Raw genomic sequence first — 57,671 nt, forward strand, 5'->3', positions numbered from 1 at the left:
CGCAAGAATAAGCGCAACGTCCCTAATGGAGTCGCTTATATCCAGTCTACTTTTAACAACACTATCGTCACGATCGCTGACACCGTAGGAGATGTCATCTCTTGGTCTTCGGCTGGTGCTAGCGGCTTTAAGGGGGCAAAGAAAGGTACTCCCTTCGCAGCGCAAACCGCTGCTGAATCTGCTGCCAGAAGAGCAATGGAGCAAGGAATGCGTCAAGTTGAAGTAATGGTTACAGGTCCTGGATCAGGACGCGAAACCGCAGTAAGAGCTTTGCAAGCTGCTGGTTTAGAGATTACCCTCATTCGTGACATTACCCCCATTCCTCACAATGGCTGCCGTCCTCCAAAACGCAGACGTGTGTAACCAATTACGAATTAGAAATTACGAATTAGAAACTAAGCTCATAATTCGTAACTCGTAATTCGTAATTTTCCCATTCTCTAATTTCCCCCTTTGATTTTCGTTTACTCTTGCAGACTAAGTCGGTACAAATATGGCACAGTTTCAGGTTGAGTGCGTTGCATCCCACACAGAAAAAGACAATAGCCAGTACAGCCAATTCGTACTGGAACCACTAGATCGGGGGCAAGGCATTACCATTGGAAATGCGCTCAGACGGGTATTGCTCTCCAATCTTGAGGGTGCGGCTGTCACTGCTGTTCGCATTGCTGGTGTCAACCATGAATTTGCGACGATTCCAGGCGTGCGGGAAGACGTTTTGGACTTGATGCTCAACCTGAAGGAACTCGTGTTGAAGTCTTATAGCTCAGCACCGCAGATCATTCGTTTGGTAGAGCGCGGGCCCAAGCTAGTCACAGCTACCAGTTTTCATTCCTTGCCCTCGGATATCGAGATTGTCAATCCTAACCAATACATCGCCACCCTTAGTGAAGGCGCAACCTTGGAAATGGAACTGACCATCGAGCGTGGTAAAGGCTATCGTTCGGTAGACCGTTCTAAGGAAGATCACAGTTCACCCATTGATACGCTCAAGATTGATGCTGTGTTTATGCCTGTACGTAAGGTCAAGTATGAAATTAAGGATGCTCGGATCGGTGATGCGATCAATAAAGAGAGCCTTCTGATTGATATTTGGACAAACGGCAGCATCACGCCTCAAGAAGCGCTCAGTCAAGCGGCTAGCGTGCTAGTGAATCTATTCTCGCCTTTGCAAGAAATCACCCTTGCGCCAACCCTGCCCCAAGAACGTGACGAGCAAGACGAGACTAAGCAAATTCATATCGAAGAATTACAACTGTCAGTTAGAGCTTACAACTGCCTCAAGCGGGCACAGATTAATACTGTTGCTGATTTGTTGGAATATACCCAAGACGATTTACTGGAAATCAAAAACTTTGGTCAAAAGTCGGCTGAGGAAGTTATGGATGCCCTCAAACAGCATCTTGGCTTAACTTTAACTGAATCCAAAGCTTCTAAAGTTCTGTAGGTTTCATATCCATCTAGTACATACCTATGCGTCACCGTTGTAAAACCCCCCAGCTTAACAAAGCTGCCGATCAGCGTAAAGCTCTCCTAAGGGCTTTAACGACTGAATTAATCCTCAGAGGCGAAATCAAAACGACCAGAGCTAAGGCTGATGCCGTTCGTAGCAATGTCGATCATATGATCACCCTTGCTAAAGATGGTTCCTTGCACGCTCGTCGTCAAGCGATCTCCTATCTCTACGACATCTCCGTCAAAGATGGCGAACCCGTAAGCGATCGCCCAATGACCAAAACGAAGCAAGCACAGCTACCTGAAGATGAACGTGTCACTAGCTTAGTGGACTTGCTCTTTAGTCAAGCCAAAGATCGCTATGCAGAACGCAATGGTGGTTATACCCGCATTGTTCGCACTGTTAGCCGTCGCGGTGACAATGCGGAAATGGCAATCTTGCAACTCGTATAAACCTAAAGATGCCTGAAGATGCCTAAAGATGTTATTTGCTGATTCTGTGTCTTCCCATCGTGTTGCTTTAGTTATCCAATATCTAGGTACACAGTTTTATGGGTGGCAACGACAGCCAAACCATCCCAGTGTGCAACAAACGATTGAAGAAGCGATCGCCAAGATCTGCGGTAAAGCAACCGTTTTGCATAGTGCAGGTAGGACTGATACTGGCGTTCATGCTGCGGCTCAAGTAGCTCATTTTGATACGTCAAGTGCAATCCCTGCCCATCGATGGGCTAAGGTACTGAATAGCTACTTGCCCGACGGCATATTAATCTGTGGCTCGGCAGAAGTAGCCCACGACTGGCACGCAAGATTTTCGGCTACATGGCGACGTTATCGTTACACGATTTACACCGCCTCCATTCCGAATCTTTTTGTAAAACAGTTTAGTTGGCACTATTACCACGATCGCCTTGATGAGCGGTTAATCCACCAAGCCCTACAGCCCATGTTAGGCGAACAGGATATGGCAGCTTTTCAAAGAGCAGGATCGAGTCGTCCCCATAGTCGGCTAGAGCTTCAAGAAGCAATATGTTGGCGGGATGGTGATTTTGTCCATGTGGAAGTTCAAGCAAGTGGCTTCTTGTACGGCATGATTCGTTTGTTAGTAGGGCAGTTAGTCGATGTGGGGCGTGCGAGCCTGAGCATCGAAGCCTTTACGAACATATGGCAAGAAAAGCGCCGTATCGAAGTTAAGTATGCCGCTCCCCCACAAGGTCTATGCTTATTGGCGATCGGCTATGCCGATAATCCATTTGCCGAGTTCGCATCGCGCAAGCAAACGTTGGTTTTAACTGATAACCATGTACTCGCATTGGTTTGAAGTCTAAAAAGACGCTTTCCCCATAAAAGTTTTAATAGAAAAATCTCGCTTGTAGAGAAACTAATGACTACAACTACACTTACTCCTAATAAAAGCTACTTACCTAGCGATCCCGATCGCAAATGGTACATTATCGATGCTGAAGGTCAGCGTCTCGGACGGCTTGCTAGCGCGATCGCGGTAATCCTACGTGGCAAAAATAAGCCCATCTATACGCCTCACCTAGATACTGGTGATTTCGTCGTTGTGATCAACGCCGAAAAAATCGCAGTAACTGGTAAAAAATCGACGCAAAAGCTATACAGAAGACATTCTGGTCGTCCAGGCGGGATGAAGGAAGAAACCTTTGACAAGGTAATCGCTCGCGTTCCTGAGCGGGTTCTCGAACATGCCATCAAAGGCATGTTGCCCAAGAACACCCTTGGTCGTCAGCTTTTCACCAAGCTCAAGGTTTACAAGGGTGCTAGCCATCCCCATGAGGCTCAACAGCCCGAAACTTTGGTTATCAACACCATTCCATCGCTGAAGTAGGAGAAATAACAGATGTCAGATACTGAACGTTCTAATCGTGCTGTTTACTGGGGCACTGGTCGTCGTAAAACAGCGATCGCCCGCGTACGCCTCGTCCCAGGTGAAGGCAAAATCGTCATCAATGGTAAACCAGGCGATCTGTATTTGCAGTTCAACCCTAGCTATATCTCTGGCGTAAAGGCTCCTTTGGAAACCTTAGGCTTAGAAAATGAGTACGATGTATTGGTCAATGCTCATGGTGGTGGCGTTACAGGTCAAGCCGATGCCATTCGCTTGGGTGTTGCCCGGGCTCTGTGTGAACTCGCCCCAGAAAATCGTAAGCCCCTCAAGGTTGAAGGCTATATGACTCGCGATCCTCGTTGTAAGGAACGCAAGAAATACGGACTTAAGAAAGCTCGTAAAGCGCCTCAATACTCGAAACGGTAATCGTTTACCTAACAAAAAAAGCCTCGCAATGCGAGGCTTTTTGATTTTTATATTGATTTTTATAGTTTTTCGATACCGCGATTTAAAACTTCATAATAAAGGGGCAAATATCCTGATTTAATCCCCCCTTCTTCTTTGGCTTTGTCTAGATTGCCCCGTAGGGTATGGCTATTGTGAACGCTGTAAATTTCGTAGCGATCGCCTATAAACACATAATCCGCAACATCGGTGAACTCTTCGCCTTTAACCAACTGCCAGCGATCGTCTATATAGATAAAATGATAGTCGGCTAGATCGGGGCTTGAGGATGGGCGCTCGACAGCCGCAGAGATTTCAGCGGTGTAATGGGGATTGGTATTGCTAGGCGGAACAACTTTACTAACGACATTGCGATAGAAACAGCTTTCGTTGTAGCAAAATCTGAGCTTTGCCATTTTAGTTTTGATATTTTCAAAGCGATCGATAATTTGACTGCGAGAAGGTTCGGTTGCTGCCGAGACATTGGGGGCAAAACTATTCGTAAAGGTGATCCCCAGACAAATCAGGCAGACAAAAAATATACTGGCAAGCGATCGCCATTGTTTGCTGGTCATAAAAATTAGAATTATAAAAAGTAATTAATCTCCCTTTAATTCTATCCCTTGAGCATTGGTCGGTAACTGCCCCAAAGCAAACAGGGGGGGCGGCACTTGATGCCGCCACTCATGTTTGCTTTGGGACCTACGATTTAATAAAGTACCAAATATAAAACCAGAATCGGTGGCGCGGCTCCGCCGCGCCACCGATTCTGGTAAATCTGGATTGGTATCTTATTTTCTCGCAAGTCCCTCAGCATATCTCCAACAAAAACTGAGATCAGTTCAGATTTTGGAAAGCGGCAAAGGGTAGCACGGCAGCGATCGCCCTAGGCATTGCCCCCGTTACAGTTTTGACTGCCATATCCCATAGCTTCGCAGGTTCGAGATCTGCGCCGATCATCCGCCAGATGCGCATCAACTCTTCCGTATGTAAGCGATTATCTTCAGTGAGCGCAAGCAAAATACGGCGACGGATATATTCTCCATCCTTAGAAGTTAAGAACTTAAAGCCCATGCTTGCGGTGGGAATGATATCAAACTCACCGTCGGATTTGGCGATCGCAAGTAAGTTCTCTAATCGCGACCATTGAAACTTATCATCTTTAAAGAGAATTTCTAGCAGACGTTGCCGTAAGCTATCAGACTCATCGGTGAGCAAGCGTCTAGCAACGTAGGGATAGGCAACCTGCACGATCCGAAATTCAGGATTGAGGCTGAGGGCGACCCCTTCCTGCGTGATCACCGAGCGAATAATTAGCGCAAACTTGGCAGGCAAGCAGAAGGGATAATCGTACATTACCTTGGAGAAGCGATCGGTAACGACCTTAAAGTTAAAGTCCTTTACCTTTTCCGACATAATATCGCCGAGTACGGATTCAAGAGCATTGACAATTGGCTTCATTTCAATGTCAGGCTGTAAGAAACCAAGTCGGACATAATCTTGCCCTAGCTCGTCATAGTCCTTATTGAGCAAATGTACGACGGAATCGACTAACTGTTCCTTCGTTTCTAGATCCAACTGATCCATCATGCCAAAGTCGATATAGGCCATCTTGCCATCATAGGTAGCAAAGAGGTTGCCAGGATGCGGATCGGCGTGAAAAAATCCAAATTCTAGAAGTTGGCGCAAACCCGACATCACACCTATGCGAACGAGGTTATCAGTATCTAGTCCTGCTGATTTAATCTGTTCGATTTCATTGAGCTTGATGCCATCGATCCATTCCAAGGTCAAAACTTTATGGGTGCTGTACTGACGATAAATGGAAGGAACTTTCACATCGGGATCGTTTTTAAAATAACCTGCAAAGCGTTCAGCATTAGTTGCTTCGTGGGCATAGTCAATTTCTTCAAATAATTTCAAACCGAACTCATCCACGATCGCTTCGAGGCTATTACCCAGATTAAGGGGGAGCAGAGGTCCTAACCAAGAGGCAATACCCCGCATTATATAAAGATCGAGGGTCAGCATGGGAATCAGATCGGGGCGCTGTACCTTCACGGCAACTTCTTCGCCAGAGTACAAAGTCGCCTTATAAACCTGACCTAAACTAGCCGCTGCCACGGGGTCTTCGGAAATATTGCGGTACACCTTATGTACTGGCTTGCCTAACTCATATTCCACGATCGCGAAGGCTCGCTCGTTAGAAAAGGGTGGCAACTGATCCTGCAATTTGGTAAGTTCTTCAAGGAAATCAACACGCACGAGATCGGGACGGGTTGATAAAGCCTGACCAACTTTGATATAGGTGGGACCGAGGGCAGTAATAATGCGTCGTAGCTGCTCGGCGAGTCTCGGTTGGCTCACAGTATTACCAGTCAAGACATCCCAGCCAAAAGCTAGCCCAAAACTGATAGCAAAATAAATGATTTTAAAAATCCGACCAAGTGCTAACCAAGGACGACGACCGTAATAGGCGGCATTGGCTTTGGCATCGTAGCAATTTAGCTGTTCGAGAGGATGCTGACTCACGCTGATAATTACCGTTTTTATATCCGACTAATCTATCAGTATACAAAACTACATAATATACTTGTAATAAATTTTTAAACACCTATGACTAATTCTCTCAAGCGAACCCCTCTTTACGATCTCCATGTTGCCGCTGGTGCAAGATTGGTGGAATTTGGTGGTTGGGAGATGCCCGTCCAATATAAGGGAATTGTCGCCGAGCATAAGGCTGTGCGATCGCAGGTGGGGATGTTCGATGTGTCCCACATGGGCAAATTGGCGATCTCAGGTAAAGGAGTTCTCGAAACCTTGAATAACCTCGTACCATCCAATTTAGGAAGGGTGAAGGTGGGGCAGGCTTTATATACGGTTTTGCTCAACGATCAGGCGGGAATTATTGACGATGTGATTTTTTATCGCCATGAACCCGATGGCGATCGCGAAAATTGGTCTGTGATTGTCAATGCTTCTACCACCGACAAAGACAAGGCATGGTTACAAGAGCATTTAGGCGATCGCTTAGTCGATAATTCTGCTTCCCAAACCCTGATTGCCGTACAGGGCAAAACTGCGATCGCGACTTTACAGGATCTGATCGCTTCAGATTTGATGAAGTTACCGAGGCTGCGCTTTGGACATACCCACACTGAAGTCCTCGGCGTTCCCAGTTTTGTAGCGCGGACGGGCTATACGGGCGAAGATGGCTGCGAAATCATGACCGATATCGAGACGGGTAAGGCACTTTGGCAAAAACTGCTCGATCTCGGCGTTGCGCCCTGTGGTTTAGGTTGCCGCGACACCTTGCGCCTAGAAGCGGGAATGCATCTTTACGGTCAAGATATGAACGATACAATCACTCCCCTTGAGGCTGATCTAATGTGGATCGTCCATCTCAAGGAAAAGGGAGACTTTATTGGCAGAGCCGTTTTAGAAGATCAGAAACTGAATGGAGTACCTCGCAAGTTAGTTGGTTTAGAATTGGAAGGTCGCAATATTGCCCGTCATGATTATCCAATTCGTTATGAAGGCGAAACCGTTGGCATTGTCACCAGTGGCACGATGTCACCAACCCTAGGTAAAGCGATCGCCTTTGGCTATGTCCCATCCCATCTCGCAAAAAACGGTCAAATTCTCCAAGTTCAAATTCGCGACAAAGAGTTTCCCGCCAAAGTAACTAAGCGCAATTTTCTCTAGGGCTTGAATCCAAGTAGCTCAGATCTCTTGTTTTTCTCTTGTTTTTGCTACTCCCTTCCCACCAAAGAAATAGACATCAAAAACCAAGAATTATTGTTGCGGCGCTTCGCGCCGCAACAATAATTCCTCACTGGGAAGGGAGTAGCTTGCATAGAATTAGAATCGCCGTCAGATTATCATGTCCATTGACATTATTTCCTAACTCCATCAGGTTATCTAAACCTGTTTTTAGATCGATTTCTTCATGGAGAATTGGCAATAAATGCGATCGCCAGTTCTCCTCGATCACATCGTGATCGCACAAACCATCGGAACATAGGAGAAATAGGGTTGATTCTGTTAAAGAGAAAAACTGAATTGATGGTTCTAGACCATCGCTGGGATTTGGTCCTAGGGCTTGCGTCAATTGATGGACATCAGGGCGAGCTAGCGCCTCCTCCAGATCCATCCCCAGATCGAGTAATTGATTGAGAACTTCATGGTCGCGGGTTAGCTGTTCGAGCTGAGCTGAGTCGGAAACGACATCCCCAAGCGCATCTAATTCTGAGAGTTTTTCCGAACCATCAAATTCCACATTGAATACTTTTGGGCTATCGGTCACTTTATAAATACGGCTATCACCAACATGGGCAATTACCACTTCTAGATCGTGAATGGCAAGCATAACCAACGTAGTTCCCATTCTGCCAAGAGAAAGTCGTAGTTCCTCTTCGTTCTTAACAAAAATTGCTTGATTTGCCTTACGAACGATCTCCTTCAGCTTATTTTCTCCAGGTAAGGTATCCATCCAAAAAGGTTGAAACTGTTCGGAGATCGAATTAATCGCGATCGCACTTGCCTCCTCACCGCCATCATGCCCACCCATTCCGTCACACAATACAAATAACCCATGCTGGCTGCGATCGCTCTTTTGGCTTTTACCATGGGCGCTACGGGATTGGAAAATCGCAACAAAGTCATCTTCATTGCGATCGCGTTGCATCCCCGTGTCGGTCTTGCCACCATAAATAATATCCTGCAAGCAGATTGGCAAAGCTTGCCCCGATGCATCTATGACAGGAGCAGTCCTTGCCGAAGTGATAATAGTCGATAAATCCGCACTAATATCTCTGGGTTCTTCCACCTTTAAAGCTAAATCAGACTCTAAACCTATCGATGATTCATCTGTCCCTGCGGCAGTTTCGTTCGCGATTTGCCCCGTAATTTGACCTATGGTTTGAGAAGAAGTCAATTTTTTTACTTGGATTTCTATATCCCCTAACATACTTTCTAAATTTAGAGGCTTGGTGGGGTTAGAAGAAGGCTTAATTGCCTCATCTCCAAGGATATTTAAAGCAATATCTGGCGCAATTTTAGCCGAGACCTTAGTACCACAAGATTGACAAAATTGGTAGCTATCGGGGTTTTCAACCTTACAACTAGGACAGATAATCATCATTATTCCTGTTCTGTGGATAATATAGAGGTTTGCAAATGAGTATGCACTCATTTGCAAACAAAAAATCAATCTCAGTATGGGTTTTGAGTTTTTATTTTACCTACAGCAAAATAAAAACTGCTATAAATCTACATAGTTATCTATGTTACTTATCCATGTTAAATAGCTAGTCATAAGTAAACTTAAAACCTAGAAGAGCGTACCGCCCGCTAAGCGGGCGGTACGCTCTCTGATTTTATTTTTTAATTAGGGTTATCTACTTAGTTATCTATGTTACCCCCTTCTCCGTAAATAAAATGAATGCACCATCATTTGCAAAACACCATAGTTCATAATGGGAGAGAAGAATTAAGGTATTCAAACCGATGACTGATTCTACTAGACTCAATCCCGCCGAAGAAATCGTTCTTGGGCGAGACTTTATGACGCTTTCTCAGCATGTTCTGTCGCAGTTTGGAACGTTTTCGGCTGAAGCATACGATCTAAGCGCATTGATGGGACGGATTGGTTTAGCAGGGAAAACCATTGCTCGCCACCTGAGCCGTGCTGGTTTAGCCGAGAACGTCCTCGGTGTCACAGGTGAGATCAACGTACAGGGCGAAGCAGTCAAAAATATGGATCGCTATGCCAATCGAGTTTTTTTACGCGCTTTTGAACAAAGTGGTTTAGTCTGTCGCCTTGCTTCTGAGGAAATGGAAGAACCCTACTATATTCCTGAGAATTGCCCCATCGGTCGATATACTTTGCTCTACGATCCCATCGATGGCTCTAGCAATATCGATGTTAATTTAGCGATCGGCTCCATTTTCTCTATTCGCCAACAGGAGGGAAACGATGAATCGGGAGAGGCTCTAGATTTACTCCAATCAGGACGCAAGCAGATTGGAGCGGGATATATTCTCTACGGAACGAGCACGATGCTTGTATATTCCCTCGGGAAAGGGGTTCACGCATTTACTCTCGATCCTAGTATCGGTGAATTCATTCTTTTTCAAGAGAATATCCATATTCCTGCCAATGGTTCTATTTATAGTGTCAATGAAGGGAACTTCTGGCAATGGGAAGAGCCAATGCGTGAATATGTCCGCTACATTCATCGCCAAGCGGGGAATACCGCCCGTTATTCTGGAGCGCTTGTTGCCGATATTCATCGAATTCTCTTTCAAGGGGGTGTATTTCTCTATCCAGGCATGGTCGGGCATGAAGATGGTAAATTACGACTACTCTACGAGTCTGCGCCGCTAGCCTTCCTAATCGAACAGGCTGGTGGTCGAGCCACTACAGGCACTCAAGACATTCTTGATGTAATTCCCAAAAAATTGCACAGTCGCACACCTTTATTTATCGGCAGTTCCGAAAACGTCAAAGTAGTAGAGTCCTTTTTAAACCCATAAATTTTAACTAATGTGAGTGAGAAGTCCCGCACTCTATCCGTTTACAGGGATGAGTGGCGGGATGAAAACGAATCAGAAAACAAGTTAAGCGACAGTGAATCCATGATAAAAAAGAACTAAGCGGAGTTGAAAAGAGTAGCCGTGGTGGGCGAACTTTCCGTTGTATAAAGGCTAGACACCACCTATTAGTTTTACACTAATAGCCCCAATATCCCGCTAAGCCGTAAAAGAGCTTATGGATGGGTGAAGTAAATAACTCTACTCCTTGGGACACAGGGAGTCTGCCTCGAAGATAGGAAACTATCTTGCCAGTTAGTACCACTACGGAGTGAGTAAAACCTGCGGAGGGAGGATAAGTCCAGATTAGAGATGGCTCTAACAAGGCTCTCCCAGTAAAAGAGGAAGCCCATACTCTATTTTTTTGTTTACAGAAAAAATGAGTGTCGGGTATGTCACACCCATAAAATCAATAGCGATCGCCTAATACCAATTTCCAAAATGGCTGCGCCATTTTGTGAAGTGAAAAAGAGGCTAGGTGCTGAAATGCCCATTTCATGACAACCAAAAAGTAAAAATACTTCGATCACGCTTTAACTGCTATGGCAACAGTCACTTGACTTAGGATAAATCAAACCCCAAGAATTGGCTGGAGGCGCTTCGCGCCTCCAGCCAATTCTTGGGGTTCATGCCCTAGTAAACTTGGCGACAGCTATATCTTGATTTTAATCGATGAGCGATTTCCAATCTCAGACTATAATTTGATTTAACATCAGATTTACAAAAATCGCGTAGGAATCAATATCTACATCAAGGACATCACAATTATGGGAATGACACTCACCGAAAAGATTTTGGCAAAAGCGTCAGGCAAAAACCACGTTAGCCCAGGCGAAAACATTTGGGTGAATGCTGACCTGCTGATGACCCATGATGTCTGTGGTCCAGGCACAATCGGTATTTTTAAAAAAGAATTCGGCGAAGATGCCAAGGTTTGGGACAGAGAAAAACTTGTCTTGATCCCCGATCATTACATTTTCACTAAAGATGCCAGAGCAAACCGCAATGTTGACATCTTGCGGGACTTTGCCAGAGAGCAAGATATTAAATATTTTTACGATATTACCGACCTGTCGGACTTTAAAGCAAACCCAGACTATAAGGGCGTATGCCATGTTGCCCTTGCTCAAGAAGGACATACTAGACCTGGAGAAGTGCTATTTGGAACCGATTCGCATACTTGCAATGCAGGAGCCTTCGGACAATTTGCTACTGGCATTGGTAATACTGATGCCGCCTTTGTCCTCGGCACGGGTAAGTTATTGGTAAAAGTCCCTGCTTCGATGAAGTTTGTCTTTGATGGCGAGATGCCAAAGCACCTCTTAGCTAAGGATTTAATTTTGCATGTAATTGGCGATATTAGTGTCAGTGGTGCAAACTATCGGGCTTTACAGATTGAAGGTGAAGCGATCGCCAAAATGACGATGGAAGAACGGATGACAATCTGTAACATGGCGATCGAGGCTGGCGGTAAAAATGCGGTGATTGCCCCTGACCAAACCACCTTTGACTATGTGCGATCGCGCACCAATAAGCCCTTTGAATCCCTCTATGCCGATGCTGATGCGGAGTATTACTATGTCAAGCATTACGATGTCTCCAAGCTTGAACCCGTAGTTGCCAAGCCCCACTCACCCGACAATCGCGCCTTAGTTCGTGAAGTGCAAGACGTTAAGATCGATCGCGTTTACATTGGTTCTTGCACGGGTGGTAAAACCGAAGACTTCTACCACGCAGCGCAGTTACTCAAAGGTCAGCAAGTGAAGGTTCCCACCTATCTTGTCCCTGCAACCCAAAAGGTTTATAACGATCTCTTTAGTTTGAAGATCGATGGTCTGACACTCTCAGAAATCTTTTTACAGTCTGGTTGCATTGAACCTGCGTCACCTTCCTGTGCGGCTTGCTTGGGGGGACCTCAGGATACCTTTGGCAGGGTCAATGAGGCTGAAGTCTGCGTCTCCACCACAAATAGGAACTTTCCAGGCAGAATGGGCAACAAACAAGCGCAGATTTATCTCGCGTCGCCCTACACAGCGGCGGCTTCAGCCTTAACAGGACATATCACCGATCCCCGTGATTTTATGTAAATTAAAAACCAAAACCTAGAAGAGTGTACCGCCCGCTACGCGGGCGGTACGCTCTTCTAGGTTTTAAGTTTAGGTATGCCTAGCTACTTACCAATTCACTGAAGTGAGACAACACTTCAGTGAATTAAAAAACAAACCCAGTAAGATTTTGAGATTCCAAAAATGGCGTTGCCATTTTGGGAATTGGTATAAGTAGCTGGGCATAATTAAAACCCAGAATCAAAAACTGTAGCGCACGCGCAGCGTGCGCTACAGTTTTTTGGATTTTATATTTAATTGCGCCTAGCTACTTAGCTATAAGTGCAAATTGCATTAAACATTTGCAAAATCTTACTTATGTCTGGTTTGAATGCAACAAATGGTAGTCTCATATTTATATTTAAGTAAGTGGGCTTAATTAAACCCTAAAACCTGCGGCACACGCGCAGCGTACGCCGCAGGTTTTAGATCTGGATTTTTATGCCCAGCTACTTATACCAAATCACAAAATGGCTATGCCATTTTGTGATTTTAAAACTCTTACTGGGTTTGGGTTTCAATTGCCAAAAGTGTAGCTACACTTTTGGCAATCGGTATTATATGGTGTAGATGAATGAAGCTTTACGCCATACATCTATATCGTAAGCAATACCCAATACCAAGGCTATTGGTTGAATTATCATAATTTTGTCTAGAGTTTAAGGCCTCATGACTATATATGTTCAGATTTTATAAGTACAAAAAGGTTGATTCATACAAAAGTTGTCGAATGCTACAGCTCGCAGGGATATGAGGTTATTCGCCAGCCTCACGCTCATCAGCTACCATTCAATTTAAACGCCTATAGCCCTGATTTACTGGTCAAAATATCGGAGAGTCAAGGGCTGATCGTGGCAATTAAAGATAGGGCAAATAACTTGGAAGTTGCCCATTATCGCACTCTTGCCCAAAGAGTTGCCGAGCATAGTGGTTGGCGATTTTTGCTGATCACGGGCGAAGATGCCACCCCGATCGCCGAAGAAGATATCGCTGATGATAAATTGACCCGATCGCAGATTTTGCATCGTAAAGAACGGATTGCCAAATTAATCTCGATCGGAGAGCATGAGCCTGCTTTCCTATCCCTATGGATATTTGCGGAAGTCCTCATGCGAAGACATGCGAGACAAGCTTTGATCCCGATCGATCGCTTGCCAACGATCTTGATGATTCACCACCTTTACGATCAGTCGGAGATCTCCATCGACCAATTTGAGAGAGCGATCGCCTTAAATGAGATCAGAAATCGAGTTGCCCACGGATTTCCCGTTAAATCGATCAATCTCAATGAGGCGATCGAAAAACTGCTCAATCTCGTGGACGAATTTATTGCTATGGAAAAACCCTAAGGGCAAGCATAGTTTGCTGACCTTAGGGTTGGCTCTAGTTAGACAATCTAGGCGTTAGCAATACCCTGTTGACGCGCTACGGCATGAACAGCCGCCGCCACGGCATGGGATACGCGGGGATCGAATACTGAGGGAATAATAAAGTCAGGAGCAAGATCACTACTGCTGACGAGGGAGGCGATCGCTTGAGCAGCCCCTAAATTCATCTGCGTAGTGATCTTGGTGACTCTGGCATCAAGGGCTCCTCGGAAGATTCCGGGGAAAGCCAGCACATTATTAATTTGATTGGCATAGTCACTGCGACCTGTGGCAATTACAGCTACATCATTTTCCACAAGTTCGGGTTGAATCTCAGGATTGGGATTTGCCATCGCAAAGACAATCGGAGCCGTACCCATACTTCTCACCATCTCAGGGGTGAGCGCACCCTTCACGCTCAAACCAATAAACATATCAGCACCCTTGATGACATCAGCCAGAGAGCCCGCAGTTTCACTGACAAATTCTAATTTCTCCGCCGTAAGATCGGTGCGATCTTTACTAATGCATCCTTTGGAGTCACACATGGCGATACGCTTTACACCTGCCTCACGCAGCAGCCGAGCCACGGCAATTCCCGAGGCTCCAGCACCATTCATCACAATGCGAACGGTATCGATGGGTTTACCGACAACTTTGAGAGCGTTAATTGTGGCAGCCACCACCACCACTGCCGTGCCATGTTGATCGTCATGATAGACGGGAATATCCAATTCTTCCTTGAGGCGCTTTTCGATTTCAAAGCAACGAGGAGCGCTAATATCTTCCAGATTTACGCCACCAAAGGCAGGTGCAATCCGTTTTACAGTCTCGACGATTTCATCGACATCTTTGGTATTCAAACAGATGGGGAATGCATCTAGTCCCGCGAATTGTTTGAAGAGCATCGCCTTGCCTTCCATCACGGGCATGGCAGCTTCAGGACCAATGTCGCCTAGTCCTAAAACCGCCGTACCATCGGTAACTACGGCAATTGTGTTGCACTTGATGGTGTAGTCATAAACTTTGCGCTTGTCTTCGGCGATCGCCATACATACGCGACCAACTCCTGGGGTATAGACCATCGCCAGATCGTCTTGACCTTTGACGGCAACCTTGGATTCAAGATGGATCTTGCCACCTTTGTGAATTTGGAACGTGCGATCGTAAACATCCAAAACGCGAATTTCGGGGACTGCCTTCACGACGGCAATCAATTTATCCATATGCTCCGCGCTGTAAGCATTTACCGTAATATCACGGACAGAAATTTTGCGCGTCTGTTGGATCAGGTCGATCTGTCCTAGGTTCCCCCCTGCTTCAGCCAGAGCGCTGATAACAGAAGACAGCATTCCTGCGCGGTTGAGGAGTTGCACGCGAATGGTCAAGCTAAAGCTGGGATTAGGTGTTAGTTGTTGCATCGTGAGGAGTAATTAGTTGCATAGCATCAGGTCGAGACTGACTCTATGCAATGTTACCTGATTGTTTGCTAGTATTGAGTTACAAATCACACGATTTTAATTAAGCCTTTACTGCTCGACTAGTTGGCGAGCGATATACCATGTGAGCAGCCCCGTCGCCAACGCGATCGCACTGAGTCCAAAAATTACCTTCTGCAAACCAAAATAGGATTCGGCAATGCCCGCCACCGATAGGGGCAAGCTCAAGGCAATATTCACAGCATTATTCTGCAAACCAAAGACCTTGCCGCGCACATCCTCTGGAGTTTCCTCTTGAATGACAGTCTGCATAGGAATCACGCATAAACCTGCAAAAATCCCCGTTCCTGCGATCGCCACTAGCCCCAAACCAAAGCGATCGCTAAACACAGCTAACATCCCCAAGAAAGCACACATCCCTAACGAACCAATCAGAGCGAGGGTTTGCCGACTACAGCGATCGCCCAGTTTGGCAACAATCCCCGCTCCGATTGCCATACCTAAACTCGCCACAGCCAATAAAAATCCAAATTGCTCCGACTTAATTTCAGGCATGACTTCGGCGAGACGCACCGCTAAAACCGTTAGAGCCGCAATAATTGAAAAAGTACAAATTAACTGGATCAGAGCCGATAGTGAAGTTTTTTTATGCTTGAGATATTGCAAGCCTTCCTTAATATCATTCCAAAGATGAAAACTATCACGGTGCAGATCTTCTTTAGTTTCACCCGTTTTCAACAGGATCAGAATCAGCCCTGCTATTAAATAACTACCACCTACGAGGATTTCTTGACCGATTTTGGGTAAGAGATGATCGGACAGGGCTAACAAAGGTTCGCCGAGAGCGAAGCCCAGAATTAGAGCCGCCATAATTGTCGTAGTGTAGAGAGAGTTGGCTGCTAATAATTTAGGCTTCTCGACCACCAAGGTGATCGCGGACTGTTCGGCAGGGGTAAAGAATTGTGTGAAGGTAGACACCAGAAACGTAATACATAATAATCCCCAAAAACCCGTTGGCGCACCCCAAGGCAAAAAACTGTTTTTTGTAACCCAGAGCAGAAGGGGAATACTCAGAACTAAAGCGCCCCGCAGAATATTTGAACTGACTAAAACTGTTTTCTTATTCCAGCGATCGACATATACACCAGCGATCGAGCCAAATAAAATGGCAGGAATTGTAAATGAAACCATCACTGCGGAGACCCAACCGCTAATCGTTTCGCCTTCATGCTGAAATTGTGTAGAAACGATCGCAATGACCAATACTAAAAATATTTTGTCGGCAATCTGGGAAAAGACCTGCCCGCTCCATAGTGACAAAAAATTAGGGTTGCGAAGAACAGATTGGGAATCGAGCGGCAATTCAGGGTTTGCTACGGCATCTGGTTCGCCTTTATGGTGATGCGTCTCAGGATGGTGGGAATCAGGAACTTCTGGCAGATTTGGTGTAGGGGGATCGAATAAATGGGTCATATGTTAAAAAAACAGTTGTCAATCAGTGCTGAAGACTGGATTGGTCTATCAAAATGATACTGTGCATAGGCTCGTAACAGTCTCTCAACTACGAGCCAATCCTTTTGGGGTATTTCTAAAATATTATCCGCTAAATCAGTTTGTGCGAGTTCTTGGATCGCCAGCAATTCCGAGGCTGTAAGATAATGGCTGACACGGTTGTAGATAGACTCTAGCATTAATCCCTCACCTCTCTCTTGGTGATTATCAAGGCGATCACCTTGGTTCGGATTACCGCCACTACCAATATCAGTAATGCCAATATTGCTACCAAGATCGCTACTATCGGAGTCTAGATAATCTAGATCGACGACACCTCCTCCAACCATACTAAATCCTGCTTTCCATTTCGGTACTCCACGCTTAGCGATCACGGATACTTGGGTAATGCAACAATTATGCACCTGCGGGGCAAATCCTGCGATCGCCAGTAAATGATAGATGCCATGGTTTAGACATGCCAAAACATGCCGATCTTCGGCCGTTTGAATCCGATCCAAATGTTCGACAAGTAACAAGAAAAGTTCTTCTTGAGGCTGGGCGGATAAAGCCTGCATCAGAGCAAGCTCCGATAGGTACTGGGCGGCAGTGAGTTTCGCCAGAGTTTTCCCCAAGCCCACAAAAGATTGCAACACTTCGGCATTTTTAATGCGCTCCATATTGCGCCCCACCGAGATCTGTAAGTCATTGACGACAAACAGCCCCGATCGCCCTGCCATGGAAGAGCGATGCTTACGCGCTCCTGCGGCTATGGCTCTAATCAAACCATGCTCCTTAGTGAGGATCGTCAATAGGCGATCGTTTTCTCCCAAGGGCATCCCCTTAAGGTTAATTCCTGTGGCGCGATATTCTTTAGGCAATTTGAAACTCTAATGGCAAGAAGTAGCAGAAATTAACTAGAAATTAACTAAAAATAACTAATTAGCTGGGCATAATTAAACCCCAGAATCAAAAGCTGTAGCGCACGCTGCGCGTGCGCTACAGCTTTTGGGATTTTACATTTAATTGCGCCTAGCTACTTACATATTATGCGATAGCCAAATAAGTTAAGACATAAAACCCAGAAGAGTGTTGCGGCGCGAAGCGCCGCAACACTCTTCTGGGTTTTGTTTTTGTCCTAACATAACTGGCTACTGCTATACCAATTCACTGAGGTGAACCAACACTTCAATAAATTCCCCAAAGAGGGTTGCCGCGCTTCGCGCAGCAACCCTCTTTGGGGCTTTAATACAAGACTGGCGGTAGCTATAAAAACCAAACCCAGTAAGGTTTTGAGATTTCCAAAATGGCTACGCCATTTTGGAAATTGGTATTAAATTTGGTAGCAGAAATAAGTAGGAATGCTTAATTACATGCAGGATGAACTATTACAATGTAAAGGAGCATTTAATGTGGGAATAATGCGCTAAAAGAGCTAAATCGGCTTCATAATAGCTTTATCGTAAAACTTGATAACTCTATGTATCCCCATCAAGTTTAAAATCAAGTTTGAGATCAAGTTTTGGATCAAGTTTTGGATCAAGTTTAAAATTAAAAATAGTTCGTAGTTAACGCAACGTCGTAAGTGCTTGTGCAAAATAAATTACCAAAACCCATAAAGTTGCGCCCCTACGGGGCGCAACTTTATGGGTTTTGGTTTGTAATGAATTATGCCTAGCTACTTACGAGAGCGATCGCTAATTTCCATCCCTCAAGTCTCGCCTTCAAATCTAGTCCCCAAATCTAGTCCCCAAATCTAGTCCCCAAATTTCACAGATTTAGTCTTTTATCTATTGGCAATGATGAATCCTTTTAAGCGCGGTTTGAGCGAAGTTTTATCGCGAATTACCAATAAACTACAACAAGACTCTGTTGTAAATATTACGCTTCACGAACTAAGAGATCTGCTCAGCGTCGATCGCGTAGTTCTCTACTATTTCTACAAGCAATGGCAAGGACAAGTAACTTTTGAAGCAATAAGCGATCACAAATATTCGATAATTGGCTCGACAGGTCCCGATGACTGTTTCAATGTTGACTATGCACTACTCTATTTAGCTGGACGGATCCATTCTATCGACGATATTGAGAAGGCAAATATTAGCGACTGTCATCGAGATTTTTTACGCGGTTTACTGGTGCGATCGAACTTAGTTGCCCCCGTACTATCTAAAGGGAAATTATGGGGGTTACTGGTCGCCCATCAATGCCACGATCTGCGATCTTGGCAACCCACAGATATCGAAGCAATCCGCAAATACTCTGACGATCTGGCAACTGCCCCCTCTATCCGCGACTACACAAATTAGCAAAAAAACTCTCCAGACTCTGAAAGGCGTTATATTCACAACCATAAATTTGGCACAGAGGATCGACAATATGAAATGGGATGAAATGCGCGAGAGCGATAATGTTGAAGATGAGCGGGGTGGTTCCTCTGGCTCTAATTCATCAATGGGAACTTTGGGCGGGCTAGGAGCTGGAGGAATCGCGATCGCGATCATTGCTGGGCTTGTTTTCAAAGTCGATCCCACACAATTGCTAGGGTTCCTATCGGGAAGCAAAAATGCACCTGCACCTCAAGGGCTAGTCAAACAGCCCACAAAAGACCGCGATTCGTCCTTTGTCAAATCTGTATTGGGTGACACCGAAGATACTTGGGGAAAAATCTTTAAACAGCAATTACAAACGACTTATCAACCACCTAAGTTGGTTTTATTTGACGGTTCTGTCAATTCGGCATGTGGATCAGCCAAAACTTCGGCGGGACCTTTTTACTGCCCTGCGGATAAGAAAGTGTACTTAGATATGGGTTTCTTTAAATATCTAGAGGCTACGGCAGGTAATGATGCCGACTTCGCTAGAGCCTATGCGATCGCCCACGAGGTCGGACACCATATCCAAAATCTGCGCGGAACTTCGAGTATGGTCAGGCAATTAAAATCAAGTAGCAGCAAGGTTAAAGCTAACGAGCTATCGGTACGGCAGGAACTTCAAGCGGATTGTTATGCTGGCATTTGGGGGCATTCTACGGCTCAGCGCGGATTGATTACCGATAAGGATGTGACTAAGGCTCTCGACACTGCTACCCAGATTGGGGATGACTATTTGCAAAGACAATCAAAAAGCGGTCATGTAGTACCCGAATCTTTTACCCACGGAACTTCCCAACAACGGGTAACTTGGTTTAAACGCGGACTCGATTCAGGGAACATCAATCAATGCGACACCTTTAATAACAATCAACTCTAAAGTCAACTCTAAAATATAAGTAATACCAAGTTAAGAAATGGCTACGCCATTTCTTAACTTAAAAACCCTTACTAGTTTTAGTTTTATAGCTATATTCACTTAAGTCAGGACATCAAACCCAATAGAGAGTGGCGGCGCGAAGCGCCGCCACTCTCTATTGGGTTTGGGTTTGAGCGCAAAGCGCTGTATCAAGAATGCCAAGACAACATCAGAGCGCAATCAGGACAAACTTATGGCTTTTTGTTAAGCAGTGCTGAAAACCACGATAAGATCCTAGTTAGTTGCAACAATTTATTTAGAAATTCCGATCGCATGATTTTCCCCGCGTATTCTGACTTTATTCAGCTTGCCGAACAGGGCAACTTTGTACCTGTGTACATGGAACTGGTTGCAGATCTCGATACGCCTGTGTCGGCTTGGTATCGAGTATGTCAAGGTCAACCCTACAGCTTTTTATTGGAGTCAGTTGAGGGTGGGGAGAGACTGGGACGCTATAGCTTATTGGGTTGTGACCCTCTTTGGGTATTAGAAGCAAGGGGCGATCGCACCACCCAGACCTTTCGGGATGGCAAGGTAATCGAGTTTATTGGCAATCCTTTTCAACATTTGCATAATTGCCTTGCGCCGATTCATCCCGTGCATTTGCCCCAGCTACCGCCGAGCTTGGGAGGACTATTCGGTTATTGGGGGTACGAGTTAATTAATTGGATTGAGCCGAAAGTACCTATATATCCTTGCCAAGAAGGAGATACGCCCGATGGGGTCTGGATGCAAGTAGATAACCTGCTGGTGTTCGATCAGGTCAAACGCAAAATTTGGGCGATCGCCTATGCCGATATGAGTAACGGCAAAGATGCGGAGACTGCCTATAGTTCGGCTTGCGATCGCTTAAAGGTGCTGGTAGATAAACTGCGATCGCCTCTAGATCGTCAAAAAACAGCCATTACTTGGACAAATCCCCGACTGCAACCACCCGTCAGCTACACGAGCAATGTCACCCGCGAAAAATTCTGTCAATCCGTGGAATTGGGCAAAGAACATATTAAGGCTGGCGATATTTTCCAAGTCGTACTTTCGCAGAGATTAACAACGGAATTTAAAGGCGAACCCTTTAGCTTGTATCGCTCTTTGCGGGTGGTCAATCCTTCACCCTATATGGCCTTCTTTAACTTTAAGGATTGGCAACTAATTGGCTCTAGTCCAGAAATCATGGTTAAAGCTGAAGTCATCGATGGAGTCTCGCGCACTGTCTTGCGCCCCATCGCTGGCACGCGCCCTAGGGGTACGACGGCGAAAGAAGATGCGGAACTCGCCAAAGAATTGCTTGCCGATCCTAAGGAAATTGCCGAGCATGTGATGCTGGTGGATTTGGGACGCAACGATCTCGGTCGCGTTTGCAAAAGTGGTACGGTGAAGGTCGATGAGTTAATGTCGATCGAGCTGTATTCCCATGTCATGCATATTGTCAGCAATGTCATTGGTGAAATCCGTCCCGAAAAAAATGCTTGGGATTTACTTCAAGCCTGCTTCCCCGCAGGCACGGTCAGCGGCGCACCGAAAATTCGAGCGATGGATATCATCCATAACTTAGAAGGCGATCGCCGAGGTGTCTATGCAGGAGCCTATGGTTATTATGACTTTGAGGGGCAACTAAACACGGCGATCACCATTCGGACGATCGTGACGCGGGATGGAACCGCTAGCGTACAGGCAGGTGCGGGCATAGTTGCCGATTCCGACCCTGAGAAGGAATATCAAGAGACTCTCAATAAAGCCAAAGGTATGTTGGAGTCGTTGCGCTGTTTAGGCTAATTAGGATAAAAAAACAAAACCAGAGAGCGTACCGCCCGCGTCGCGGGCGGTACGCTCTCTGGTTTTAAGTTCACCTTAGCTACTTAGAACTCACCAAAATTTTATCGAGTATTCCATAATGACGAAACCTTTATTGATTGTTGGGAGCGATACGGGGGTGGGGAAGACCGTTTTAACAGCGGCTTTAGCCGCCTATTGGTTGACCTATCGCGATCGCCCTGCATCCCCAAATGAACCGAGTACATCCCTCGGTATTTATAAACCCTTGCAGTCGGGAGAGGGCGATCGCGAATTCTATCATCACACCTTCTCACTCTCGCAAACCCTTGATGAAATTACGCCTTTGTATTTTGAAACCCCGATCGCTCCAGCGATCGCGGCTCATAAAGAAGGTAAAGCGATCGATCTAGCCCTAATTTGGCAGCATTTTCTCAAACTGCAACAACAAAAGGAATGCTTGCTAGTGGAATCTATGGGCGGACTCGGTTCGCCAATTACCGATGAATATATCGTGGCAGATTTGGCGCGAGACTGGGCGTTAGAAGTCATTCTCGTCGTGCCAGTACGCTTAGGCGCGATCTCCCAAGCGATCGCCAATGTGGCTTTAGCCCGTATGGAAAAGGTGAAGCTGAGGGGGATTATCCTCAGTTGCTCGCAAGTCTATTCGGAGGAAGAGCTTGAGGAATTGGCTCCGCCACAGATGATTTCTCGGCTTGCTTCTACTCCAGTACTGGGAATTCTGCCCTATGTCAAGGATTTGCGCGATATTTCACAATTAGCCCTTGCGGCTTCAGAGCTAGACATTGAAAGAATTCTAATTTAAAAGAATTCTAATTTAGTAAATGCGATCGCTACAGGATTCTCTTTAAGGGGTTGAGTACATTTACGGCAATTTCCGATCGAACGAACCACGAGAAATTTTTTGAAAGTGTTGCTTTGCAACACTTTCAAAAAATTTCTCGGTTTGGATTTGAGCGTAAAGCGCTGCCAAAAACAAAAGTGCATACCGCCCGCAATGCGGGCGGTATGCACTTCTAGCTTTCTGGTTTATTCTTCCCAGCCAAGAAATAGCTGTGCGGGGCGAAGCCCCGCACAGCTATTTCTTGGCTGGGAAGGCAGTAACTACTTAATGATATAAATGAAGCTATGAACGATCGCCTTATTTCAACTGCTTTTCTCAGGCAAATTTCTAATGGTCGCCTAGATCGCGATGAAATTGTGGCGACCTTAGGCGATCGCTCGGTGACATTAGGAAGAGATCCTAGTTGTGAAGTAGCGATCGATATCAATATCTATGGTGCTGTGTCACGCCGCCATGCCGAGATTCGCGCCATCTTTGCCGAATCACCCCAAGATTCTAGACAGCAGGTTGAAGGTTGGGAAATCTACGATCTTGATAGTGCCAATGGCACATTTATCAACAATCGCCGCCTATATGGTGGTTGTCCACTACAACATGGCGATCGCATTCAACTAACCAAAGATGGACCCCAATTTTTATTTGAGTTAGCAACCCCTGTCACCAGTTTAGAGTCTGGTTTGAGACAGCGCCCCCAATCTCAAATTACGAGCATTACCTTCACCAAACTCTTACCAATTTTTTCAACGGGCAACGACCTGTGGAAACAGGACTATCTCCTGCCTGGAATTACGACGGTGGGCTTTGTCGTCATGATGTTTGCTTTTTTGGGACAAACACAGCTATTTAATCTGACGATTTCGCTATATATCAGCCTTGCTGCCTATTATTTTGTCTATCAACTTTGTGGCAAAAAGAAACCTTGGTGGATCATTTTAGGCGCAGCACTGTTAACTGTCTTCATTCTTAGAAGCCCAATTTTAAATATTTTTCTATGGTTCTTTTATCAGGTCTTGCCAGGAGCTACGCCAAAGGGTCAGGTTAGCTTTATCAGCGTTTTAATCGCGATGTTTTTTGGAGCGGGATTGATGGAAGAATTAATCAAATCTTTGCCCGTATTTATTCTCTGGTTTGTGGGTCTATGGCGCGGAAAAAAATGGCGATCGCGGGTGGGAATTAGCGAACCATTAGATGGCATTTTAATTGGTGCTGCTTCAGCGATCGGGTTTACATTAACGGAAACCCTTGGGCTATACGTACCCAATATCGTTCAAAGCATTACAACGCAGGCAGGAAGTACGGAAATTGCCGAACTGACGGGTTTACAATTGCTAATTCCCCGCGTGCTGGGCTCGGTGGCTGGGCATATGGCATATAGCGGTTATTTCGGCTATTTCATCGGACTGAGCATTATGAAGCCTTCTCTCCGTTGGCAAATTCTCACGATTGGATATCTCAGTTCTGCTTTTCTTCATGCCCTTTGGAATACGAGTGCCTTAGTAAGTTTTTGGCTATTAGCGATAGTGGGCGGTATTTCCTATGCGTTTCTAGTAGCAGCAATTCTCAAGGCACATAGTTTTTCTTCAAAGGTTTAGTAAACACCAAAGATGAGTGGCGGCGCGGAGCGCCGCCACTCATCATATTTACTTTGAAAAGTCATCTCTAATATGTTCCTGAATTAAGTACCTCAGCATAATTAAAATCCAGATCTAAAACCTGCGGCGCGTGCGCCGCAGGTTTTAGGGTTTTATATTTGATTAAGCCCACTTACTTAGAACTAGTAAATATGAATCACCTTGATGAACTGAAAGAAAAAATTACCGTTGAGGGTTTCGCTATAGTCGATCGCATTTTTACAGACTCAGAGATTGACAGCTTACTTCAAGTTATTTCGCAGGTAGACAAACCAAATTCTAATATCCGTAAGACAGTCAATCTATTTGCAATCAGACAATTTTTTAAGGAAGTACCTAAATCTATTGAGATTGTTTTTAACGATCGCCTCCAATCTTTGATTTCAGACTTATTAGGAGATGAGTATTTTGTTGTCAAGTCTCTGTATTTTGACAAACCCCAAGGCTCAAACTGGTTTGTATCTTACCATCAGGATTTAACCATTTCCGTAGACAAGAAGATTGATATTGCAGGATTTACAGCATGGACGGTCAAACAGAATCAATTCTCTGTTCAACCACCAGTGGAAATATTACAAGATAACTTTACGATTCGCATCCATCTCGATGATACCGATGAATTCAATGGAGCTTTAAAAGTCATCCCCAAATCCCATCACCAAAGCATTTATAATCCTGAAAGCATGAATTTGAGGACTGAGAATGAAGAAATTTGTAGGCTAAAAAAAGGTGGTATTATGCTTATGAAGCCATTACTTCTTCATTCATCGAGCAAGACGACAAATAATCATCAACGTCGAGTCATCCATATAGAATTTAGTAGAAGTCCTCTCCCAAATAGCTTGAATTGGTCAGAATTTATGATTTTCCAAGCACCAGCAAAATCAATAGAATTAGACAAACTCCCTAAAGAGACGAAAGAACAGCACTTTGTTTTTCCGAATCGTTACTCATGGAAAGAATTTAAGACGCTTTCTGCTTTAATCGGTGATTCGCGTAATATCCATCTTAATTATCTTGACGGGCTTATCGAGATTATGACTACATCTGCTGCCCATGAAATCATCGTGCATTTACTCTCGATGTTATTGGGAATTTACTTTGCAGAAAAGGATATTGATTTTATGCCGACAGGTAGCGCCACTCTAGAATCAGAAGCTAAAGGCGCAAGTGTTGAGCCAGATTTATCTTTTTGCTTTGGTAATAAAGTTGGCGATCGCGATTTAGCAATTGAGGTGATTTTTACGAGTGGAAATATAGCAAAGCTAGAACGTTACCGTCGCTTTCATACAAAAGAGGTTTGGTTTTGGGAAGATGGCAAGTTTTTGCTATATCGGTTGCGCGACAATGACTATGAGACAATCGCCCAGAGCGAATGTTTGCCTAATCTCGATTTAGCTTTGCTTGCCCGTTGTTTATTGATGGCTGAACCAAAATCTGCACTCAAAGCATTTCGCCAAGCACTATAGACGGTATTGTCGATACACATCACTCGCGGAGCGATGCAAGAGGGAATGTCGATAAACTAGCGATCGCATGTCTTCACAATAACCACCACCGATCACGCAGCCAACAGGAAAACCTTGAGAAATACAAGTACTCAAGACCTGCATATCGCGCCGATAGAGTCCTGCATCGGTGAGGGCTAATTTGCCCAAGCGATCGCCTATGTGCGGATCTACTCCCGCATCGTAAAGCACTAAGTCGGGCTGAAATTCGGTTAATAAATCTGGTAAATAATTGGCAAGAGTGCGTAAATATTCATCATCTTCCATGCCTTCGCGCAGAGGCACATCACGATCACTAATTTGTTTGATCGATGGAAAATTAATCTGGCAGTGCATTGAGAAAGTAAACACATTTGGCTCATCCTGAAAAATAAGAGCCGTGCCATCGCCTTGATGGACATCCAGATCCACGATCAGGATTTTTTTGACCAACCCTTCTTTTAGCAATACTCGCGAGGCGATCGCAAGATCATTAAATATACAAAATCCTGAACCATAGCTAGGAAAAGCATGATGAGTTCCTCCTGCGGTATTGCAAGCTAAGCCATGGGCTAAGGCTAGCCGTGCTGTTAATAATGTGCCACCTACTGCGATTCTGGTGCGATAGGCAAGCTCTGGACTCCAAGGTAATCCGATCCTGCGCTGAGCTTTAGGATCAAGATTTCCTGTCCAATATGCGTCCACATATTCGCGATCATGCACTAGGGCGATCGCCTCCAAGTCTGGTAACTCTGGGCGAAAAAACTGCTCGGACTGCGCCACCCCATCGGTCAGCAGCATCTCGTAAAGCAAGCGAAACTTCTCCATCGGGAACCGATTGGTATTAGCGATCGGTGCGACATAATTCGGATGATATGCGATCGGTAAGTCCATTAAAAAGCTTTGATTCCAATAAAACAAATATAGCGATCGCATTTCCGAGTTTGTGGTCTGCCCAGTATAAGGTTTTATACTGAATCCCCTTGCCCGCCCTCATCAAATAGAATCTCAACACATGGTAGTACGCCATAATGGTGAATTGTGCTGATGTAAACGTTCTGGGCTTATTTGTGCTTTTAGGAGTCGAACCCATTAGCGCTGCCCCTAGCACTGCCAGAACCGACATTGCCCCGTCGGAAGGGTTGTGTTCGCTTCCTCTATTTGACTACCAGCATTCCACTATTCAGAAAGTTCGATCAACCAATTCGCTTCTTGAATGCGCGCGTCTAGTTCGCGAAGTTCCCTAGACGCAGTATCCGCCATCTTCTGCATTGCCGAAACAGTAACTGTTCCTTTGAATCTCACTTCAGACTTTGTTGAGATTGATTGAGTAACTGTCGCAGCTTGTGCAAGATCGCGATACATAGATTGCCTTTTCTTAAGAATATCTCGTTCTGCTAGAGCTTGAGTCATAGTCCTGCCTACAACAGTAGCAATTGAATTTGATAGATTTATTCGACATATCAATTGAACTAGTTCCGATGCGAGGTGCTCAAACTCTACAATCAAGGCTTCTGGATCTTCGGCTGGATTTTCACCTTCTTGCACCTTTGCATTCCGAATAAGACGAGATTTTATTTGTTCAAGGCGTTTTTGATGGTCAGCACGAATGGCTAACGCTTCAGCAAGTTTCATATATTTCTTAATTAATGGCTGGTGCGATTGAGTCGCTTGACTAAATTATTAGACAGAGGCTTACTTTAATGCATAGGGTTTGAAAATCAAGATTGAACTAAATTATCGCACCCATTCTAAATTCAAAGCAATTATTTGCCTAAAATCGCCGCCGCGCACATCTTGCCTGAAAGTGTCGCGCCTTCCATACTGTCGATGTAGTCTTGCATTGTATAGCTTCCAGCCAAGAAAAAATTCTTTACAGGTGTTGCTTGAGCAGGACGGAAGGGATCTTGTCCGGGAGCTTCGCGATAGAGAGACTGGGCAAGCTTGACGACACTAGACCAAGTGACATTCAGCTTATGGGATGAAGGGAAAATTTCATGCACTTGAGCGATCATTTTCTCGACGATCGCTTCATTGCTCAGCTTAATATAATCATCCGCAGGCGTAATTACAAGCTGTAATAGAGAACCTTCTCCTTCTTTATAATAGTCGGTGGGACTGGTAATCGCCAAATCCGCAAAGGTAGAGAAATCAACTTTCACCGCATAGAGTAAATTATCAATATCAGTCACCCAGCCATCAAAGCGAAGTTGTACGGTAATTACAGGCACTGCATCTAGCTTATAGATATTGTCAAACTGTGACCATACCCGCCATTTCTCAGGAATGATTCTCTTTACTCCAGGTACGTCAGTGGCACAGATATACACATCAGCCGTCACAATTTCTTCGCCGTCTTCCTTGCCAATGATCAAACCTGTAACGCGAGTATCTTCTCCTTCTCCTTCAAAGAGAACTTCGCGCACACCCCGACGCAAATGGATTTTACCGCCCTTTGATTCGATATGTTTGACGAGTGGTTTATGCAGGAAATCATTGGGAGAACCTTCAAGCATTCTCAAAATCGAAGCCTCGGTTCGCGATGCAAAGAACTGGAAGATGGTGAGCATACATCTTGCGGAAATATTTTCGCAATCGATAAAACCCAATCCATAGGCGATCGCATCCCACATCAAATCGAGACTCGCTTGCGATCCCCCCATCCCCAAAAACCAATCTTTAAAACTGATATTATCGAGGGCGCGGATTTCTTTCATGGCTCCGACATGATCGACTAAGCCACGAATTAAGGGGCTTCGTCCGATCGCGATCGCATTTTGAATCTTGTCTTTTAGGGGCAATTGTCCCGTGGTCACAAAGGCTTTCAGTCCGTGAAAAGGCGCACCGCCAAAGTTCCGAAAATCAAGGGCAGCCTGTGCGCCACCGGGATTAACAAAAATATGGGTATGCTCCTTGAGCCGAAGATGCTCAAAGGCTCCTGTTTTCTTCATCAGGGCAAATAGATTGTAATAGCAGCCAAAAAATACATGTAAGCCCATCTCGATATGGTTGCCATCCTTGTCTAGCCAACTGCTGACTTTGCCACCTACAAAGGGGCGGGATTCAAAAAGCTCTACTTCGTAACCTTGCTCGCTGAGTTCCACAGCCGTACTCATTCCCGCTAAACCCGCACCAATAATCGCTGCTTTCATGTTCTAAGATCGAACCTTGTCGTTATATTGTTATTTATGTTTGCTTAACATATTTTGACACTTCCACGACTCTTCTAGGTTAAAGTCATGAGATTGCCCCTATGTAACGACTTTAGAACGAGTTTAATACGAATTTCCAAGGAAGCTAGATCTATAGCCATAGTCACTTGACTGAGGACAAATCAAACCCCAAGAATTGACTGGCGGCGCTTCGCGCCGCCAGTCAATTCTTGGGGTTTATGTCCTAGTACAATCCCTCATTCAAAGCGCGTACAAGAGTACATCACGAGTACATAATTATCTAGGCGCAATTAAATATAAAATCCCAAAAGCTGTAGCGTACGCTGCGCGTGCGCTACAGCTTTTGATTCTAGGTTTTAATTATGCGCAGCCACTTAATAGTTCTAAAATAGTTCTAAAGGTCATGCCACAGACAAAAATCTATGGAAACGCTGACTTTATTCAGCAAAATCGCAGCGTTCTATCTAGCACTATCCATTCCTGCGTTGTGGATGCGCTAAATTATCCTCCCGAAAAGAAGTTTCAAAGATTCTTCCCCCTGTTATCCGAAGACTTTGAATATCCTAGCGATCGCAGCGAGCAATATATTATTATTGAAATTCTGATGTTTGCGGGAAGAACTATCGAGGCTAAGAAAAACCTCTATCGGTTGCTATTTGAGCGCTTACAAGACAAATTAGGAATTTCCTCCTTAGATATTGAAATTATTCTCATTGAAACTCCAAATTATAATTGGGGTATTCGTGGTGTGGCGGGGGATGAATTGAACTTGAGTTACAAGGTAAATGTATAGGCAATGGCAGAAATAGATCTTAATTTCCGATTGGCTCAGTTTGTTGACATCGATCCTTTGATGGAGCTCGTACAGGAGTTTTATCAATTTGAGAATATCAAGTTTGACGAACCCGTAGTTAAAGCTTTTACAGCGCTGCTCAGTGACGAGCAATTTGGGATAATTTGGTTAATTTGCGATCGCGATCAATTGATTGGCTATGTAGCCCTGACCTTCTTTTTTAGCATGGAATATCACGGACGCTGTGGATTAGTCGATGAGTTATATATCCGCGAAGGCTATCGTGGCAAGGGAATTGGTAAACAAGTATTTAATTTGATTGAAGAATACCTTCACAGCCAAAAAATGCGATCGCTGTCTTTAGTCGTTGACTTCTGGAATGAGCCAGCCGAAAAGCTCTATACCAAGCTCGGCTTCCGCCGCGAGCAACGTCACCTGATGGTCAAGCATCTCCTTCCCTAACAATAAGTAGCTCAGCATAAGTCAACCCAAAACTAGAGAGCGTACCGCCCACTATGCGGGCGGTACGCTCTCTAGTTTTGGGTTTAATACCAATTCCCAAAAGTGTGGCTACACTTTTGGGAATTGAAAACCAAACCCAGTAAGGGTTTTAAAAACACAAAATGGCGTAGCCATTTTGTGTTTTGGTATAAATTATGCGGAACTACTTATTAAGTCTTTAAAGAATCTTTAAGAATCATTAAAGCCCTAATCTCTTAATCTTTAGATAAGGAGCAATAGCAAGAATTGATAGCAATAGGCTACTATTTTGATGTGAAATATCAGAGAGTCATCCGAGTATGCAGTTAAAAAGTGTCGTTCAACCCTTTGGTGAAGTCAATGTTTATCCTCAAAACAATGGAGATATTGACATCGTTGCAACTATTCTGATGGTTCCAGACATTGAGGGGGCTAGGGTCGGTCTAGCCTTGGATGGTTCGGCATCCATGAAGAAAATCTATGGCATTAGTGGGGTTGTGAGCAGTTTCTTTGCCAGTGCTGCCGTTACCCACAACGTTGTCGAGCCCGTAGCAAGGGTCATGGTAAAATACCTTGCTAATTTTGCGGCAACGGGTAGGGTCGATCTCATCAATTGGGCCTGTGGGGCGGCGGGAGAACTCATTGAGGATCTGGGCAGCTTTAGCGGTGAAGAGATCGAGCAGTTATCGATCAAGGGACCGAAGATCCCTTGGGGAACTGGAACAAAACTATTACCACCATTGCGATATTTTATTAACAAATATAAAGCCGCACCAGCGATCGGCGTTAAACAACCTGCCGCCATCTGTCTGATTATTACTGACGGCATTATCGAGGATCTCGAAGAGGTCAAAGAATACTGTTTTAAGTATGCTCTAGAAATTGCCGATCGCACTAAACCATTTATTAAGCTGCTACTCATTGGTGTGGGCAAAGAAATCGACGAAAAGCAACTTGAAGAACTAGACAATATGTTTGAAGGCAGTCCTGTTAAGGATGCGGCAGGTCGCGATATCGATCTTTGGGACTATCAAGTTGCCGATGACATTCAAATTTTGGAACAGATTTTCAAGGAATTTGTGTCTGCGGAAACAATTGTGACCCATTATGGAAGGATTCTCAATCAAGCAGGCAAGGTTTGCGAAGAGTATAGTTTGGGAGTACCTGCGTTGATGCGCTTTAGGCTACCTGCGGGTTCAACAGCCTTTACCCTTGAGTTTTCAGGTGGCAACGTGACCCAAGATATTACGGAAGCACTTCCCAAGGATACTGATTTTCCTAACCTTACCTAGTCAGCCCAGCCAACGCGATGAAAAGAGGTTCTGGATGAGAGAGTAGTATCGATCGCCATAAACATAAATCATGAATATAAATCATAAATTTAGTTATAAACAAAGCCCAAATGGATAGCCATGCTGCATGAAAATAATTCCGAGACTAATGAATTAGGTGAATTAGGACGTGAAGTTGGTGCAATCAAAGATGAGGGAAAAATTAACCCCAAGAGCTTCCAGATGCCAGCGAATCTGGTAGCAAACGAGTTTGGGGAAGTGAATGTTTTTGGCGATCGCTTCCCATCACCAAACAATCCCATTCCTAACGATCCCAGTCCGCAATGTCGAGTGGAATTCACGATCGCGATGGAGCCAGAGGGGAAATTTGCCGAAGGATGGCGGACTGGTTTAGCCCTAGATGCCAGTGCCTCAATGAAACGCGCCTATGGTCGCAAGGTAGAAGCAAGAGTCGATCCCGAACTCTTGACAACCTATATTAAAGAGGGTCGATTGCGATCCTATTTAGAGGATGGCGAACCCATTCGCAAAATCCAACGCGATGCCTTTGCCGAAATCAAAGAGCGCGGATATGAGGTTAACTATACGGAAAACATCTTGCAGCCCTTGGTGCAAAACTTTACGGCTTACTTAGCCGAGAACTTGGATGGAACAGGAAAAACATCGCTACTCTATTGGGGCTGTGGTGCGGGGGATGAAATCCAAGTTTTGGGAGAATTTGATGCCGTAAGCTGTCAGCAATTAGCGATCGCTGGTCCCGCCACCTTTAAACTGGGAAAGACAACCAAGCTTCTACCCGCGATCGCCTATTTTGCCGATCGCAATCGTCAAGCTCCACGCGGTATTTATATCTTTTTGACCGATGGCAGAATTGATGATTTAGAGGAGGTCAAAAACTACACCAAGGAGCTAGCCCTAGAGATTGCGGTCGGGAAGAGAAACTATTTGAAATTGATTTTGATTGGAATTGGTAATGATGTCGATCGCTACCAATTGCAGGAGTTAGACGATCTCGATACGGGTTTAGATATCGATCTGTGGGATTACAAAATTGCCAGCGAGATGACCAGTCTCACGCAAATATTTGCGGAAGTCGTTAATGACCACCAGATTATTGCCGCGAATGGCGCGATCTATGACGATCGCGGCAACTGTGTCAAAACCTATACCAATGGCTTACCGGCCCGAATAGACTTTGTGATGCCCCATGACTCCCAATGGTTTGAGCTAGTAGTGGGCGATCGCCGCATTCGCCAATCGGTAGTTTTAGGGGCGGCGGCGGCAGTGATCGCACCTTTAGCCGCAAAGAAACTATGGGATTTTGAGACTCCGATACAGGAACCTAATTCAGCCTTAGTCGTTGTGCAGCAACCCGTGATTAACGATCAACCAGCAAAGTCAACGAGCCCATGGAAAATCCTTGCAGCTGTATTGATTGGAATGGCTTTTGCGGGAACGGCGATCGCTTTTGGGATTTTAATTAAGCGATCGGATGATAGTAAATTACAAAAAGCCTCTATTCCCACAATCGTCAAAGAATCCATAATTGAATCGGAAGTAAGTTCAAGCGATCGCTCTAGTAATATTACTGGCTTAAATAATCCATCGAAAGCTAATCCATCCAAAGTTAGCCCATCTAAAACTAATCCATCAGCTAATCCATCCAAAGTTAGCCCATCGAAAGCTAATCAATCAGCTAATCCATCGAAAGTTAATCCCGATGATGGCAAAGCTATTTCTAATAATCCCAATAGTCCAGACATCGCCAACAGTAATAATCAGCTCGGCAATAATAGAGCCAACCCTAGCAATGATAAATCGCTTGATCGCACCGCTAGCAATAGCTCCGAGAAAAGCACCGATAACTCTAGCAATAATTCATCAGTCACTAAAGCAGAAAATAATTCAATCAATAGCGCCCAAAATAGCACCCCAAATAGCGCCCAAAATAGCATCCAGAATAGCGCCCAGAGAGGAAATGGGATCAACCCTACGGGTAGCTTCACAAAAATAACGGGTGATCTGGCGCTAAAGACCGCATTCCCCAATTTCCTCAAGCCTAATCCTAATATCGATAATAATGGGAAAGAACCCAATTCTCGTAATACCAACTCAGGCAATTCAGCGAATAGTTCTCTTAATAATTCTCTCAATAATATAAATGCAGGGAATCCATCCCAAAATGGCGATCGCCTTGTGAATTCGATTTTGCCCGTGGTCAATCCTGACTTAGAGGTAACCATCTTTTTCCCCTCCGACGAATCGCAACTACTTCCACCCGAAGAAGCCAAAATCGATAGTTTTTGGGCAAAGGTGCAGGGAAGGCGCGGCGTGATTCAGGTCAGCGGTCACACCGATACCACTGGAGACTATGCCTATAATCTCGACCTGTCCCAAGCAAGGGCAAATGAAGTAGTGAGAATCCTCCGCGATCGCGGACTTGATAATAACTACAAGGTCACGTTTGAGGCTCTATCTTGGTTGCAACCTCTCAAGAAAAATAACACCGCAAGGGATAACGCCTTTAACCGTCGCGTAGTTTTACAATTTAAAGAGCAACGATAACCAGCGCTGGTTATCGTTGCTCTTTAACTAAGTAGCTAAGCCTAGAAGAGCATACCGCCCGCTACGCGGGCGGTATGCTCTTTGGTTTTGGGTTTTAATTATGCCGAACTACTGATCAGGAAACTCCAAATACTGAGGCGGAACTGATTCCGTTAACCATACTGAGTTTTCCGAACAGAAGAAGACCAATCCATCTTGATGCATTCGTAGCGTATCAACCTGCAAAACTACTGGTTTACCATGTCTCTGACCGACCTTGATCGCTGTGGCGACATCCGCTGATAAATGAACATGTTGGCGCTTTCCAGCCAATAGTCCCTGCTGACGAATTGAATCTAGAAATCGCGTTGCCGTACCGTGAAACAGAGGATTAGGTGGTAATTGGGGATTTAAATCGAGGGTAACCTGAAGAGAATGTCCTTGATTGGCGCGAATTTTTGACTTCTCAGGATTAAATGCAAATCGTTTTTTATCGTTTGTGGCTACTATTTCCTCCAATTGGGCTATGGAGATATCTGTCCCGTTACGCTTTGCCAACTCAATTAAGCGATCGACCTCGACCCAGCCATGCTCGTCTAAGGTCAAACCAATTATTTCTGGCTGATGACGGAGCACGAGACTCATAAATTTACTGAGATGGACTAAATTTTTATCCATAACCTTTGGTTTAAAAATTGAAATGCCTGTATAGTCGTTTACAATGGTAATGGTTAGTTTTTTTACCTTTTGCGGTATGCTCTAACCTTAAAAATTATGTAACCCTGAGGACATAAGCGAATGCTACATCGCAAAATATATCAACTTTGTGAAGCCAAGAGCGATGTTTGGATTTACCTGAGGGATCAGGGACGTTGGCTAGAAAGAGCCAAGATATTGGATATTGAAGGCGACGTGGTAACAATACGTTACGAGACTGAGGATGAAGACGAGGTTTGCTCTTGGGAAGAAATGGTCAGATTAGAGAGTATTGGTGCTGTTACTCAAAGATTATCTTCATTTACCAAAACAGGGATGTCATCCAGCGATCTGTTGGTGTCCGATGATTGTCCTGAAGCTGAGCAAATTCGCCCCCGTATCGATCCTGATAAATAAGGACAAAGGGGTGCGGATCACTCCTTTGTTTCAGCCATAGAGTGGACGCTTTGCGTTCACTCTATTTTATGTGTATATGAGATTAAACCGATGCAACCTGCCGATCTGACCGCACTTGTAGCTTTGACCCATGAGCTAGATCTAGCTTGTGTGCCTGCGAGGTTAGAGCAGGTGTATCAAAGCGATCGCCATACAATTCATTTACAATTACGAACTTTAGAGAAGAAGCAATGGTTATTGCTATCGTGGCATCCCCAAGCCGCTCGCTTACATCTATGTACGCCGCCGCCCAAGCAGCCCGATACTTTCACCTTTAGTCAACAGATTCTCCATCAGGTAGCAGGATTTGCCCTTGTCTCAGTGAAACTAACGAGTCCGTGGGAACGGGTGGTCGATCTACAATTTGCCAAGCGTCCCGATGATGAGGTGCAATGGCATCTCTATCTCGAAGTAATGGGCAAGTATAGCAATGCCATTTTAGTAAATGCCCATGGGGAAATCGTCACCGCCGCCCATCAAGTCAGTAGCAAGCAATCACGGGTGCGTCCCATCCAAACAGGCGATCGCTATGCCTTACCCCCTGCTCTCCTCGAAGCAATTCCCCATCTCGATGAATCCTTTGATTCATGGCGCGATCGCTTGATTTTGATTCCGAAAGAAATTAAGCGCAATTTGGTGAGTAATTACCGTGGAGTGAGTTCGTCCCTAGTGCGATCGCTATTGGCAGCAGCTCACCTCAATGGCGATCGCAATGTGACTGATTTAACCAGTACCGAATGGGAAGCACTATATCAAGCTTGGCAAATCTGGCTAACCTGTATTGATCAAAAGATTTTCTATCCACATTTGGAAGTCAAAGGATATGCCCTCACCCCTAGCCTAAGTCTCGACAGATCCCCCTCAATCCCCCTTAAAAAGGGGGAAGAAGATAATTCTCCCCCCTTTTTAAGGGGGGCTGGGGGGGATCTACCCCCCCCGCTATCAGTTAATGAATTTTGCGATCGCTACTATTCCCAACAAACAGGACAGGTTGCGTTTCAGCAATTGCACCAACAAATTAGTCAAGCAATTCACAATCAGCTCGCAAAGTTAACGATTAAAGAGAAAGAATTTCTCGATCGCTGGCAACTCTCGACCCAAGCCGATGATTTTAAAGATAAAGCCGATTTGTTAATGGCGCATTTGCATCTCTGGGAAATCGGGATGAAGGAGATTAAACTGACCGATTTCCATTCAGCCGCCCCCGTCATCATTCCCCTTGATCCAACGCTAAATGCCCAGCAGAATGCGCAATCCTTTTATAAAAAGCACCAAAAACAAAAACGCGCAGCCTTAGCGATCGCACCACTTCTAGAATCAGTCCAACAGGAAATCAATTATCTCGAACAGGTTGCCACGGCGGTTAGTCTATTGGAGATAACGGAACTTCCTGCCTTACAAGAAATTCGTACCGAACTCGCTCAGCAAGGATATCTCAAGGTCACTGCCGAATACGCGCCACGCACGAAAAATAGTAAAGGTGGCAAAAATAAAAGCAATCGCACCAAACAAGAAGAGATTCCCGACTGTCATCGGTTTACAACCCCCAATGGATTTGAAGTTTGGGTGGGAAGGAATAATTACCAAAATGATTTGATTTCATTCCGTATTGCAGGAGAGTACGATCTTTGGCTCCATGCCCAAGAAATTTCTGGCAGTCACGTACTGCTGCGATTACCTGCGGGGGCGATCGCCGATGACCAAGATCTGCAAACCGCCGCTAATTATGCCGCCTATTACAGTCGCGCTCGACAAAGTGATCAAGTACCTGTAGTCTGCACCATTCCTAAGTATGTCTTTAAGCCCAAAGGAGCAAAACCGGGAATGGTCGTTTATACCCACGAAAAGATTATTTGGGGACAGCCCACTAGTTTGAGATTATAGGAGTATAAAGATGAGTGGCGGCGCTTTGCGCCACCACTCATCTTTATACTCCATAGCTGCCGCCAGTTTTGTTAGGACAAAACCCAATAGAGAGTTGCGGCGCTTCGCGCCGCAACTCTCTATTGGGTTTTGTCCTGACTTAAGTGAATATAGCTATATTTCTGGTTTAGAATGGATAAATGATGACTAGCGCTGATCACAAATCCTTCAGTGAGAGAGATGTTTGCACTAAGCTGATTACGCCAGCTTTGCAGCAAGCGGGATGGGACTTGCTCGAACAAATTCGCGAAGAGGTGACGCTGACTCAGGGACGGGTATTTGTGCGCGGCAAGGGAATGACCATGCGCGGCGATCGCAAAAGGGCGGATTATCTCCTTTCTTATAAACATAATTTGCCCTTGGCGGTGATTGAGGCAAAGGATAATAATCATTCTGTCGGGGCAGGGATGCAACAGGCGATCGCGACGGGAGCTTTGATCGATGTGCCGTTTGTGTATTCATCGAATGGGGATGCTTTTTTAGAGCGCGATCTGAGTAATCCTGAACGAGTTACGGAGAGGGAAATTGCGCTAAATGCCTTTCCTTCGCCAGAGGAGTTGTGGTTGCGTTACTGTGTTGGCAAGGGGATTACGCCTGAACTTAAACCCTTGGTGGAGCAGAGTTATTATCCCAGTGCCGATCGCCGACAGGCGCGGTATTACCAAACGATCGCCATTAATCGCACGGTGGAAGCGATCGCCAAGGGACAGAAGCGAATTTTGTTAGTCATGGCAACGGGAACGGGTAAGACTTATACGGCTTTTCAGATTATGTGGCGATTGTGGAAAGGCAAGCAGGCAAAGCATATTTTGTTTTTAGCCGATCGCAATATTTTGATCGAGCAAGCCCATACTAACGATTTCAAACCCTTTGGCGGCGCAATGACCAAAATCAAAAAGCGGCAAATCGATCAGTCCTATGAGATTTATTTGGCGCTATATCAGGCGATTACGGGTAATGAAGAAGACAAGAATATTTATAAACAATTTGCACGGGACTTTTTCGATCTGATCGTGATTGATGAATGTCATCGGGGTAGTGCGGCGGAAGATTCGGCATGGCGCGAAGTATTGGAATATTTCTCTAGTGCGACGCAAATCGGCTTGACGGCTACGCCCAAGGAGACGGAGGCTGTCTCGAATATCGATTATTTTGGCGAACCGATTTACACCTATTCACTGAAGCAGGGCATTGATGATGGTTTTCTTGCGCCCTATAAGGTGATCAAGATTGATTTGGATCGGGATCTGGATGGTTGGCGACCCAAGTTAGGACAGCGCGATAAGTATGGCAACTTGATCGAGGATCGGGTTTATAACCAGAGGGATTTTGATAAAACTTTAGTGATTGAGGAGCGCACACTGTTAGTGGCGCAATTGGTGACGGACTATCTCAAGTCCACCGATCCCTATGCCAAGACGATCGTATTTTGTGAAGATATTGACCATGCGGAACGGATGCGACAGGCGCTAGTGAATGCCAATGGCGATCGCGTTAAGGAAAATGCTAAATATGTGATGCGAATTACGGGGGATGAAAAGGAGGGTAAGGCTCAGCTATACAATTTCATCAATCCTGAGGAACGCTATCCCGTAATTGTGACGACTTCGGAGCTTTTGACGACGGGCGTAGATGCGAAGACTTGCAAGTTGATTGTGATCGATCAGGTCATTAATTCAACGCCGAAGTTTAAGCAAATCGTGGGCAGGGGAACGCGCATTGATGAGGAACATAACAAGCTGTTCTTCACGATTATGGATTTCAAGAAAGCGACAATAAAGTTTAGCAATCCTGAGTTTGATGGCGATCCTGTGCAGATTTATGAACCACAGCCCGATCAGCCTGTTTCGCCACCTGAACCTATGAACTATGACGATGATGATTTTGCCGAAAATCAGCGTGTTTCCGAAAGGCGCGATCGCTATGTGGTGGCGGGCGAATCAGTAGATGTGGTGGCGATCCGCGAGCAGTATTTGGGTAAGGATGGCAAATTATTAACCGAGGCGATTCGGTTCAAGGCTTCGCAAGCGATTCAGGGTAAATATGGCACGATCGCGAGCTTTTTGCGGCGTTGGCAAGAACTGGAACGCAAAGGGGCGATCGCTACGGAATTAGAGGAGCTAGGAATATCGGTAGCGATGCTCGAAAATGAGGTGGGTCAAGAGTTTGACCTATTTGATTTGATCTGTCATGTTGCCTTTGACCAACCACCCCTGACTCGTCGTGAGCGGGCTGCCCAAGCGCGAGCCCAAATGCAAAAACAAAACTATTTTGCGAAGTATGGCGATCGCGCAAGGCAAGTTTTGGAAAAGCTATTGGAGAGATATGCGGATTCAGGAATTGAGGAGATTGAGAAGCTAGATTTGCTGAAAGTGCCACCCTTTACGGAGTTTGGTAAACAGTTGGAAATTGTGCGACTATTTGGTGGTAAGCAGGGATATTTTCAGGCGATCGCTGATTTAGAAAATGCTTTGTATCAGGAGGTTAGTTAATCAATAATGTCTATAAGTACTACTGTTAAAGCAATTCAAGACATCATGCGGAAGGATGCGGGTGTGGATGGGGACGCACAGCGCTTGAGCCAGTTGGTGTGGATGATCTTTTTGAAGGTGTTTGATGCGCGGGAAGAAGAATTGGAACTGGATGATGATTATAAATCGCCAATTCCTGAAGCTTTGCGTTGGCGGACTTGGGCGATCGCTGAAGGTGGGATTACGGGCAGTGAATTATTAGATTTTATCGATCGCCAGTTGTTTCCGACCTTGAAGGGGTTAGTGGCGAAGGCGGATGAACGGGGGCGCATGGTGGGGCGCGTGTTTGAGGATGCCAATAACTATATGAAAAATGGCACGCTGATCCGTCAGGTGATCAATAAGCTGAATGCGATCGATTTTAATAAGCAGCAGGATCGGCATCAGTTTGGCGATATTTACGAAAAATTATTAAAGGATTTGCAGGGGGCGGGTAATGCGGGTGAATACTATACGCCCCGTGCGGTGACGCAATTTATTGTGGATATGGTGAATCCGCAGTTGGGAGAGGTGGTGCTCGATCCTGCCTGTGGGACGGGTGGCTTTTTGACCTGTGCCTTGGAGCATTTGCGCCAGCAGTCACAATCGGCGGATGATGTGGTGACTTTGCGCGAGACAGTGCGTGGTGTGGAGAAAAAGCCTCTGCCCTATCACCTTTGCATTACCAATTTGATTTTGCATGATCTCGATTTGCCAAGGTTAGAGCATGACAATACGCTATCCCGTCCGTTGCTCGATTACAGCAATCGCGATCGCGTAGATATCATCATCACCAATCCACCCTTTGGCGGCATGGAGGAGGATGGGATTGAGAGTAATTTCCCTACGGCGTTGCGGACTCGCGAGACTGCGGATTTGTTTTTGGTGTTGATTATGCATTTGCTCAAGGATGGCGGACGCGGGGCAGTGGTGCTGCCCGATGGGACGCTCTTTGGTGAGGGTGTGAAGACAAGGATTAAGGAAAAGTTGTTAGAGGATTGCAATTTACATACGATCGTCCGCTTGCCGAATGGGGTATTTAATCCCTATACGGGCATTAAGACAAATTTGCTATTTTTTACAAAGGGTGAGCCAACTCAGGAGATTTGGTATTATGAGCATCCCTATCCGCAGGGTGTGAAGTCCTATAACAAAACGAAGCCGATTCATATTAGTGAGTTCGATCGCGAAAAGTCTTGGTGGGGCGATCGCATGGAAAATGAGCTAGCTTGGCGGGTAAGCATTGATGAGATTCGGGCTAATAATTACAATCTTGATATCAAGAATCCCCATGCGGCGGAGGTTAATCATGGGGATTTTGAGGATCTGTTAGCGGATTATGCGTCGTTGATGGCGGGTTTGAGCGAGACGAGAAATGCTTTGAAGCAGGAGCTTATGGAGTCATTAAGTTAGCGGTTGGTGTAGATTGATCTGACGGAGTACTATAGCTAGGAGGTGGATAAATAAAGCATTATGAAAAATACTCGTTACATAACTGCAACTGTTTTAGATGGCAATCGCCTTGAGATTGAAACGCCTGATTTACCAATTGGGCAAACGATTGAGGTGATTCTAGTAATTCCTGAAACTTTACAATCTTCTCTTACGCTGAGCGATCGCTATGCTTTTTTGAAACTGCCGATCGCTGAGCGTCAAAAGGTTTTGAGTATGCAGGCTGAGGCGATGGTAGAACATTATGAAAATAATACTGAGTGGAAAGATTTGATGACGGGTGACATTGTTGAATAATGAAATTCAAGAATATGATTTGGTGGCGTTGACTGAGGATGCGATCGCCTTACATAAGGTGACACATCAGCCGATTGTGTTGCGTCGAGGTTAGATGGGGACGGTGTTGATAAAGATGACAAAATTTGACAATTTTTGTTAAAGCGATAAAGTGTTATTAGTCTAATTGCCAATTCATTTAGTGGGAGGTTTGCAGTTATGACAACTCTTAACGTCTCTTTGCCTGATGCAATGCGAGATTTTATTCAGGAGCAAATTCAGGCTGGTAGTTACAGCACGGTTAGTGAGTACCTGCGCTATTTAATTCGCCAAGAGCAAAAGCGCGTTGCACAAGAAAAGTTAGATGCGATGTTATTGGAGGGGTTGAATAGTGGTGAATCGGTAGAGATGACTGATGAGCTATGGGATCAGATGCGATCTCGTCTTGTGGATAAGCTTCAGCAAAAGGCAAAGAATGGCTAAAAAGATTCTTGTCAAGCCAAGTGCTGTAAGCGATTTACAAAATATTTTTGAATACTTTGCTGAACACAATTCAGAGGTTGCTCTGAAATTTTTTGATGCGGCGAGACAGACTTTTGCTCATTTGGCACAAATGCCTAATATGGGTAAGCGATATTCGTCCAATCATTCTAGATTTGGTGATTTACGACAATGGGCAGTAAAAGGATTTAGAAAATATTTGATTTTCTATTTGATAAGTGATGAACAAATTGAAGTCGTGAGAGTGATTCATGCGGCTCAAGATCTGGAGGTGATTTTTGAGGAGGATGATTAATGACTGTTGCTGATACTTTTTTTAAACAATTTGAGATTCTTGCGGATGCGCCTAATGCTGTGCCGAAGTTGCGTGAGTTGATTTTGCAGTTGGCTGTGCGCGGTAAGCTTGTCTCTCAAGATCCAAATGATGAACCTGCTTCTATTTTAATTAAAAAGATTCAATCTGTTAAAGATTCAATAAAGAAAAGACGCACTAAAAACATTGAGCCTCCAGCATTGCTTACGGATATAGAAATTCCATTTAAAATTCCTTATGCTTGGCAATGGGCTAGGTTTAGTCAGGTTTCTATTTGCCGAGATGAAGAGAGGATTCCTATTGAAAAATCTATTAGAGAGAATCATCAAGGAGTATATGATTATTATGGAGCTTCTGGGATAATTGATAAATTTGATGATTATATTTTTGATAAGCCATTACTTTTAATAGGTGAAGATGGAGCAAATCTCGTTAACCGATCCACCAAAATTGCATTTCTTGCTTATGGTAAATATTGGGTTAATAATCATGCTCATGTAATAGATAGTATTTCTATAGATTGTCTGAAATATCTAGAGGTTTTTATTAATGCAATTGATTTAAAGCCATTTTTAACAGGTACTGCTCAACCTAAAATGAGTCAGTCAAAAATGAACTCTATTCCAATAGCTTTTCCTCCGCTTAATGAACAGAAGAGGATTGCGGAGAAAGTTGATAAATTGATGGAGTGGTGCGATCGCTTAGAGAAGCAACAGCAACAACGCCGCGAAACCTGCATAAACCTCAATCGTGTCGCCTTAACCCAACTAACCACCGCAAAAACTACTGACGAATTTAGCGATCGCTGGCAAAAAGTCCGCGACAATTTCGATCTGCTCTACAGCCTCCCCGAAAATGTCTCCCAACTCCGCCAAACAATTCTCCAATTAGCCGTAATGGGCAAACTCGTAAAACAAGATCCTAACGATGAACCAGCTTCTATCTTGTTGCAAAGGGTTAAAAACAAAAAGGATAAGAAGGAAAAACAACTATTTGATATTGATCGCCAATTAATGTACTTGAACTTACCCCAAAATTGGTCTTGGACAAGGATTGGTAGTCTTTCTAAAGCGATAGAGTATGGTACATCTCATAAAGCAGATGAATTTATAGATGCTGTTCCCGTACTAAGGATGAACAATATTCGTAATGGAAAAATTGTATTTGAGAATTTAAAATATCTTTCCGATTCAATAGACGACTTACCAAAACTGTATTTACAAAATGGTGACTTGCTGTTTAACCGAACTAATAGCGCTGAGTTAGTTGGCAAAACAGGATTGTATCGAGGTGAAAACAATAAATATACTTTTGCATCTTATTTAATTCGTATAGCCCTATTTTTAGAGGATATTAGCCCTGAGTTTGTCAACCTTGCCATGAACTCTAATTTTTATCGTCAAACTCAAATTGCTCCAGAAATAACGCAACAATGTGGACAAGCTAACTTTAATGGAACAAAACTAAAAAACTCAATTATTCCACTTCCTCCACTCAACGAACAAAAACGCATTGTTGCGAAAGTTGAGGAAATGATGAGACTTTGTGATGGATTGGAAGCAAAGCTCAAGGAAGCAGAAACAAATCGACAAAAACTACTAGAGTCAGGTATCCGTAAAGTCTTGAGCCAAATTTGAAACCAGCTAGACTGACTAGAATCTATTTAAGAATTACTTTCGAGTACTCAAAATTCTAAAAGATCCCCCTCAATCCCCCTTAAAAAGGGGGAAGAATTAATTCTCCCCCCTTTTTAAGGGGGGCTGGGGGGGATCTAGACAATTCTTAAATTGGTTCTTAGATATAATCTTTATAAGCTCATTACAAGCACAAACAAATGACTTGTACAGATGAAAAGCTCGATCGCTTTGCCGAAAAAGTAGACACTTTGATTGATGGCATGAATCGACAAGGCGATCGCATTTCCGCAACAGTCGAACGTCAAGCGATCGTAGCCGAACAACAAGCAGAGGTCGCAGCCCAACAAGCCGAAAGTATCCGACTACTCATAGAAATGCTTAACCGCAAACAAGCCTAAATTTTTACCTTTTACTACGTTATCCGCAAAGGGAAATCAAAATGACATCAGAAATTACCAACAAACTAAGCCAAATCGAGACAGCTTTACTATCCTTAGCTCAGTCCGTACAAACTCTCACCGAAGAATCTCAATCCTTAAGGCAAGAATTACGCTCCACCAATAGCAATATTAATAACCTCGTAGAGCATCTTTACACCCGTCGCGATGTCGTCGCCAATGACGTAGTAGATATTAAAGACGAAATTTATCAAATCAAAGAAGTAACTAAACAACAAAACTCCACCGCAGAACGCTACGCCATCTCAGCCCAAACCCAAGCCGAAAGCATCCGACTACTCATAGAAATGCTCAACCGCAAACAAGCCTAAAAAAGATTATGATCAGCAAGCTTCGACCTACTGATCAACCGTTTTAAACCCAAGCCACCATGCTAAGTTCGACTAAAGAACTTCTAGAAACCGCCCGCCGCAACTCCTATGCGATCGGAGCCTTTAACATTTACAACTTAGAAGGCGTAAAAGCCGTAGTCAACGCCGCCGAAATCAGTCGCAGTCCCGCCATGCTGCAACTACATCCCAGCGCTCTCATCTATGGCAAACTTCCCCTAGTCAAACTCTGCCTCGAATCCGCCAAATCGGCAAATGTACCGATCGCCATTCACCTCGATCACAGCACTTCCGCTAGCGATATTCGCTTAGCCCTAGATGCAGGCGTGCGATCGATTATGGCAGATGGCTCTCCCATGACCTATGCGAAGAATTTAGAATTTACTAGAGAAATGACCGCACTCTCCCATAAATTCCATGCAGTGGTCGAAGCGGAAATTGGCAGAATCAGTGGAACAGAAGATGGATTAACGATCGCCGAAAAAGAAGCCAAAATGACCGATCCTATCCAAGCTGTAGAATTTGTGAATCAAACTAAAGTCGATGCCCTCGCTGTGACGATCGGCAATGTCCATGGTGAATATAAAAGCCCACCCCGTTTAGACTTTGACCGTCTCGAAAAAATTCGCAGCCTGATCGATATTCCCTTAGTTTTGCATGGCGCGTCAGGATTACCTGCGGCGATGATCCAGCGATCGATTCAGTTGGGAGTCTGTAAATTTAACGTCAATACAGAAGTACGCCAAGCCTATATGCAAGCCCTCAAGCTGGAAATCTGTGGAGATAGTCCCAAGGATTTATTAGAGATCGCAGGAGAAGCGATCGCCGCCATGCAAGAGGTAATTATCGATAAACTCGAACTTTTTGGTTCCGTTGGCAAAGCCCATTTACATGACAATCCCTATGCCGCAATGCTAGCAGGGCAGGCTCACGTCTAGACGATAGCACCTCGTAATTCTGGCAACACCCCGTAACTGACTGGCATACCATTGGGAAACGCGATCCTGCCCTGCGATCGCACTAACAGCAATGCCATTATGCCCATGCTCCTTGCCCGAACTATGGATATATTCGCCATTACCAATATAAATACCCACATGGGTTGCCTTGATGGGACTGCCAAAAAAGATCAGATCACCAACTTGAATTTCATCCCAAGCAAGGCGATCGCCAAAGGCTTCTTGCTGATAGGCATCGCGAGGAATCCAAACTCCGCTCGCCGCAAAAGCAGCCTGCATTAAACCCGAACAGTCATAATTTGGCGCAACCGTACCACCCCAAAGATATTCATTGGGTGTTGCCATCGCGGTTTGGATAAAATTAATTACTGCGGGTAGGCGATCGCCTATTTCTTCAGCACTTAAATCTGGCGGCAAGTTGGCAATATAATCCTGAAAATTACTTGGCTCCAAATTTTCTAGATCCTCAAGATCTAGCAATCCCTCATAACCATCTTCGAGTAACTGAATTTTTAAAAAGTTTGCCTCGGAAGCGATCACTTGCAAATATCGACCTTTAGCCATCTGCGTCGCAAGGCGATCGAGTCTTGGCGAATCATAAATATTCAGGTCAACCAAACTGCGATAGAGCATAGCGCTATTCCCCTGTATTCTTCTAAATATAGCTATAAAACCCTAAAACCTGCGGCGCACGCGCAGCCTGCGCCGCAGGTTTTAGATCTGGATTTTAATTATTTTAATTATGCTGAGGTACTTATATTCCCAGAGTATGTTTTAAAGCGCGATCGATTTCTAGGGTAGGAAGGAAGCCGATCGTACTGTAAATAGCCGAAATATTTACAGTGGTGAGATTGTCAGTCATAACCACAGAATCCGTCAATAAACCCGATTGCTTACCAGAGAGAGTATTTAGGGGAATCAAGATCCGACTAGGATGCATACTTCTGACCACACGACTAGTAATCATCGCCACGATTACCTGTGGCAGCCCTGTTTGGAGATTATTAGCTTGCACGATCGCCGCAGGTCTAATCTTTGCCGTACTCAAATCGGAATTAGGAAAAACTAGCAGAACTACGTCACCACGCTTAATATTTTTTTGCTGCATGGTAGTTATCGTAGATGCTCATTTCGGGACTATCCCACTCCTCAGCAAAGGTCATCAGACTCGATCGCAAAATATGTGCTTGGGACTTACTAATATCCAGAGAGGCTAAGTCAATGTCACCGCTAGACTTCAGAAAAGTCACAATCACTCTAGTACCGTCAGATATGCCTGTGGGGAGATCGGCAATCTCGATCTGTCCGTTGTGGTATAAACCTTCAAAGCTTGCGAGCATAAAAACTTCTCTGTAAATTTAGTTTGTATAGCTACAGTCCCTTGACTTAGGACAGGTCAAAACCCAAGAATTGATGGGCGGCGCGTCGCCCATCAGTTCTTAAAGTGACATCTATAAAATACCAAAATCTCAACGATCAAACGCAAACTGTATTGAAAATGTAAGTAGCTAAAACCTAGAAGAGCATACCGCCCGCTACGCGGGCGGTATGCTGTCTGAATTCTTAGCTACTTATTGAATTAGTACGAACTACGGGTTGCATTATCATACTTTGCTGCTAGTATGTGTGCATCAAATTTGAAAACTTAAAAAGTGAGCTAGCGATAGCCGTGACCGTGCAGCTTCCCCCCCTCCCCGAAATTCATCATCCCAAGATTCAAGCTCTGTTTCAGAAAAGCGATCGCGAACTCGTGACACTATTTCAAAGACATCCTGAAGAGGGTCAGTATTTTGCGGCAATTTTTTGTCGTTATGGACAGGTGCTGTATACCCTGATTGGCACGGCAACGCGATCGCCAGTACAGTCAGACTACTTATTTGTAAAGACTTGGGAATATATCTATCACGAGATGCGAGTGCTAGACCTGCGGGTAACTACCCCCCGTCTGTCCTTGCAAAGCTGGCTGATTAATATTGCAGCCATGATGATTAATCGTGCTGAAGTACCTCCTGTCGAAGACATTCAATATTCGCTCAAGGATACGCCACCCGTATTTTGGTGTTACCTCAATCAAGCCCTGAATCAAATGGCTGGTAACCTCCGTCTGATACTATTATTGTCTCAAACTTTTCAGTGGAGCCACACGCGCATCGCGGCTTACTTACATGCTGAAGGTGAAAACATCTCAGCTAGTGATGTTAAACAACTTCTAGTCAAGGCTTACCATGCCTTAGAAGAAGCCCTTCCCGAAGATATCCGAGACATTTACCTAGCTCAAACCCCCGTTACTGCCTGAGGTAAAGATTATGCAAACATTGAGTCCCACCATCTCCCCCACCATTTCTCCCACCATTTCCAAAGCAAACAGCTCAAGGGTCGCGGAAGCAGAAAATGATTTTTTGCCAGCGATCGCTCAAGCTTCAGTCTTACAAACCGCCTTGGCTGGTTTGGATGCGAACCTCAATGATGAGCTAGATCGTTATCGCCATTGGATAGCAAACGGACAGACCATCTCCTATCTCAATCCCTTTAGACCTCGTACTGTCTCCACCCAATCGATCTGGACATCGCCGAGTCTATCCGATGCGCTTTCTCCACTCGCCCCCATTGGAGATAATAACCCTAGCGATCGCCCACGCACGATCCAAATGCCAGTCATGCCAGCCCTAGGGACGGGCTCCCCAGCAGTTAATATCAATCTAGACAAGGCTGAGCTATATAATTTTAAAGGTTTAGAGACTCTGCAAAACCTCGAACACCTCCATAATGACTACGACACAGATGGCTTAGAGCCACAAAATCATGCTCGAAATCAAGCTCAAAATCAAGCTCAAAACATAGCTGACGTTCAAGGTATTAACGGGTTTGGCACGACAAACGGGCTAGACTCGCCCACGATGGCAAAATTGCCCGTACCCGATGATGATGATATTCTGCAAAGTTTTGCCAATGACTATGCTGATTACTACCAAGAAGCAGCCGAGCAGGAATCAGCCTATGCCATTCCCCATTCCCCACAAGAAAAAAGTGCATTCCGCAGCTTAATGAATCCTGTAGGGATTATCTCCCTATTATTATTGCTCTGTTCGAGTGCAGCGATCGGCTATTTAATGGTCGATCCATCTGGGGTGGTCAAGCTTTTCAAACCTGAGGCACGCCCTAAAAATGCCCAAGTCGAAACGAAGAAAGAAGACTTAGGCAGCGATATCAATCTGCAAAATCAGCAAAAGGCAAATGATTCCTTAAGTTTTGTGCCCTTTGCAGGGGATAAGACTACAGCCGATCGCACGATTGATAGCTTGACCAAAAATAAGCCCTTAACTAATGCTCCCAAGAATCCGTTAACTAACTCATCCGCGAAATCATCAAGTTTATTTGTGCCAAATACTAGTTTTGTCCCTAGTACACCCCTACGTACCGTCCCATCCGCAAACCTATCTTCCAGTTCGATTGCCCCCTTACCTTCGGTGTTAGCGCCACTCGAAAATAGCTACAATCCACCCGCCCGAACCAATAGCTCTGCACCGACCTATACCCCACCTGCCCCGAAATCTTCCTCAAGGTCGAATGTCCCTAAGACTAATACTGCCGCCGCACCTACTGTTCCAAATACTACTGTTTCAAATACTACAGTCCCAAATACTACAGTCCCAAATACTACAGTTTATGTTACGCCGCGCAATAATACTGCGGTGAAGTATGCTGCACCAATATCATCGGGCACTCCCAATGCGCCAACCTCATCCAATAGCTATCGCGTAGTTGTCGAAAATAGTTATGCCGCTAGCGCTCAACAAGTGGAACGCGATGCCTATGTACGCCCTAGCGACGGACAGGTACAGGTTGGTTCCTATCGCGACCCCAATGCGGCTCAACAGAGAATTGAGCAATTGCGCCGTCAGGGAATTCCTGCCAGAATTGAGTGATACCAAGTTAAGAAATGGCTACGCCATTTCTTAACTTGAAAAACCTAGTAAGTAGTTCAACGTAATTAAAAACCAAAACCAGAGAGCGTACCGCCCGCTACGCGGGCGGTACGCTCTTCTAGGTTTTAAGTTTACTTATCTAACTACTTAGTATCAATTCACTGAAGTGAGCCAATACTTCTACACAACGAACGCAGTTATTAGCGAGACGCAAAAATATATGCACTTTTTTTACGATGCGATCGCCTGTGGCTTCCTTGCCGCTCTCACTTGGATGGGTCTAGTATGGATGTCACCCGATCGCCCGATTGATTCAGGCAAAGCTTGGGTGCAAGGGGTGAGCCTTGTGGCGATCGCCAATATATTAGTGTGGATTGTCTTAGCAGGTTTTAATTTGAGATTAATTCCGCTATGGGCCTTCTGCTTTTTGGGGGTGAATGTGGCGATCGCCTACTTAGTCTTTCCCCTATGTGAAGGAATTAAAATCCCCCGTATTTGGGCCTTAGCGATCCATCCCATAGCGATCGCAGTGATGAGTATATTGCTAGGTGGCGCAGTCGGAATTCTCTAGTGATGGGAATGAGGATGGGGGCGGCGCTTTGCGCCGCCCCCATCCTCATCTATTTGACTGAGAAATTAAGAAATATCAGCATAATGCCAAAGGCAAGCATTCCCACAGCAAATACGGACAACGCATTGGTAACTTGCTCTGAGAATTGCATCACTTCCGCCGCAATTACTTCTGGAGTCTTGTAACGATCTGCCCACCAGAAGTAGCTGAGGGTAAAGGCTGCTCCGAGAAACAGGATGATAAACAAAGTAAAACCGATCAAAGGGGTATACAACATATTTCCTTAACTCCTCTTTGTGATGTGACAATCCCAACAACAACTTCAACAATAGTTCCCAAAATAACGCTGTAGCGAATGCTGCGCGTGCGCTACAGATTGTGATTCTGGGTTTTAATTATGCCCAGCCACTTACCTTAGTGAATTCATTAGTGAATTGTTGTTAGGGACTTGCTATTAATTAAAGTACTCAAGTACCTGTGGCTCCAACTTCGCTCAGCCAACCTTAACGAAGCGGACTAGACTGGTATTTAGTCTAGTCAAGGCATGAGTTTAATTAGTAACAATCGCTACTAGCTATAATTCTATTTGCATAGAGTAAATTGTTTCCATTATCGCTTTTCTTTCTCTATTTTGGTTTGAGCGATATTTGAAAATTTGTTAAGTAGTTCGGCATAATTAAAAACCAAAACCAGAGAGCATACCGCTCGCTGCGCAGGCGGTATGCTCTTCTAGGTTTTATAGCTGTCGCCAAGTGTATTAGGAAGAATTGAGTGGCGGCGCTTCGCGCCGCCACTCAATTCTTGGAGTTTGATTTGTCCTCATTCAAGTGACTGTAGCTATAAGTTTACTTATGCCTAGCTACTTACAATTAGAGATTGGGCTACCCAAGTCAGCAGTTGGTACAGGGTTTTCGGAAAGATAGCCCTATCCATTCATCAATCTGTTCGCGATCGCCTAAGGAGAAACCTGCGGCAAGCATCGCGTTAGTCACATCTTCAAGACGATCGCTGGTATAGCCTGCGGTAATTAAAATTCCCTCATGGTCGGGAGTGGAACGTAAGGTTTTATAAAATTCATCGGCAAGGGAAATATGCACCCGCGCCAAGATATTTGCCACGATCAGATCGAACTTTTGGTCGGGCGCGATCGCAGGGACGGCAACAGCATGACCACCCATCCAATGTCCTAACTGGCTAGCGCTACCGAGGCTGGCACACATTGCCGTCACCCGATCCGTAACGTGGTTGCGTTGTAAGGCATCTTGCGTAGCTGCAACCGCCACAGGATCGTTATCGATCGCGATCGCCTTTGCGCCAAGTTTGGCGATCGCTACGCTGAGAATCCCCGACCCTGAACCCAGATCCAGCGCATAAAGAGAAGGCTTAACGTGACGCTCTAGCAATCGCAAACTGAGAATTGTGGCGGGGTGCAATCCACTACCAAAGGCAAGGCTGTTTTGAAGGCGAAGCACAATTTCCTGCGGATTACTTGCTTGATAGGTTGAGTCAGCCGCTAGCACAACAAAGCGATCGCCAATTCTTCTAATTAAAGAATTTGCCAAATTGGGGAATGATTCTTCTTTAGTCGATCTCTGTTCGACGATAAAGATTTGTGGTTCGTCAGTCATGCCAGTTCGATGCAAGGGCTTGAGAAGATCGACGATCGCATCGATACGTTGATGGATTTGGGCATCTTCAAGTAAATACATTTGGATTGTAAATGTCCATTTTTTACTGTGATCGCTAGATTCGTAAATATGCAGATCTTCAGCCGCGATCGCGTTGGCGAGTAAGGTACAAACCCAATCTAAGCCTTCATTGGTAGTATCAAGAGTAAGTTCGATCCAAGCCATACTGCCATCACAAATATCAATTTTCTCAATGATGTTATCGCAACTGCGATCGCATTGCATTATCAAAAACGAAGGAAGAGAAGGTTGGCGCGAAGTGCCAACCTTCTCTTCCTCCATAGTTTTTTAAAAACTAAACATAGTAAGTAGTTCGGCATAATTAAAAACCAAAACCAGAGAGCAGACTGCCCGCGCAGCGGGCAGTCTGCTCTCTGGTTAATGGCGTAGCCATTTCTTAACTTGGTTTTACATAGGCTGATGGCAAGTGATGCAATGGAACGCGCCACCGCCTAAGAGAATATGTTTGGCGGAAAGTCCGATCGCTTGACGGGTAGGAAAATGCTTAGCAATTTCCTGAACTGCTATTTCGTCATTGACCGAGCCGTAGGTGGGAACAATCACACTATCGTTAGAGATATAGAAATTCAGATAGCTGGCAGGCATGATTTCGCCTTCATCATCTAGGACTAGATTTGGCGATGGAATCTTGATGACATTCAACTTACGTCCCTTAGCATCGGTCATCTCTTCCAATTGGGCGGCAATATCCTGAAGAACTTGATAATTGGGATCGTCCTCAGTGGGCTGCATACACATGACCGTATGGGGTGCAATAAAACGCGCGATCGTGTCGATATGTCCATCGGTATGATCGTTGAGCAATCCTTCTTCAATCCAGAGAATCTTTTCTACTCCCAAGGCATTTTTTAAGCCCTCCTCGATCGCGGTATGATCCATCTGTGGATTGCGGTTCGGGTTAAGCAAGCATTGCTTAGTAGTAAGACAAGTTCCTTCCCCATCAACCTCGATCGCACCGCCTTCTAAGACCCAATCAAATTCAAATTTTGGCAGATCGAGAGTTTGGAGAATCCGATCGGCTACGCGATCGTCATGTTCCAGCATGTATTTACCACCCCAGCCATTCCATTGAAAATGCAAAGCCCCTAGTTTCCCTGCCGCACTTTTGATATAGATCGGCGTAATATCGCGCATCCAGATATCACCAAAGGGAATCTGGTGAAAGCGAACGGGCAACCCAGCTAATAGTTCTTTGGCAAGGGCGGCAGTTTCTTCGAGGACGAGGATTTCTAGCGGCTCCGATCGCGCGATCGCTTTAGCGAGGGCGACAAATTCGGCTTGAACTATATCCAGAGCTTCTAACCACAGGTCACGATGGCTGGGAAAGGCTAACCAACAGGCGCTATGGGGTTGCCATTCGGCTGGCTGGGTGTAGCCCAAGTTTTTGGGGGTTTCCATGACGGTTGCGGTATTGAGCGACGAAATGTTGTTAATAATCCATCGAAATCCTACCTTTATTTTGGACTGTTTTGGGCTGTTTGGGAATATTTAAGGCGATCGCAAACAACGTCAGAGGCAAACCCCCAAAGATGAGTGGCGGCGCTTCGCGCCACCACTCATCTTTGGGGTTTGTCAATCTATCGGCATAAGTAAAAACAAAAACCAGAGAGCATACCGCCCGCGCAGCGGGCAGTATGCTCTTCTAGGTTTTAATACCAAAACACAAAATGGCTACGCCATTTTGTGTTTTGCAAACCCTTACTGGGTTTGGTTTTTAATTCACGAAAGTGTTGCCACACTTTCGTGAATTGGTATAAGTTGTTTATTTATAGCTACAGTCACTTGAATTAGGACAAATCAAACCCCAAGAATTGACTGGCGGCGCGAAGCGCCGCCAGTCAATTCTTGGGGTTTATGTCCTAGTACATCTGGCGATAGCTATATGCCTAGCTACTTACACCATAGACATTCTGGAAATAATAAACTTTGCAATAATAGTCGAGGAGATTGTTTGAGATAAATATAGATAAAAATCTATAAATAAGTGAATGGGCATAATTAAATATAAAACCCTAAAACCTGCGGCACACGCGCAGCGTGCGCCGCAGATTTTAGCTCTGGATTTTAATTACGCTGAGGTACTTATTAGTTTTTAACCGTTATTTTGCAAATAATTCAATCTTTGAAAATTCAGAAAAAAGCACATAAAGGTATTATCCTAAAAAAAGTGGGTGTAGTGTTTTTTCGGTCTGGTGTTGCTTAAATTCCTGAAAATTGCTAGGAAATAGTCCTTAAAATCTATCAAGAGTAAATAAAGATGTCTATAAATAATACTGAGATTCGTTTGCTTCTAAATCTATGGGATTTGGGTGAAGGTCAAGGCGTAGTAAATATGGGGAAACTATTACGTTATGCTAGTAAAGAGAAGGACAAGGCGACTGCTTATAAAAATGCTTTGCAGTCCTTGATCGAGAGGGGAGAGATCACCGTATCTAAGCAGAAGCGTACTGAAAAGTATTCGTTGTCGGATAAGGGTTTTCAAAATTTAGTTGAGGGTTTGCGATCGCCTGATTTTCAGTTTGAAGGGGCATCGGTGGGCAGTCGCTTAGCGACTACGGCTTTGCAGTTGGTTCTTCAAAATCAGGGTCAGTCTGTTGAGTCTGTACCCAAAATCTCTTCCTATGATGAGTTTAAGGTTGTGGCTTTAGAAACCTATGATCAACTAAATCGTGATTACAACTTTGATAACCTTGTGCCTATTTATCGGATTAGACGAGCGATCGGTGAGCGAGTAACGCGATCGCAGTTTAACGACTGGATGCTAGAGCTTCAGTCAAAAGAGATTTTTCAGTTTATTACAGGTAGGGTTACAGACCTTACACCAGACAAGGAACAAGATTCGATTACTACAGAACTTGGTGGATTACGTTACTACGCCAAGCTTCTATAAAAGTATTTCGCTATGTTGATTTAACTAAATTTAAAAAATAATTTGAAGAGGTTTGTAATGTCTACAGCATCATCTTTTGATGAACTTTATGAGGTCATTAACAAAAATAATCCGTTCGATGTGCCGCCAATTATAACAGGGCAAGATATTTGGAATGGCAGTTTTCCTGATCTAATGACCTTAAACGCTCATGCTTCTGATGCAGTATTTGAAACAGTTGAACAAGTTCGTTCTGGCAAGCCCAAAGTAACTTCACTTGCCTTTAGTGCTGAAATTGGAGTTGGTAAAAGTCATTTGATTAGACGAATTCGCCGAGGCTTACAAGCAGACAACAAAGCTTTTTTCGTCTACGCCAACAAATATGGTGACTTGAATTTGATTCATTACCAATTTCGCCAGATTCTCGCGGACAGTTTTAAGCAGTCTAATGGACATGGCGTTACCCAATGGCAAGAATTAGCTGCCGCAATGGTGAATCAAGTTGTTGCTAACAAAAGACCTGCATTAGAGCTAGTCAATAAGCTACCCCAAGCATTGGTAAATAACCGTAATCTAATTGATCAACTCACTAATGCAATTCTTAAAGTAAAGCCAAAAATTGGTGATCCTGATATTGTTAGAGCGATTATTTGGACACTAGGAAGTGCAGCTCATGCACCTTTTGCAATTAAATGGCTTGCAGGAAAAGAGCTATCTGATGCAAAGGCAAAAGAACTAGGTTTGCCCAACCCAACAAAGGAAATCAAACTTTTGGAGGCAGATGCACTGAGTGCAGCACTACAAATTATCAGCATAGCATCTGACTATAATCCTATTCTTGTGTGTTTTGATGAGCTAGAAGGGCTAGAAGTAAATGAAGCTGGCTATTTTAAGTCTCAAGTAGTTGGTGGACTAGTCAAAGATTTATTTGATGCAATTGAACAGTCTGATGTGACAAAAGGAGTAGTTATTTTGTCAGTAATACCTCCTGCTGTTTGGAGGGATCTGTTAAAAGGTGCATCAGCAAATGATGCTGGTGGACTAAGAGATAGATTCTCTTCAAAGTATTTAGAACCAATTGAACTAAAGTATGCAGATGGAGAATCTGTTGTTAATGTTGTAGATCTCTGGCTTCAAGATTTTTATCAATCTCACAACCTTGTACCACCAAATCCTGTATTTCCCTTTGAAGAAGAGAAATTGAGATCATTAGGAAGTGAAAAGCCGACTATCAGAGCATTGTTGAAATGGTGTCGTGATAACTTTGCGATTTCAGCACCACCTTTAAACAAAAAAGATATAATTCAAAAAGCCTATGACAGAGAACTTGCTCAAATCAATGAAGATTTCTTGGATGATAGCGATCTCATTGCTAGATCTCTTTATCTTGGATTTACAACACTAAAGGGGCAAACAATTGGGAATATTTTCATCCAAGATGTCACTAATCAAGTTAAGCCGCTTGGATTGAATAGAGGCTCAATTCAATTTAAGATTATTGCAACTGATAACGGAAAAGAAGAAGTGATTGGTGTTGGTGTAATTCAACATACTCATGGGATGACCGTTGGATCAAGGATGCAAAGGCTGACATGGTATGACCAGTTTAAGCTTACTCGTGGTTGCGTGATTCGTTCTGAAGATAGAAAGATTAATAAAAGATGGGAAGCCCATACTCTACGAGCTAAGTTAGTTGATGAACTAGGTGGTGAATATATCCATCTAATTGCTGATCATGTAAAACCACTCATCGCAATTCGCACTGTATGTGACAAGCGAGAAGTTTATGGTGTTAGTGAGGATGCCATTCTAGCTTTTATTACAGACTCACAAATTGCTTTCAATAATCTCTTGATTAAAGACATCTTAAGTAACCCAGCAACTGTGATTTCTGATGATGATACTGAAACTGAGACAGGAATTGAGAACGAAAGTGATGATGTAAAACCAACTTTTATTGATATTACTGATGAAGTCAATATTGATATTGATAGCTTCCTTGAGTAGACAAAACATTTTTTAGAAAATCTTATGATTTCCCTCGTCAACGGTTTACGCATTTCAGCAACAAATTTAGATGCTTTAAGAAGTGGTGCGATCGTTGGCGCTTTTTCTAAAACATTTCTTGCGATCGACAGATCATTTGCTCTCTATCCTGATTTACAATTTGAAAATTCAGATTTAGTAACTGTCGATCTTTGGGCAGAATGCAAAAGCTGTGAAAATATTGATATTACTTTTGGTATATCAGAACTTTCACAGCTAACAGCATTGTCTATCGAAGAATTAGAATCAATCTTTCAACAACGTGCAAGCATATTTTTATTAGTTTTGCGCGTTTATAAACTACCCAATCCAATTCAAGTTCAGCAACAATCCACAGGGAATTTTGTCCCTTTACCTGAAACAATTATCATTTCCGAGAAGATTCCTATTCTTGATGATAAACAATTTCAACAAATTCAAGATCAATCAAAGGATTTAGAATTATCAATTGTTTCCAATCAATTTTTAGATACTGCTTTAGATGATGAAGATTTTTTGAGGATTAATCCTAACCTATTAACTGTAGAGTCTCAGGAAGTTATAGATGAGGAAAACCAGACAAATAACAGTTTAAGTTGGATTAAAACAATTTCAACATTAGGCGATCGGAGTATTGAAGGAGAGGACAAAAAAAGTACAGTTAAAGCTGGCACTGATTTTGAAAATATTGTTAAAAGAAGTTTAGAGTTTCTTGGTTTTACCATAGACAAAGCTCATAAGGGAGGTGCAGGAGGCTTAGATCTATGCTGTTCTGAACCTTATCTCCTTATTGGTGAGTGTAAAGCTGGGAAAAGCATTCCAAAAGGTACAACTGAAGAAATAATGCGAATTGGAATGACCAGATTAAAAACTGAGTCGGAGTTTAAAGAATCAAAAAAAATAATTATTGGTTCTGGCAAGCCAACTCCTGACGTAATCACATTTTCAACCAAATGGAAAGTAAGCATTATAAAAACTATGACATTAC

General features: G+C 44.4%; 56 protein-coding genes (2 of these 56 running past the window's edge). 37 read left to right on the forward strand and 19 right to left on the reverse strand.

Annotation, left to right across the window (positions count from 1 at the left end; translation table 11 throughout):
• The 6 genes from rpsK to rpsI all read left to right on the forward strand — a co-directional run.
• On the forward strand, positions 1–363 hold the 3' portion of the coding sequence (gene rpsK, locus PseudUWO310_RS00795; protein ID WP_009628986.1) for a 30S ribosomal protein S11. Its footprint begins 33 nt before the window's first position; only the last 363 of its 396 coding nucleotides appear in the window; the start codon falls outside the window, past its left edge; its stop codon occupies positions 361–363.
• A gap of 130 nt (positions 364–493) precedes the next feature.
• Entirely contained in the window at positions 494–1,447 is a 954-nt protein-coding gene (locus PseudUWO310_RS00800; protein ID WP_055076560.1) for a DNA-directed RNA polymerase subunit alpha, read from the forward strand.
• A 26-nt stretch (positions 1,448–1,473) separates the two neighbouring features.
• Positions 1,474–1,908 (forward strand): 50S ribosomal protein L17, encoded by a 435-nt coding sequence (rplQ, locus tag PseudUWO310_RS00805; RefSeq protein ID WP_009628984.1) that lies wholly within the window; start codon positions 1,474–1,476, stop codon positions 1,906–1,908.
• A 28-nt stretch (positions 1,909–1,936) separates the two neighbouring features.
• Complete coding sequence (gene truA, locus PseudUWO310_RS00810) at positions 1,937–2,776, forward strand: tRNA pseudouridine(38-40) synthase TruA (RefSeq protein ID WP_142598213.1); 840 nt, start codon at positions 1,937–1,939, stop codon at positions 2,774–2,776.
• Between the two features lie 63 nt (positions 2,777–2,839).
• Positions 2,840–3,307: a 50S ribosomal protein L13 gene (gene rplM / locus PseudUWO310_RS00815; protein ID WP_009628982.1), complete on the forward strand. Its 468-nt coding sequence runs from the start codon at positions 2,840–2,842 to the stop codon at positions 3,305–3,307.
• Between the two features lie 12 nt (positions 3,308–3,319).
• Positions 3,320–3,733 (forward strand): 30S ribosomal protein S9, encoded by a 414-nt coding sequence (rpsI, locus tag PseudUWO310_RS00820; RefSeq protein WP_009628981.1) that lies wholly within the window; start codon positions 3,320–3,322, stop codon positions 3,731–3,733.
• Positions 3,734–3,792: 59 nt separating this feature from the next.
• Here rpsI and PseudUWO310_RS00825 read toward each other — a convergent pair whose 3' ends face one another.
• Both PseudUWO310_RS00825 and PseudUWO310_RS00830 read right to left on the reverse strand, forming a co-directional pair.
• Complete coding sequence (locus PseudUWO310_RS00825) at positions 3,793–4,326, reverse strand: hypothetical protein (RefSeq protein ID WP_142598215.1); 534 nt, start codon at positions 4,324–4,326, stop codon at positions 3,793–3,795.
• A gap of 262 nt (positions 4,327–4,588) precedes the next feature.
• The gene (locus PseudUWO310_RS00830) at positions 4,589–6,283 is read right to left on the reverse strand and encodes an ABC1 kinase family protein (RefSeq protein ID WP_142598218.1); all 1,695 of its coding nucleotides are present in this window, start codon (positions 6,281–6,283) and stop codon (positions 4,589–4,591) included.
• 84 nt (positions 6,284–6,367) lie between these two features.
• On the opposite strand from PseudUWO310_RS00830, the gene gcvT reads away from it, so the two are divergent.
• The gene (gene gcvT / locus PseudUWO310_RS00835; RefSeq protein ID WP_142598220.1) at positions 6,368–7,456 is read left to right on the forward strand and encodes a glycine cleavage system aminomethyltransferase GcvT; all 1,089 of its coding nucleotides are present in this window, start codon (positions 6,368–6,370) and stop codon (positions 7,454–7,456) included.
• Between the two features lie 127 nt (positions 7,457–7,583).
• Here the strand turns inward: gcvT and PseudUWO310_RS00840 are convergent, their stop codons facing one another.
• Positions 7,584–8,891: a protein phosphatase 2C domain-containing protein gene (locus PseudUWO310_RS00840; RefSeq protein ID WP_190315859.1), complete on the reverse strand. Its 1,308-nt coding sequence runs from the start codon at positions 8,889–8,891 to the stop codon at positions 7,584–7,586.
• A gap of 368 nt (positions 8,892–9,259) precedes the next feature.
• On the opposite strand from PseudUWO310_RS00840, the gene fbp reads away from it, so the two are divergent.
• The gene (fbp, locus tag PseudUWO310_RS00845; RefSeq protein WP_142598224.1) at positions 9,260–10,288 is read left to right on the forward strand and encodes a class 1 fructose-bisphosphatase; all 1,029 of its coding nucleotides are present in this window, start codon (positions 9,260–9,262) and stop codon (positions 10,286–10,288) included.
• A gap of 196 nt (positions 10,289–10,484) precedes the next feature.
• Here the strand turns inward: fbp and PseudUWO310_RS00850 are convergent, their stop codons facing one another.
• Complete coding sequence (locus PseudUWO310_RS00850; RefSeq protein WP_142598226.1) at positions 10,485–10,670, reverse strand: hypothetical protein; 186 nt, start codon at positions 10,668–10,670, stop codon at positions 10,485–10,487.
• A gap of 442 nt (positions 10,671–11,112) precedes the next feature.
• On the opposite strand from PseudUWO310_RS00850, the gene PseudUWO310_RS00855 reads away from it, so the two are divergent.
• A complete protein-coding gene (locus PseudUWO310_RS00855) occupies positions 11,113–12,432 on the forward strand; it encodes a 3-isopropylmalate dehydratase large subunit (RefSeq protein WP_142598228.1) in 1,320 nt (439 codons plus the stop codon).
• Between the two features lie 725 nt (positions 12,433–13,157).
• Complete coding sequence (locus tag PseudUWO310_RS00860; protein WP_142598230.1) at positions 13,158–13,799, forward strand: hypothetical protein; 642 nt, start codon at positions 13,158–13,160, stop codon at positions 13,797–13,799.
• A 47-nt stretch (positions 13,800–13,846) separates the two neighbouring features.
• On the opposite strand, the gene PseudUWO310_RS00865 is transcribed toward PseudUWO310_RS00860, so the two are convergent.
• The 3 genes from PseudUWO310_RS00865 to recO form a co-directional block, all read right to left on the reverse strand.
• Positions 13,847–15,238 carry an NAD-dependent malic enzyme gene (locus PseudUWO310_RS00865; protein ID WP_142598232.1) on the reverse strand — a complete coding sequence of 464 codons (1,392 nt, stop codon included), beginning with the start codon at positions 15,236–15,238 and terminating at the stop codon, positions 13,847–13,849.
• A gap of 108 nt (positions 15,239–15,346) precedes the next feature.
• Positions 15,347–16,729 (reverse strand): MFS transporter, encoded by a 1,383-nt coding sequence (locus tag PseudUWO310_RS00870; protein WP_142598234.1) that lies wholly within the window; start codon positions 16,727–16,729, stop codon positions 15,347–15,349.
• Entirely contained in the window at positions 16,726–17,628 is a 903-nt protein-coding gene (gene recO, locus PseudUWO310_RS00875; RefSeq protein WP_142598236.1) for a DNA repair protein RecO, read from the reverse strand. Before recO ends, PseudUWO310_RS00870 begins: the two co-directional genes overlap by 4 nt.
• A 918-nt stretch (positions 17,629–18,546) precedes the next feature.
• On the opposite strand from recO, the gene PseudUWO310_RS00880 reads away from it, so the two are divergent.
• The 6 genes from PseudUWO310_RS00880 (at position 18,547) to PseudUWO310_RS23175 (ending at position 25,773) form a co-directional block, all read left to right on the forward strand.
• Positions 18,547–19,056, forward strand: a complete 510-nt coding sequence (locus PseudUWO310_RS00880; RefSeq protein WP_142598239.1) for a GAF domain-containing protein — start codon at positions 18,547–18,549, stop codon at positions 19,054–19,056.
• A gap of 70 nt (positions 19,057–19,126) precedes the next feature.
• Positions 19,127–19,999, forward strand: a complete 873-nt coding sequence (locus PseudUWO310_RS00885) for a neutral zinc metallopeptidase (protein ID WP_142598241.1) — start codon at positions 19,127–19,129, stop codon at positions 19,997–19,999.
• A gap of 312 nt (positions 20,000–20,311) precedes the next feature.
• Positions 20,312–21,811 (forward strand): anthranilate synthase component I, encoded by a 1,500-nt coding sequence (trpE, locus tag PseudUWO310_RS00890; RefSeq protein WP_142598243.1) that lies wholly within the window; start codon positions 20,312–20,314, stop codon positions 21,809–21,811.
• Positions 21,812–21,929: 118 nt separating this feature from the next.
• Complete coding sequence (gene bioD, locus PseudUWO310_RS00895; protein ID WP_142598245.1) at positions 21,930–22,634, forward strand: dethiobiotin synthase; 705 nt, start codon at positions 21,930–21,932, stop codon at positions 22,632–22,634.
• A gap of 323 nt (positions 22,635–22,957) precedes the next feature.
• Positions 22,958–24,265 carry a PrsW family glutamic-type intramembrane protease gene (locus tag PseudUWO310_RS00900; protein ID WP_142598247.1) on the forward strand — a complete coding sequence of 436 codons (1,308 nt, stop codon included), beginning with the start codon at positions 22,958–22,960 and terminating at the stop codon, positions 24,263–24,265.
• A gap of 191 nt (positions 24,266–24,456) precedes the next feature.
• A complete protein-coding gene (locus tag PseudUWO310_RS23175; RefSeq protein WP_223805481.1) occupies positions 24,457–25,773 on the forward strand; it encodes a phytanoyl-CoA dioxygenase family protein in 1,317 nt (438 codons plus the stop codon).
• Here the strand turns inward: PseudUWO310_RS23175 and PseudUWO310_RS00915 are convergent.
• The 4 genes from PseudUWO310_RS00915 to zds all read right to left on the reverse strand — a co-directional run bounded on the left by PseudUWO310_RS00915 (position 25,768) and on the right by zds (position 28,943).
• Positions 25,768–26,685, reverse strand: a complete 918-nt coding sequence (locus tag PseudUWO310_RS00915) for a histone deacetylase (RefSeq protein WP_142598249.1) — start codon at positions 26,683–26,685, stop codon at positions 25,768–25,770. The two genes, PseudUWO310_RS23175 and PseudUWO310_RS00915, sit on opposite strands and share 6 nt — an antisense overlap.
• Positions 26,636–26,917, reverse strand: coding sequence for a hypothetical protein (locus PseudUWO310_RS22655; RefSeq protein ID WP_190315860.1), 282 nt, complete (start codon positions 26,915–26,917; stop codon positions 26,636–26,638). Before PseudUWO310_RS22655 ends, PseudUWO310_RS00915 begins: the two co-directional genes overlap by 50 nt.
• Positions 26,918–26,970: 53 nt before the next feature.
• Positions 26,971–27,426 (reverse strand): DIP1984 family protein, encoded by a 456-nt coding sequence (locus tag PseudUWO310_RS00920; protein ID WP_142598251.1) that lies wholly within the window; start codon positions 27,424–27,426, stop codon positions 26,971–26,973.
• A 131-nt stretch (positions 27,427–27,557) separates the two neighbouring features.
• A complete protein-coding gene (zds, locus tag PseudUWO310_RS00925) occupies positions 27,558–28,943 on the reverse strand; it encodes a 9,9'-di-cis-zeta-carotene desaturase (protein WP_142598253.1) in 1,386 nt (461 codons plus the stop codon).
• Between the two features lie 424 nt (positions 28,944–29,367).
• On the opposite strand from zds, the gene PseudUWO310_RS00930 reads away from it, so the two are divergent.
• The 4 genes from PseudUWO310_RS00930 to PseudUWO310_RS00945 all read left to right on the forward strand — a co-directional run bounded on the left by PseudUWO310_RS00930 (position 29,368) and on the right by PseudUWO310_RS00945 (position 34,094).
• On the forward strand, positions 29,368–29,757 hold the full coding sequence (locus PseudUWO310_RS00930; protein WP_142598255.1) for a tautomerase family protein: 390 nt from the start codon (positions 29,368–29,370) through the stop codon (positions 29,755–29,757).
• 3 nt (positions 29,758–29,760) lie between these two features.
• The gene (locus PseudUWO310_RS00935) at positions 29,761–30,219 is read left to right on the forward strand and encodes a GNAT family N-acetyltransferase (protein WP_142598257.1); all 459 of its coding nucleotides are present in this window, start codon (positions 29,761–29,763) and stop codon (positions 30,217–30,219) included.
• A 338-nt stretch (positions 30,220–30,557) separates the two neighbouring features.
• Positions 30,558–31,529, forward strand: coding sequence for a VWA domain-containing protein (locus PseudUWO310_RS00940; RefSeq protein WP_142598260.1), 972 nt, complete (start codon positions 30,558–30,560; stop codon positions 31,527–31,529).
• A gap of 120 nt (positions 31,530–31,649) precedes the next feature.
• Positions 31,650–34,094, forward strand: a complete 2,445-nt coding sequence (locus PseudUWO310_RS00945) for an OmpA family protein (RefSeq protein ID WP_142598262.1) — start codon at positions 31,650–31,652, stop codon at positions 34,092–34,094.
• 108 nt (positions 34,095–34,202) lie between these two features.
• Here the strand turns inward: PseudUWO310_RS00945 and PseudUWO310_RS00950 are convergent, their stop codons facing one another.
• Complete coding sequence (locus PseudUWO310_RS00950) at positions 34,203–34,751, reverse strand: RNA 2'-phosphotransferase (protein WP_142598263.1); 549 nt, start codon at positions 34,749–34,751, stop codon at positions 34,203–34,205.
• A gap of 120 nt (positions 34,752–34,871) precedes the next feature.
• Between PseudUWO310_RS00950 and PseudUWO310_RS00955 the strand changes: the two genes are divergently transcribed.
• From PseudUWO310_RS00955 to PseudUWO310_RS01010, 11 genes are all read left to right on the forward strand, one after another.
• Positions 34,872–35,186 (forward strand): DUF6679 family protein, encoded by a 315-nt coding sequence (locus PseudUWO310_RS00955; RefSeq protein WP_009629117.1) that lies wholly within the window; start codon positions 34,872–34,874, stop codon positions 35,184–35,186.
• Positions 35,187–35,276: 90 nt separating this feature from the next.
• Positions 35,277–37,109, forward strand: a complete 1,833-nt coding sequence (locus PseudUWO310_RS00960; protein WP_142598265.1) for an NFACT family protein — start codon at positions 35,277–35,279, stop codon at positions 37,107–37,109.
• A gap of 182 nt (positions 37,110–37,291) precedes the next feature.
• The gene (gene hsdR / locus PseudUWO310_RS00965) at positions 37,292–39,640 is read left to right on the forward strand and encodes an EcoAI/FtnUII family type I restriction enzme subunit R (protein WP_223805482.1); all 2,349 of its coding nucleotides are present in this window, start codon (positions 37,292–37,294) and stop codon (positions 39,638–39,640) included.
• Positions 39,641–39,646: 6 nt separating this feature from the next.
• Complete coding sequence (locus tag PseudUWO310_RS00970; protein WP_190315861.1) at positions 39,647–41,071, forward strand: class I SAM-dependent DNA methyltransferase; 1,425 nt, start codon at positions 39,647–39,649, stop codon at positions 41,069–41,071.
• Between the two features lie 60 nt (positions 41,072–41,131).
• A complete protein-coding gene (locus PseudUWO310_RS00975) occupies positions 41,132–41,407 on the forward strand; it encodes a hypothetical protein (RefSeq protein ID WP_223805483.1) in 276 nt (91 codons plus the stop codon).
• Positions 41,408–41,605: 198 nt separating this feature from the next.
• Positions 41,606–41,869, forward strand: coding sequence for a type II toxin-antitoxin system ParD family antitoxin (locus PseudUWO310_RS00985; RefSeq protein ID WP_142598273.1), 264 nt, complete (start codon positions 41,606–41,608; stop codon positions 41,867–41,869).
• Complete coding sequence (locus tag PseudUWO310_RS00990; protein WP_142598275.1) at positions 41,862–42,182, forward strand: type II toxin-antitoxin system RelE/ParE family toxin; 321 nt, start codon at positions 41,862–41,864, stop codon at positions 42,180–42,182. Before PseudUWO310_RS00985 ends, PseudUWO310_RS00990 begins: the two co-directional genes overlap by 8 nt.
• Positions 42,182–43,837, forward strand: coding sequence for a restriction endonuclease subunit S (locus tag PseudUWO310_RS00995; RefSeq protein ID WP_142598277.1), 1,656 nt, complete (start codon positions 42,182–42,184; stop codon positions 43,835–43,837). The genes PseudUWO310_RS00990 and PseudUWO310_RS00995 overlap by 1 nt, the downstream gene beginning before the upstream one ends.
• A gap of 197 nt (positions 43,838–44,034) precedes the next feature.
• Positions 44,035–44,235: a hypothetical protein gene (locus tag PseudUWO310_RS01000; protein ID WP_142598279.1), complete on the forward strand. Its 201-nt coding sequence runs from the start codon at positions 44,035–44,037 to the stop codon at positions 44,233–44,235.
• A 41-nt stretch (positions 44,236–44,276) separates the two neighbouring features.
• A complete protein-coding gene (locus tag PseudUWO310_RS01005; protein WP_142598281.1) occupies positions 44,277–44,606 on the forward strand; it encodes a hypothetical protein in 330 nt (109 codons plus the stop codon).
• A gap of 59 nt (positions 44,607–44,665) precedes the next feature.
• Complete coding sequence (locus tag PseudUWO310_RS01010) at positions 44,666–45,562, forward strand: class II fructose-bisphosphate aldolase (protein ID WP_142598283.1); 897 nt, start codon at positions 44,666–44,668, stop codon at positions 45,560–45,562.
• On the opposite strand, the gene PseudUWO310_RS01015 is transcribed toward PseudUWO310_RS01010, so the two are convergent.
• The 3 genes from PseudUWO310_RS01015 to PseudUWO310_RS01025 form a co-directional block, all read right to left on the reverse strand.
• Positions 45,539–46,216 carry a C40 family peptidase gene (locus PseudUWO310_RS01015; protein ID WP_142598285.1) on the reverse strand — a complete coding sequence of 226 codons (678 nt, stop codon included), beginning with the start codon at positions 46,214–46,216 and terminating at the stop codon, positions 45,539–45,541. The genes PseudUWO310_RS01010 and PseudUWO310_RS01015 overlap by 24 nt on opposite strands.
• A gap of 121 nt (positions 46,217–46,337) precedes the next feature.
• On the reverse strand, positions 46,338–46,691 hold the full coding sequence (locus PseudUWO310_RS01020) for a type II toxin-antitoxin system PemK/MazF family toxin (protein WP_009629393.1): 354 nt from the start codon (positions 46,689–46,691) through the stop codon (positions 46,338–46,340).
• Positions 46,672–46,923, reverse strand: a complete 252-nt coding sequence (locus tag PseudUWO310_RS01025; RefSeq protein WP_142598287.1) for a hypothetical protein — start codon at positions 46,921–46,923, stop codon at positions 46,672–46,674. Before PseudUWO310_RS01025 ends, PseudUWO310_RS01020 begins: the two co-directional genes overlap by 20 nt.
• A 335-nt stretch (positions 46,924–47,258) precedes the next feature.
• On the opposite strand from PseudUWO310_RS01025, the gene PseudUWO310_RS01030 reads away from it, so the two are divergent.
• From PseudUWO310_RS01030 to PseudUWO310_RS01040, 3 genes are all read left to right on the forward strand, one after another.
• Positions 47,259–47,879, forward strand: a complete 621-nt coding sequence (locus tag PseudUWO310_RS01030) for an RNA polymerase sigma factor (RefSeq protein WP_055076679.1) — start codon at positions 47,259–47,261, stop codon at positions 47,877–47,879.
• 10 nt (positions 47,880–47,889) lie between these two features.
• On the forward strand, positions 47,890–49,509 hold the full coding sequence (locus tag PseudUWO310_RS01035) for an SPOR domain-containing protein (RefSeq protein ID WP_142598289.1): 1,620 nt from the start codon (positions 47,890–47,892) through the stop codon (positions 49,507–49,509).
• Positions 49,510–49,729: 220 nt separating this feature from the next.
• Positions 49,730–50,080, forward strand: a complete 351-nt coding sequence (locus PseudUWO310_RS01040) for a hypothetical protein (protein ID WP_055076662.1) — start codon at positions 49,730–49,732, stop codon at positions 50,078–50,080.
• Positions 50,081–50,129: 49 nt separating this feature from the next.
• Here PseudUWO310_RS01040 and PseudUWO310_RS01045 read toward each other — a convergent pair whose 3' ends face one another.
• From PseudUWO310_RS01045 to PseudUWO310_RS22660, 4 genes are all read right to left on the reverse strand, one after another.
• Complete coding sequence (locus PseudUWO310_RS01045; RefSeq protein WP_009628967.1) at positions 50,130–50,357, reverse strand: hypothetical protein; 228 nt, start codon at positions 50,355–50,357, stop codon at positions 50,130–50,132.
• 613 nt (positions 50,358–50,970) lie between these two features.
• Positions 50,971–52,050, reverse strand: a complete 1,080-nt coding sequence (locus PseudUWO310_RS01050) for a 50S ribosomal protein L11 methyltransferase (protein WP_223805485.1) — start codon at positions 52,048–52,050, stop codon at positions 50,971–50,973.
• Positions 52,051–52,176: 126 nt separating this feature from the next.
• On the reverse strand, positions 52,177–53,187 hold the full coding sequence (locus PseudUWO310_RS01055; protein ID WP_142598291.1) for an agmatine deiminase family protein: 1,011 nt from the start codon (positions 53,185–53,187) through the stop codon (positions 52,177–52,179).
• Positions 53,188–53,218: 31 nt separating this feature from the next.
• Complete coding sequence (locus PseudUWO310_RS22660) at positions 53,219–53,365, reverse strand: hypothetical protein (RefSeq protein ID WP_190315862.1); 147 nt, start codon at positions 53,363–53,365, stop codon at positions 53,219–53,221.
• Between the two features lie 681 nt (positions 53,366–54,046).
• Here PseudUWO310_RS22660 and PseudUWO310_RS01060 point away from each other — a divergent pair.
• The 3 genes in view from PseudUWO310_RS01060 to PseudUWO310_RS01070 are tightly spaced (at most 57 nt apart) and all read left to right on the forward strand, a layout consistent with a single transcriptional unit that may run on beyond the window.
• Complete coding sequence (locus PseudUWO310_RS01060; protein WP_142598293.1) at positions 54,047–54,679, forward strand: hypothetical protein; 633 nt, start codon at positions 54,047–54,049, stop codon at positions 54,677–54,679.
• A gap of 57 nt (positions 54,680–54,736) precedes the next feature.
• Positions 54,737–56,665 carry an ATP-binding protein gene (locus PseudUWO310_RS01065; protein WP_142598295.1) on the forward strand — a complete coding sequence of 643 codons (1,929 nt, stop codon included), beginning with the start codon at positions 54,737–54,739 and terminating at the stop codon, positions 56,663–56,665.
• 24 nt (positions 56,666–56,689) lie between these two features.
• Positions 56,690–57,671, forward strand: partial view of a DUF1802 family protein gene (locus PseudUWO310_RS01070; protein ID WP_142598297.1) — the 5' portion only. Its footprint extends 368 nt past the window's final position; the window shows 982 of its 1,350 coding nt (coding positions 1–982); it begins with the start codon at positions 56,690–56,692; its stop codon lies off the right edge, out of view.

This window comes from Pseudanabaena sp. UWO310 (genome assembly GCF_006861605.1).
In the GTDB taxonomy this organism is placed as follows: Bacteria; Cyanobacteriota; Cyanobacteriia; order Pseudanabaenales; family Pseudanabaenaceae; genus Pseudanabaena.

What these genes read in the sequence shown, in the direction of transcription:
- PseudUWO310_RS00800 (WP_055076560.1), top strand. Translation starts at nt 494, where the DNA reads ATGGCACAGTTTCAGGTTGAGTGCGTTGCATCCCACACAGAAAAAGAC.
- rplQ (WP_009628984.1), top strand. Translation starts at nt 1,474, where the DNA reads ATGCGTCACCGTTGTAAAACCCCCCAGCTTAACAAAGCTGCCGATCAG.
- truA (WP_142598213.1), top strand. Translation starts at nt 1,937, where the DNA reads ATGTTATTTGCTGATTCTGTGTCTTCCCATCGTGTTGCTTTAGTTATC.
- rplM (WP_009628982.1), top strand. Translation starts at nt 2,840, where the DNA reads ATGACTACAACTACACTTACTCCTAATAAAAGCTACTTACCTAGCGAT.
- rpsI (WP_009628981.1), top strand. Translation starts at nt 3,320, where the DNA reads ATGTCAGATACTGAACGTTCTAATCGTGCTGTTTACTGGGGCACTGGT.
- PseudUWO310_RS00825 (WP_142598215.1), bottom strand. Translation starts at nt 4,326, where the DNA reads ATGACCAGCAAACAATGGCGATCGCTTGCCAGTATATTTTTTGTCTGC.
- gcvT (WP_142598220.1), top strand. Translation starts at nt 6,368, where the DNA reads ATGACTAATTCTCTCAAGCGAACCCCTCTTTACGATCTCCATGTTGCC.
- PseudUWO310_RS00840 (WP_190315859.1), bottom strand. Translation starts at nt 8,891, where the DNA reads ATGATTATCTGTCCTAGTTGTAAGGTTGAAAACCCCGATAGCTACCAA.
- fbp (WP_142598224.1), top strand. Translation starts at nt 9,260, where the DNA reads ATGACTGATTCTACTAGACTCAATCCCGCCGAAGAAATCGTTCTTGGG.
- PseudUWO310_RS00855 (WP_142598228.1), top strand. Translation starts at nt 11,113, where the DNA reads ATGGGAATGACACTCACCGAAAAGATTTTGGCAAAAGCGTCAGGCAAA.
- PseudUWO310_RS00865 (WP_142598232.1), bottom strand. Translation starts at nt 15,238, where the DNA reads ATGCAACAACTAACACCTAATCCCAGCTTTAGCTTGACCATTCGCGTG.
- PseudUWO310_RS00870 (WP_142598234.1), bottom strand. Translation starts at nt 16,729, where the DNA reads ATGACCCATTTATTCGATCCCCCTACACCAAATCTGCCAGAAGTTCCT.
- PseudUWO310_RS00880 (WP_142598239.1), top strand. Translation starts at nt 18,547, where the DNA reads ATGATGAATCCTTTTAAGCGCGGTTTGAGCGAAGTTTTATCGCGAATT.
- PseudUWO310_RS00885 (WP_142598241.1), top strand. Translation starts at nt 19,127, where the DNA reads ATGAAATGGGATGAAATGCGCGAGAGCGATAATGTTGAAGATGAGCGG.
- trpE (WP_142598243.1), top strand. Translation starts at nt 20,312, where the DNA reads ATGATTTTCCCCGCGTATTCTGACTTTATTCAGCTTGCCGAACAGGGC.
- bioD (WP_142598245.1), top strand. Translation starts at nt 21,930, where the DNA reads ATGACGAAACCTTTATTGATTGTTGGGAGCGATACGGGGGTGGGGAAG.
- PseudUWO310_RS00900 (WP_142598247.1), top strand. Translation starts at nt 22,958, where the DNA reads ATGAACGATCGCCTTATTTCAACTGCTTTTCTCAGGCAAATTTCTAAT.
- PseudUWO310_RS23175 (WP_223805481.1), top strand. Translation starts at nt 24,457, where the DNA reads ATGAATCACCTTGATGAACTGAAAGAAAAAATTACCGTTGAGGGTTTC.
- PseudUWO310_RS00915 (WP_142598249.1), bottom strand. Translation starts at nt 26,685, where the DNA reads ATGGACTTACCGATCGCATATCATCCGAATTATGTCGCACCGATCGCT.
- PseudUWO310_RS22655 (WP_190315860.1), bottom strand. Translation starts at nt 26,917, where the DNA reads ATGTCGGTTCTGGCAGTGCTAGGGGCAGCGCTAATGGGTTCGACTCCT.
- PseudUWO310_RS00920 (WP_142598251.1), bottom strand. Translation starts at nt 27,426, where the DNA reads ATGAAACTTGCTGAAGCGTTAGCCATTCGTGCTGACCATCAAAAACGC.
- zds (WP_142598253.1), bottom strand. Translation starts at nt 28,943, where the DNA reads ATGAAAGCAGCGATTATTGGTGCGGGTTTAGCGGGAATGAGTACGGCT.
- PseudUWO310_RS00930 (WP_142598255.1), top strand. Translation starts at nt 29,368, where the DNA reads ATGCCACAGACAAAAATCTATGGAAACGCTGACTTTATTCAGCAAAAT.
- PseudUWO310_RS00935 (WP_142598257.1), top strand. Translation starts at nt 29,761, where the DNA reads ATGGCAGAAATAGATCTTAATTTCCGATTGGCTCAGTTTGTTGACATC.
- PseudUWO310_RS00940 (WP_142598260.1), top strand. Translation starts at nt 30,558, where the DNA reads ATGCAGTTAAAAAGTGTCGTTCAACCCTTTGGTGAAGTCAATGTTTAT.
- PseudUWO310_RS00945 (WP_142598262.1), top strand. Translation starts at nt 31,650, where the DNA reads ATGCTGCATGAAAATAATTCCGAGACTAATGAATTAGGTGAATTAGGA.
- PseudUWO310_RS00950 (WP_142598263.1), bottom strand. Translation starts at nt 34,751, where the DNA reads ATGGATAAAAATTTAGTCCATCTCAGTAAATTTATGAGTCTCGTGCTC.
- PseudUWO310_RS00955 (WP_009629117.1), top strand. Translation starts at nt 34,872, where the DNA reads ATGCTACATCGCAAAATATATCAACTTTGTGAAGCCAAGAGCGATGTT.
- PseudUWO310_RS00960 (WP_142598265.1), top strand. Translation starts at nt 35,277, where the DNA reads ATGCAACCTGCCGATCTGACCGCACTTGTAGCTTTGACCCATGAGCTA.
- hsdR (WP_223805482.1), top strand. Translation starts at nt 37,292, where the DNA reads ATGACTAGCGCTGATCACAAATCCTTCAGTGAGAGAGATGTTTGCACT.
- PseudUWO310_RS00970 (WP_190315861.1), top strand. Translation starts at nt 39,647, where the DNA reads ATGTCTATAAGTACTACTGTTAAAGCAATTCAAGACATCATGCGGAAG.
- PseudUWO310_RS00975 (WP_223805483.1), top strand. Translation starts at nt 41,132, where the DNA reads ATGAAAAATACTCGTTACATAACTGCAACTGTTTTAGATGGCAATCGC.
- PseudUWO310_RS00985 (WP_142598273.1), top strand. Translation starts at nt 41,606, where the DNA reads ATGACAACTCTTAACGTCTCTTTGCCTGATGCAATGCGAGATTTTATT.
- PseudUWO310_RS00990 (WP_142598275.1), top strand. Translation starts at nt 41,862, where the DNA reads ATGGCTAAAAAGATTCTTGTCAAGCCAAGTGCTGTAAGCGATTTACAA.
- PseudUWO310_RS00995 (WP_142598277.1), top strand. Translation starts at nt 42,182, where the DNA reads ATGACTGTTGCTGATACTTTTTTTAAACAATTTGAGATTCTTGCGGAT.
- PseudUWO310_RS01000 (WP_142598279.1), top strand. Translation starts at nt 44,035, where the DNA reads ATGACTTGTACAGATGAAAAGCTCGATCGCTTTGCCGAAAAAGTAGAC.
- PseudUWO310_RS01005 (WP_142598281.1), top strand. Translation starts at nt 44,277, where the DNA reads ATGACATCAGAAATTACCAACAAACTAAGCCAAATCGAGACAGCTTTA.
- PseudUWO310_RS01010 (WP_142598283.1), top strand. Translation starts at nt 44,666, where the DNA reads ATGCTAAGTTCGACTAAAGAACTTCTAGAAACCGCCCGCCGCAACTCC.
- PseudUWO310_RS01015 (WP_142598285.1), bottom strand. Translation starts at nt 46,216, where the DNA reads ATGCTCTATCGCAGTTTGGTTGACCTGAATATTTATGATTCGCCAAGA.
- PseudUWO310_RS01020 (WP_009629393.1), bottom strand. Translation starts at nt 46,691, where the DNA reads ATGCAGCAAAAAAATATTAAGCGTGGTGACGTAGTTCTGCTAGTTTTT.
- PseudUWO310_RS01025 (WP_142598287.1), bottom strand. Translation starts at nt 46,923, where the DNA reads ATGCTCGCAAGCTTTGAAGGTTTATACCACAACGGACAGATCGAGATT.
- PseudUWO310_RS01035 (WP_142598289.1), top strand. Translation starts at nt 47,890, where the DNA reads ATGCAAACATTGAGTCCCACCATCTCCCCCACCATTTCTCCCACCATT.
- PseudUWO310_RS01040 (WP_055076662.1), top strand. Translation starts at nt 49,730, where the DNA reads ATGCACTTTTTTTACGATGCGATCGCCTGTGGCTTCCTTGCCGCTCTC.
- PseudUWO310_RS01045 (WP_009628967.1), bottom strand. Translation starts at nt 50,357, where the DNA reads ATGTTGTATACCCCTTTGATCGGTTTTACTTTGTTTATCATCCTGTTT.
- PseudUWO310_RS01050 (WP_223805485.1), bottom strand. Translation starts at nt 52,050, where the DNA reads ATGGAGGAAGAGAAGGTTGGCACTTCGCGCCAACCTTCTCTTCCTTCG.
- PseudUWO310_RS01055 (WP_142598291.1), bottom strand. Translation starts at nt 53,187, where the DNA reads ATGGAAACCCCCAAAAACTTGGGCTACACCCAGCCAGCCGAATGGCAA.
- PseudUWO310_RS01060 (WP_142598293.1), top strand. Translation starts at nt 54,047, where the DNA reads ATGTCTATAAATAATACTGAGATTCGTTTGCTTCTAAATCTATGGGAT.
- PseudUWO310_RS01065 (WP_142598295.1), top strand. Translation starts at nt 54,737, where the DNA reads ATGTCTACAGCATCATCTTTTGATGAACTTTATGAGGTCATTAACAAA.